Here is a 57,671-nt window from a genome sequence, read left to right as displayed (position 1 = left end):
CGATGCCCGCCGTCTTGCGGCGCACGCCGAGCACCTCAACGAGGTCTATGGAAAGGCAGCCGTCCTGCGGCGGAAGGATGTCCCGACCGAAATTCGTGGCCCCCGTGCGCTCCTGGACCATGTCTACACCTTTGGCCAAAAGGGCATTTCGCTGCAGCGCTACAAGGGGCTTGGCGAGATGAACCCGGAACAGCTCTGGGAAACGACGCTGGATCCCAATGTCCGCTCGCTTCTTCAGGTCAAGGTGAAGGAAGCGGACGACGCCGACGACATCTTCACCAAACTGATGGGCGACGAAGTCGATCCGCGCCGCGAGTTCATTCAGGACAATGCCTTGACTGTCGCCAATCTCGACATCTGATCCCTTGTCGGGAAGCACATAACGTTTCACCAGCGCATATGATTTTGCGAGACGGTGGGCTGGCATCAACCTGTCTTCATAATTCTCAATAGCTTAGACGGAACCCAACATTCTGTCTGAGTTGTAGGGACATGAGCCTCACCTCGTCCTGAATCAGGTTTTCGGATTTCGAGTCGATCCGGAAAATCGTGCCCCACTGTTGATCAGAACATCTCATTGCTGCGAGGTACCCCATACCTCCCATTAGTTACGCACCCGAACCTGATTTTAGTGTAAAGTCAGAAAACACAATCAAATTGAAAATGTGCGTATCGTTTTACAATGTTGTTAAGTCTAGAGATTTTAGCATACGCTGGCTTGGCGCTGACAGCTTTTTCGTCAGCTTGGGGCATGCTCCATGAAACAACTGAGGACCGTGGAGCCGGCAAGCGTGCTTTAACAAAGTCAGGGCAAGTTGCTATGATATTGATCGTAATTGGTTTAGCGATCAATATCAGCTCTCGGGCGATTAAGAGCGCAAATGATGCGTTTGCAGCGGAACAACGTATTTCTCAAAACCGACTTCAGGCTTTGCGGCTTGCCGTCGGATCGCAACCACTACAAACGCTTAAACTGCATTGGGAGTTTACGAATCTACCAGACCATGTGACGAACGAGATCAAAAAGCGCTTCGATGAAGTATCGGACGCCGTAAGCCTTGACGATGATCATAAGTATATAAGTCACAAAGATCATTTAACCTGGATAAATTCTTTAGAACGGAACCAAGTAGCATATCCATTCTTTTCCTATATTGCATCAAATCGATGGGACTATGGAGATGGGATTGTAATTCGTGTACCCATTTATGGAACCGAAGCTGCGGTACTCCCAATCGGCATCCTTCCCCTAGAGCAATCTGTGTTTGAGACAGATGCCCATAAGTCGAAGGCAAACTACCTCGCGGGATGGAACCTCGAAACAAATTTGCTTGCTGACGTCGGTGCTGGAATTGATTTTGAGCAGTACATTTACGCTGATCCGGCTTCAATTGATCATGAATTCTTTGAGCAAAGGACTCGCTGGCCTCAACTACAATCGACTTCGACCTTAGAAGGCAGCAAATTCACGTTTGTTGTGGAACTTGAGCTTGAAGCTTTGGGCGACGCAATTGATCGGGTCAGCAAAGACCTTGCCGTTCTGGCTCAACTGCCAACCGAAATGGAAATCCTAATTCTTTCAGATGTCTCTGCTCTTCCGTGGCCAGCAAACAATCTATCAGGTCAATTAACTAGTGCGGAAGAAAGTACAAGCGGGACCAATACACCTGAAATTGGCGATGCATTCCTAAAGATGGTACCCAACGGTATTGATGAACTTGCTGTGCTTTACGATTTGCGACTGGCCTACCACGGTAAGCTTACAGAACGTTCGGGGCCAGAATCTTTAAACGCAGATTTCAGTGCCGCGGCGCGCCTGACAGCTATGGGTATGAAGTAACGTTACAATCGGCCCTGAGAGGTCATGGACTTACTGATACGCTGCCGCAAAGCAGACGTTGGCATGCTGAATTCAATCTGCTGCGAGAAAAATCTTTTGCGGCAAGCCGAGCGCGCGTATCACAGCCACATGGCATACCTTTACCTTGACGACAGCAAACATCATCGTTTTGGGTTTTCGCTGGCTGCTTTTGTGATCTGCGAAGCTGATCCGTCGGGCTATCTTAGTTCGGTCTTCCGAGAGCGGCGATTCAATCCCAAAGAATTTGAATACAAGTCTTCGGCCAAGATGGCGGGAGACAACCGGCTTCGAGATCTACGAGATGCCATGAAGTACTATGTAGGCAGACATTGCAAGGTCGCCGTATGCGTTGTAAATGGCGACAATAGGCTGGGACCTGCAGCACTCAGATTGCTAAGTCTCGCCCTGACCCACCCCAGTCTTGAAGGGCAAGATCACGAAGTATTTTTTGACGAAGGGTTGTTTAAATCGCCTAAATCAGCGGCTGATTTGGCCGCAAAAGAAGCCAAGCTCGCTCGCTGCAATTTTCATTTTGAGCAAGACTCGAAAAAGCACTTGGGCATTCAGCTCGCTGACCTTGTAGCCCACACGTGTAGTACGATTCTGCTGGAAACACTGGGCCATGTAACCAAAAAAGTTGTCCTCGATACGCCGGGAGACAGCATTTATGATAGCCAAGAAGTCAAACTCGGCTTCGAAATGTGGGCGGGCATTCGCTATGCCTTCCTGGCTAGGAACAAACAGCTTCTGAGCGATGACATCGATCCAGCTATGGTCGACGTTTGCCCGTGGGGCTTATTTGTAGACGAAAGCGCAAGCGAACAGGTCTCGGAAGCAGCAATGCAGCGGTTTGGTGAGAATTACCTTGGATGCATTCACTGACGGCCCAAAGTGGAAGTTCGTTCGCCAATAATCAGATGACCGTTTTACGCCCCCCCAAACTGACGTTCGTTACGTTTCCACGACCAGCAGAAATAGACTGTAGGTGGCCTCCTATCTGATCATCATCGCACCGCTACGGGTCCTGGAGCAGCATCAGGCTCAGCTGCGGGTTCGCTCCTGAATGTAAAACTATGCATGCCAGCATTTGTTTCGTGTGAGATGTCTACTCTTAATTCTTTTGGGCCGGAGATTTTTAGGATAGCGTTGAACTCTCTCTCTCCTCTTCTCTCAAATTCTTCGAGAGTTATCAGCTTGGCGATTCCAGATTGGGCCATAGTGAAATGAGCTTCGATCTGAGCTTTATCCCAGTTAGCTTTTCCGACCACAATCCCTTGGAGTTCATGAATATAGTCGCCGACATAAGCACGAAGCACTCTTTCTGTGTCTACTGCTGGTTTGGCAGGCAATGCAGCTATGCACTGGAATAGTTCACCATATCTATCTTCCAAGTTGTCATCTATAGCTCCACTTGCAAGCAACGCGACCTCGTCCATAACAGCTACTTTCTTTGCGCTGTCGGTGAGATCGTATCTTTCTCCGGAGTATGAGGGCAGATAATGCTCAAGCGCACCACCCCCTAGAAGAAAGATGTTTTTTGTCCTTAGCGCAGCCCTTATTTGACTCAGCCGACCTTCGATACTGGCGACAACTGGCTCTGTCAAAAGTGCTACAATTGCGTCGCGATCAGCGGCCATTTCGATAAGAACAGCTACGCGTTGACGCTTCAGTTTCTTGTTATCTTCTGTGATAGACCGAAAGTAATTTTGAAGCGTCTCTATAACACCGACAGCATTATCAGAACCTTCGATAGTTCTGACTGCGTCCGTTAATTCGCGGTCAAGTGCGCCACAATAGGCAGCAAAATCAGCCCCAAGACCGAGGCTTGCAAGAAATTCCGCTATGCTTCCATCTTCGCGAATACACCGTCGAAGACTTCCTAAAAATAGACTATCAAGGTCGAACAGAAAGTAGGCGTTTTTCCCGTAGTGGCGACATAGTTCGACATATTTAGTCACTTCTTCACAACCTCCAACGTCAATAAGGCAGCTTCCCGCTGCGGTGATGGAGGTATTTCGGCGTTCCTGTATCGCTTCGATTATTTGGGCGTCAAATACTCCTTCCACGAAAATTGGATTGTCAGAAAAGAATAGTTGTTTGTGATGAACGTTGAGTCGCGGGACAAGCGATGCGAAACGGGCACGTTCCGCTTCCGCTAATGCGCCAATATATTTTGGAGGACTGTGGTCCGTAGAAAAGCAGACAATGGTCTGCATATCGTCTACGCTTCGGAGATCCAATATAAATGGCGAATGTGTTATTAGGATTATACCCTTGCGGCTCGTACCGGGTTCATGAGTACCTGCAACCTTTCGAACTTCTTGGACAAAAAAAGACTGGAACTGCGGGTGCAAGTTTAGTTCAGGCTCATCAACAATCAGAAACTGGTGTTCGTCATTATGCAAATGAGTGAGAAGGACCAAGAGTTCCCGAATGCCGTGGCATTCATCTCGGTCCATTCGATAATATGCACCGGTTCGAGCAAGCCGCGCTTTTGGAACGAGATTTCCAGAGTCCCATTCAAGTACGATTTCACGACCAAAAAGCGAACTCAGTGTTGCTTCGACAATAACTCTAATGTCGGGTCGTTCTTCGAGTATGATAAACGTATCAATACCTGAGCCTTGACGACCAGCTGTGCGAAAATGTTGGAAGTGATTTTTTTGGAGTCCAGTTTTTAAGTTGTCTCCGAAGAAGTTAGAAAGACCAGTCACCGACATACGTTCGAGCCGATCTGTACCTAGCATTCGTGCGTTTGGAAGAACCGCATTTAAGGTCTCGGAAAAACGCGATTTTCCACTACCATTTGGTCCAACGAAAAAGGAGACGTCGCCAAAGCGCTCGATCGTGAATTGCTGTGTTTCCCACGGAACTGGCAAAGCAAATGTAACCGGTTGTTCGATCATGCATGCGTCTCCAGACAAACAAATTATAACCTGAAGTAGTATATTTAAATTGCAATCAATCCAACAACGTCATGTCCGGTTTGTCCGCAGAGTTGGCACTAGTTTCTAGTGTCGAGAAGGTCGGGAATCCGCCCATTTTACGAATTCGGTGCATTACACAATTAGCCCCTTTGTAAGTGACTTTTTGCCAATTACTCAGTGCTCGACGTTTAGAGAGCCAAGAACCAATTCCCAGGATTGGTGTTTAGCGCTGCGTAGCCGAAATTATTTGCGCTAAGTCCGCGAAGATTTATGCGTACAAAACTCTCCTAACTATCTGACTTTCCAAGAGGGCAAACGAAACATTACGCGCTTCCCTACATCGGTGTGTCGGCAAGAACATAACGTTTCGCGGAGCGAATGGAGCTTTGCGAAACGGCGGAGCCGCATCAGTCTGCGTTCACAAAGAAACAACACCCCGAATGGAAGCCAACTATTGTCCGAGTTCTCGGCACCTGAGCTAACCGCGACATGAAACGTGTTTTCGGATAGCGAACCGTCATTCGCGATAGATTCAATTCGTGACTGTTTTTCTTTGCGCCGCCATTGCGGACGTTCGTTGCGATCAGAACATACGGCAGAGATGCGGACTTTCTTGCTATCCAATGAGGCTCTGATAGTGGCCGTTTTCGATCGTCCCTACGAGTGGCCAATGGACCTCAAGTCGGCCAACATGCTATTGACAACACATGCACAAATCGAGCCGCCTTCAAACCATTCTGCCTGGAATCGACGCGATCTCTATCAAGTCGGATCGCACGTTTCCACGGCATACCCACGATGAGTTCGGTTTTGGCTACATCGTGTCGGGCGGGCAGGACAGTTGGAGCGGGCGGGGATTGGTCGAAGCAGAAGCGGGCGACACGATTACCGTCAATCCAGCCGAATTGCATGACGGGATCGGTCGCCACGGATACCCGCGTCACTGGCGCATGTTGTATCTGTCTCCCGCCACGCTAGCAGACTTCACCGAAGTCCCGGTCCGAAACGCGGAGTTCTCGCGTCCGGTCAACAAGTCCAGACGCGCTTTGAAGCTGGCCATTAACGCCATCAATGCCGTGACGTTTGACATGCTCGACCGTAATCATGCCGAGCAGTCGGTGATGCTGGCGCTTGCTGCTCAGATTGAACCGCATCGCGACGGCGATACCGTGCAAACGTCCCTCCGCTCGAAGGAAGTCCAGACCGTCCTCGACATGATAGGTCAGGACTGGGGAGCGCCTTTGTCGCTCGCTGATTTTGCCAGGGCAGCGCACATCAGCAAGTTCCAGCTTCTTCGCAGATTTTCGCGCGAGTTGGGCGCAACCCCTCATGCCTATCTCACCCAACACCGCGTGAAACGGGCGAAGGACATGATCATGGACGGATCGTCACTTGCAGATACCGCCATTGCCTGCGGGTTCTCGGATCAAAGCCATCTAACACGAACCTTCGCTCGCCAGTTCGGCTTGACACCGGGGTGTTTTGCCAGATCAGCCATCCGCTGACCTGCAATATTATTCAATACCGAGGCACCATAAGGCGCGCAGTATCTCCGCCAGGAAAGGGGTCACCATGCGCTTTCTCTATTCACGACACATGCAACACGTCTTTCCCGAAAGAGTAACGGGGATCATCGAAGTGGACGGCATCCAGTCGGATTTCACGGTCGAGGCTGAGGTCGCGGAGCTGACCGCACGGGCCCTCAAGAGGCTGGAGGCGGAGACAGAGAGCGGCTTTCCGGAGATACAGGCCTGGCGACGCGCATATTCTACGATGGGTTTGAAACCGACGCAGTATCGTTGCGCGTCAGAGGCCCTGCTGAGGCGGTTGCGCAAGGACGGTTCGCTGCCCAAGCTGCATCCCCTGATAGACCTGTGCAACGCCACCTCCGTGGCCTATGCCTTGCCTGTGGCTGTGTTCGATCTCGATCATGTGGCTGGCGATCTTGAGGTCAGAGAGGCGAAAGGCGACGAAGCCTACATCGCCTTTTCTGGCGAGACCGAAACGCCAGACGCCGGTGAGATTATATTCGCAGATGAGGACAGCTACGCTCACGCGCGCCGATGGGCCAACCGTCAGAGCCGGAAATCGGCTGTGTCCGCCGAGACGGCACGCGCGCTGATCGTTACCGAAGCGCTGCATGACGGAGGCGCCGAGGACGTGGCGAAACTTACCGAAGAGCTTTTCAGGATGATCGCCGGCACGTTCAAGGTTACAGGCCAGACCGAGCTGCTGCTGTCGCCGGATGCCGTCTATGATTCAGTGAATGCCGGTGGTCGCGCTCCCGTGGACTGAGTTTTTGACAACGTCGATCATCGTCTTGATTGCCCGGCGCACAGGAGTGATTTGCGCCATTGGTGTCGGCCGGACGTGAGAGCCTGAGGCTAGCAGCGCTGCCGCAGCGGGCTGCGTCTACCAGATTTCCCCGCAGATGCGGCAGCGGCCACAGTCGGAGCAGCTGCGATCTCCAAAACCGTCTATTTTCATCCTGGCGTTCTGACCGTAATTCTTTCCGGCTGATACCGCTTCTCCGGTAATGCGGAGGCTGATTTTGACTGGGGAATTCAGGGCAAAGACTGTTGCCGTCTTGATCAGTCACGGGGCGTTTCGCCTCCAGAAATCGGCACTATGTGCGACGCACGCCCTCCGTCATTTCATGACTCAATCGGGAAGTCTGCACCGATCGGAGGAGGCCTTTGGATGGCACTCGGCCAAAGCTCACGTTCGGAAGCAGCGCAACATTTTTAAGAATGGAGAATGCTCTCTCAACAGATCGTCGCGGCCTTTTTTTACAAACGGCGGCCATTGCTATCGGCTTTGTCCAGACGACCTTTTCGACGCGACAGCCCGAGTACAAACAAACCCGCCCCCAGCATCAGCACGGAAGGTGGCAGCGGTACAGCTGCAACACTGGTTATGGGCCCCACGGCCTGGAAATTAGCCGTGCTGCCGTTCCGGAAGGAGAGAAAGGTGCTGTTTGACAGTTGAACGAGCCTGCTGGCTGCGGTGGCGCGGGTTAACCCTTCACTGGACACGGAAAACCCGGTTCCACCAAAACCTGACAGTGCCGTGGAGGTGACGAAAGACCAGCGATCTATCCGCGTTCCACTGTCATCCCCCGTGTCAAAAGTGGAAAAATTGAACCCGGCAGAGGAAGCACGATCGATCGTCAGGTTCCCCGCCGTGATCGAAAAATCGATCACGTCCTCGCTCTGGTAACCGATCCGCGGTCCGACGTTAAATCCAGCGCTGTCAAACAAAAAGTAGCCTGTCAGCGCGTCTCCAACGTCGAGGCCGGCGCGACTGCATGCTGACGTGCACGTGGTTGAGAAATCAAATCGAACAGGTGCGGCCTGGGCAGCGGGCGAGAACATCAGCAATGCCAGGAACCCGCAAAGCAAGCTGAGCGGTCTCTTTCGTGTTGTGTTTTTCATCGTGCTCAATACTTCGCTGTAAAGGAGTGCATTTCTCTGCGGATAAAACGGCTTTGAATATCAAATCTTCGCTCGCCTCCTTGCTAGTATTTGCCGCTCCGAAAAGATACCGACCTCAAGTCTCAAACTCCTACGCCCAGTGTATCAAAGCTCATGCAATCACTCGGGTGAAACTGAGGTAGTCTCTCCACTTGCTCCGGTGCATGCTTTCCATCTTCGGGTATTGCACAATTCGATCTTCATGTGACAAGCGGCCTCCATTTGACCGCCAGCTTTCGTGCACACGAACGGACCTGTTCAAATGCGCCATCGCGGGAGGCCAATGAGCAAGCGGAAAACCAGAATACGGAAGGTCTGGTATTTATCATTACTTGCCGATGGTCGATGAGTTCGCTGCCCTGGCGTTCAACTGCTAACGACGTGTTCCTGAACCCAACACCCTCTTTATTCGCTTTGCGCCAGCCATTTAGTGCGACAGGGTCGAAAATTCTGTTTGATGTAGAAAAGCGATCGGTTTGTTGAAGCTAAGAGAAACGGGCGCGAATAATTGCGCGGTCAGGTTCCCGCCTGAATCCGTTTGCTTCCCAAAAAGATATCGGGCGGGCTTTGAAATTTGTTTGTCGTAGTGATCTGAGAGCCCCCTCATCCAACATGACGCTTCCGGGAAACAATGGTTGGTTCTCTTTTGAGAAAGACGGCTTAATCGATCAGGGATCGGACAAGTGCGTTCGATTGATCGAGACGTTCGGCGATCGTGCGAATGAAGTGACTGCTGAGTGCGTGGGCCAGTTCCGGCTGCAAACGCGCAATCTGGAATAAATCGTTGTGACTGAGCCGCCAGAGAACTACTTCGGTTTCTGCAATTGCAGAAGCGGTTCGGGCGCGCTGCAAGAAGAATGACATCTCACCAACAGTCGTGCCTGGACCCAGTGTGCGCAAATGCACTGGCTGTTCATCCCGGGTCTCGAGCTGAACTCTGACAAAACCACTTTCGATAAAATAGATATCTGTCCCCCCTTCGCCTTGCCTGATAATGCGGTTTTGCGCTTTGTACGTGATTTTTTCCAGGTATTGCCGCATGGCTTCAAACGCGTGCGGATCGTCCAGATCGCGCGCGAGTCGATCAGCAAACCGCTGGGTGTGCTGCGTGCAGGGGCGGTTCTCCCATTCATGCAGCAGACAGTCTTCGCACCATGCAACGGCTTGGTCTGTCTCACTGAAATGCAAAACGGCCGAGCCATGCATGTCTCCCAAAATCAGCCTGTTCAGCCTTTGGGACAGCGCCGGTTTGAGCCCACTGACGATCAGCCTGCAGTCCTTTTCCCGAACCATCCCGCACATCTTGGTCAAACTCTGAATGGCAGAGGAGTCAAAGCCCGTAACATCCCGGCAATCCAGAACCAGGAACCGAACGTCCGAGGTCTCGAAGCACCGTCGCGCACGATGATACACCTGCTGCACACTTCCAAAAAAGATGAATCCCTGAAGCCTCAACACGTGTATTTTCGAGCCGTTTTTCCGCAGATAGGCTTGGTCATCGGGATGATGCTCCACGCGACTTTGAAAGGTTTCGCCGCTGATGGCGTATTTCACAACCTCAACGCGTGCATATTCCAGCACAAAGAGTGCCGCCGCCGCGAAAACGCCCACCAACACACCCTCCAAAAGTCCGACATTGATAATCAGCGCGAGGATAAGCAAGACGATGAGGTACTCACGGCGCGATACTTTTGCGTAGATGCCGATCAGCCATTCATAGAGCAAGCCGCCGCCGATCCAGAGCAGAAGGCCGCCAAAGAGCGGGATTGGAATGAAGCTGAGCAGGGTCGCTCCATAGAGCAGAATGGCTATACAAACGGCCGCCACAAGCAGACCCGTGATGCGATAGGACGCACCGAGGTGATGCGCCAATATCGTCAGGCCCAACCCCTGAAACCCTGCGGCCCCGCCCCCCGCACCTGCGAGCACATTCGCAAGGCCAGCGGCGCGCAGCTCGCGGTCCAGATCAATGTCGCGGCGCACAGACAATTCAATGCCGCTGGATGCAAAGAGCAGCGCCGCGCCGCTTATCGCCAGCAGGGCGCTGATTTTCGGAAGCTCCGACCAGATCGCCGTCCAATCGGCTTGCGCCAGCGGGTTACCCTGAAATGGCAGGGTGATGCTGCCGCCCTGCGCAGGCGCAAAGAACCAGCCTTGGCCTTGCAGTTCAGTCATCGGCAGGCCGAGCACCCAGACCGCCACATGGAACACGACCAGGAAGGCTGCAATGGCAAGCGGCAGGACCATCGGGCATCCGCTGCGCCGGGCGGCAAGATCCACGACAAACGCGAAGGCGACAGCGGGGAGCCATTTGATCAGGTTTGCGGTCTCAAACAGCGCGGGCAGGGTCGGTGCCGAGAGAGGGGTGCCAAGGATGACCGCCATGGCTCCGGAGACGATCAGCCAGCCCATACCAGCCAGAAACCCGGCCAGCACCGGATAGGGAATGAAGCGGATCAGCCTGCCCAGGCGGAACATTCCCATCGCAAGGAGCGCTGCACCGGTGACCGTTGTTGCCAGTCCGATCATCACGATGATGGTGGCCAGGATTTCGGCTTCGCTGTGTTCCGCGGACATGGTGCCGTGGATTGAAGCCGCGATGACGGCCAGCGTGACGACAGTCACTTCTTGCGTCACCGACAGCATTCCCGGGCACGAACTGAAGAGTGCGATCACCATGCTCAGCACGATGGTGCCAAGGAGGCAAATGCCGATGGCCAGTGTGATGTGCGTGCTCAGCACCGTAGCAAACAGCAGCGCTGCCGCAGAAATGGCAAACATCGCGGTGAGCACCCCGCAGATCAGCCCGGCGGAGAGGATGGCCAACAGGTCGGTCAGCCACTGCGTGCCGGTCGCAGGGCCGAAGCCACCCTCTGCCACGGGCGCGCGTCCTGCGCCAGCGGCGACGGGGCCGTTGGTCTCATCCGCGAAAGCCTCCGCGTGGGCGCAGTCATCCATGGCGCGCGATGCGGCCTCAAAGAAGCCGTCCTTTGAGTTTCAGTCGGGTGTCAGTGAGCTTCGTCTGTCTTGCGCTGCGCTTGAACCAATCCGAGCCCGGCAAGCCCGGCAAGCAACAAAAGCCCACCCGCAGGAAGGGGAACAGCGGTGATCTGCGACTGGGTGAAACGGGCAAAGACAATTTCGTCGAAATTGGACGTATCAGTCGTGAGTTTTATGGAAGAGAGCGTTGAAAGACGGTCGGTGTCGTCAGGCTCATTCCAAAAGTTGATTGTTCCTGCACTCATAAATCCCGGTCGGAACTCATACGGAACACTGATAAAGCCAAAGTCCAAAGAGTTTGGTTCAATGCCCGCGGTCAGTGCAGGATCACTGTCGAAATCTCCCAGGGGTCCATCGAGGAAAACCGTGTTCATGAGACTTGTGGCCGCTGCAACGGCCAGAGTGCGCGTCGAGAAATCAAAGTCGGATGCGCTGGTGCACCCGTTAAAAAGCGCCACGCAGGTGCCATCGACAAATTCCACATCGTAGAGCGTGCCGTTGACATCGACGTTTCTGGCGCCCAGCAGCTGGCCGCCGGCGACGTTCAACTGCACGGTGGCCGCAAGGCTCGATGAGTTTGTCAGCGCAACCAGAGCGGCGGCGATGGCAAGTAGCCGAATAGTCATTTCTATGTCTCCTTGTGAATGGTCCTGTTCGGCAGACCTCTGGGACGTTCGGGCGCAGCAGGACGTCGACCTCTTGGCCACTCGGTAAGAGGGCGCGCGACGACGTCCGAGACATGGGTTGCACCCGCCTATCGGAAGTTCTCGTCACAGTTGAAGTGGATGGCGATTGCGGGCATCATCAATGTCAATTTTGCAGGGTGAAGAAAACCGCGCGACTGACTTTTGACCGAAACGTGGCCAATTTTGTCCCAAACGAGCGCAATCGGATGCCGCAAATTCGCATGGAACCTTCGAAACACACAGGCTTGGTTGGGGACGATGATCAGAAATTGTGTGATCACCTGTGTGCTGTTCTTGCTGTCCTGCGGCAGCGGTGCGGTCTGGGCTGACGATGCGCGGAATCTGACATGCCTGCAGCCGGGGCAGACTGCTCCAATGGCCTTTTCGCTCTCGGACGAGCCGACTGACCAACTGCGCCCTCTTGGAGCCGAATACTACCTTGATCCTGCCGGAGACGCCGGGCCCGACCGCATTGTCACCGAGGCCTTTGCCCCCGCGGCCTGCAACGGAATTTTCAAAGCGCCTTTGCCGGGCCAGTCCGCTTGGCTGCGGTTTGCGCTCGCCAACCCGCATGACGAAACCCGCCGCTGGGTGATTGGCCTGATGGAGACGATCTTCGACGAAGTAATCCTGTTCGAAGAGAGCGATGCCATGCTGGTCGAAGTCGGACGCACGGGCCGCGTGGTGCCCTGGATGGACAAGAACAACACCGCTATCCGGACAGGTATTGAAGTTACCATGCAGCCAGGAGAGGAGCGGGTGTTTTACCTGCGTCTCGCGGGCACCTTCGCGCCCACCATGACCGCCGTGATCATGTCGGCGGACCTGTTCTTCGGCTGGAGCACGCTGAGACTGATCATGACCGCCCTGTTTCTGGGATATGCCGCGACAATCGCGCTGTTCAGCCTGATCCTGTTCCGGCAGATCGACGTGCGCTTTTATCAGTACTACACGCTCTACATCCTGTGCCTGTTTGTCTATTCGTTCATCTATGATGGCTGGCTGAACAAATTCTTCGGCGTCACGCTGCCGATTACCACACTCGCCCCGATCACCGAGTTGTTCGCCGGGCTGAGTACCCTCGCCATCGTGCAATACTGCCGGATTCTGTTGAATGCCCACGACGATCCATGGGTCTGGCGCCACCTGTTCACACTGCTGTCGGCTGTGGTGGTCTTCGTGATCGGGCTGGCGGTGGTTGACCCGTGGCGCTTGTCCGGACCGCTGCATCTGATCTACTTCATCAGCCCACTGATCCTGCTCACGGTTGCTATCCGCAAGATCATAGCAGGGCTGCCACAGGCAAGGCCCATTGCCTGCGCGCTGCTGTCGCTGAGTTTAGGGCTCTCGATCGCGGTCTTCGCGTTCATGTTCCCGCTGAACATCACCGGTGCGACCTATGCTTATGAACTGGTGCTGTTGCAACCCCTGTCCTGGGGATATTATCTCGCGATCGCCGGCGAAACGCTGTTCATGATGTTGGCTATCTCAACAATGGTGCGCTCCATGCAGAGCGAACGGCATGTCGCTGCCGTTGAGCTCGCCTCATTGGGGCAGCAGATGCAACAAATCCAACAAAAACACCGGGCGGCGGAGAAGACGACAACCGCGCGGCTTGAGGCGTTGGAGAGTGCGCTGGCGGATGATCCGGAGAACCGGCAGCACCTTTCCGCCAAGCAACAGTTCCTAGACCGTGTCACGGAATGCGTTCTCGACAACGTGAAGGATCAGGACTTCAGCGTTGAGAAACTCGCATCCTCCCTTGCGATCAGCCAAAAGACATTGGGACGCCGACTGAAAGAGGCCAGCGGACGGGCACCCGCCTCGTTCATCAGGTCGGCGCGCTTGAACTTCGCCCGCAATCTAATCCTTCTGGATCAATACAACACCGTTGCAGAGATTGCCCGTGCATCCGGCTTCTCAAGCGTCAGCAACTTCGCCAAGCATTACCGGCAGGAGTTTGGCGAGATACCTAGTAAGTCCATCAATTCAGTCAGGAAAAATCAATGAGGACGCAAAGGTCCATTGAAATCCGCCATTCTGAGCAGTTTTGCGCCGTGGACGCGCGCCGCGAGCATTGAACCGTTCCGCATTGGGATCGGACCAGACCTCGGAAACAGCACAAAATCCTGAACCTCGTTAGCTGATATTCCCAGAGGACGCGCGAAACATTACGCGCCGCCGTACACGGGCGTAGGGAAGCGCATTGCGTTTTGCCGGGACCGAATACCTGCGCGATGAGGCGAAACCGCACCGGTTGGCGTCGGTGCGTAGTCCGGTTCTTCAAACACTTCACTCATCGCCGCAACGTGACAACGCGCCAACGCCATTGGAAGTGCAGACCGAATGAAGGGTTATATGCGTCCCGATATTGGGCCGGTTTGCTGTCTCGAGGCAAAAAACGGTTGCGCTGAACGGTGCCGTTGACCTAATTGGCGCGTGGACAAGGTAACATTCGCTGTCGCTAGAAACAGCCACGCTTTCGTAGGAGAATAATTCATTGTTTCGAAATAAGCCGAATAATGCTTTTGTCAAAATTGCGACTGCCGGCGCTCTTGACGGTATCTCGAAGCTATCTCTGAGGGGTGATTGGTCCAAGAAACGCACCAACTATGCGCAAGGCCGTGTTGCGCAATACACAAGGCGTGTTGCGGAGTGGCTCGATAACTCCGTCGAAATTGACAATTTCACCTATGAATTGAGGGAAGTAAATCGGCAGCATCTGGCTGCGTTTGTCGCGACGGTCGCAAATATTCCGCTCAAAGCCGCCATGGATTTTATGGCAGAACTCCAGGACGACAAAGACATTATGGCGCACTATGCCCAGGCCCTGGCTAAGAGCGATGTAACGGCCGATCCTGTTCCCTTGTGGGGCAGACGGTTGGGCTGGTATGCCCTGACGCGTGCACTCAAGCCAAAGCTCATTGTAGAGACCGGCGTACATAACGGTCTCGGTGCGCTGGTCTTTACAGCTGCGTTAAAGCGCAACGCATCCGAAAACCATCAAGGGCGTTATATCGGCCTGGAGTTAATGCCGCATTTTGGATGGCTCCTCTCCGGGCCCTACGCCGAGTTTGGCGAGATCCGCTATGGCAAGTCCCTTGATCTTGTTGCAGGTGTTGAGGGGCCGATCGACATGTTCCTTCATGACAGCGATCATTCGCACGAGCACGAAAAGAGCGAGTTTCGAGCGGTTGAACACAAACTTTCGAAAGACTGTGTTGTCATGAGCGACAATACCTACACAAGTCCGGCACTGTTTAATTTCGCGAACGCTACTGACCGGCGCTTTCTGCACTTTCAGGAGATCACCGAAAATCACTTCTACCCGGGTGCCGGTTGCGGCGCTGCGTGGTCTCAGTAACGTTTACCGCTGATCCAGCTCGTCCAAAGGTGATATTTTTCCTAGTTGCAGTTGGAATACGGAACTGGTCAGGCACTACCAGGGAACGGTGCGCTGACGCTGGATGAAGGCTGAATGCCGGGCATATCGTCCCTTTCGAAAAGTTGGACAAAGGTTTGCTGCCCGAGCGAAGTGAACTGCCGGCGCGGCGAAAGTCCTGCCCAATCTTGAGGGTCCTTTTCGGATCACCTCGCGGAAGTCCGGCAATGAGCGGCAATAATATCGCTCATTGCCTTTGCCCCTTGCCTGGCGACCCTAGTTTGTCTGTTTTTAGATTTCAGGCCAGGGAGCCGGCCTGCCGAAGTGGAAGCCTTGCGCAGCGTCGATGTCGAGTGATTTCAAAAGCTCCGCCTCGCCCGGCGTTTCGATGTGTTTCGCAATCACCTTCATGCCAAGGTCACGGACAGTTGCAATCAGCCCGCTGAGGATTTTCGTTTTTGACGGCTCCAGCATCACCTGACGGATCAGGCCCGCCTCCAGCTTAAGCCATTCGACCCGCATCCCCGTCAGTCGCGACAGGACCGGCCAGTGCCCCGCAAAATCATCGATAGCCGTCTGGCAACCGAATTCGGAGACAAAGCCGAAGAAGGATTCGACGGTCGATGGTTCGCGCAGAAGATCTTTTTCCGCGATTTCGAGGCACAAGCGGGACGCTAGCAGAGGATTGACCGACAGTCGGTTATGCAAGGCATCCCGGAAGTCGGGGTCACGCGCGGACTCAGCGGACACATTCATCGTCAGAAGCGTGCGTGTCGCCTGTCTTTCAGCAGCATCCAGAACCCGGTCCAGCGTCCAGGTATCAACCTGTGCGATGAAACCGGAGCGCTCCGCCGCTGAAATCCAGGCACGCGATGACATCCCTTTCGCCCTGTCCCCTTGGAGGCGCAGCAACACTTCCGCTCCGCAGACCCGGTCGTCCGCCAAAGACACGAGCGGCATGGCATAAAGCGTCAATTCCTTGCCACAAAAACTTTCCGGTTCGGGAACATGTGCCTGTTCGCAGCTACCGCAGGAACACTCATCAGGCCGGACCTGATGCACCTGGACGGACTGCCCACCGATCCGTTTGCCACGCAGACATGCCCGGTCGGCCAGACCAAGCAGAGACGCGGCATCCTTCATTTCGAGTGCTGCCGTTCCGTCGATGAAGGCAACCCCGACCGACCCGCTGATCGTGAAGACGCGATCCTTTACTTCCAGCCGGATCCGACCGAATCCTTCGAGGATCTGCTCGGCGAATTCGAGAGCTGTTTCTTCGCTTGTGACGGGCAGCATTGCCGCAAATTCGTCGCCGCCAATACGTGCGACCGTACCGAACTCGCCCAACGTCAGCGAGAGACATGAGGCAACACGCAACAACATGTCGTCGCCCGCATCGTGCCCGCCAAGGTCGTTGACTTTCTTGAACTCATCCAGATCGATGTAATAAACAGCCAGCCCCGCTTCTGCTGTGCAGGACATACGCTCCACCTCGCGCCGCAAGGCCCGCGTAAATGCACGGCGGTTTTCCAGCCCGGTCAAGGGATCCTGGTAAGCCAGTCGCCTGTTTTCGGCAACCTCGAGCGGATTGTCGACATTGCGGCGGATTACCGCCATGAAAGGACTACAGCTTGTTTGTGTGTCCTGATCCGGCGGGCAGCCGACCAGCCGGATCTCGCACATTTTCGTACCGGCAGCGCCTCTGGAGTTGCCACTTCCGGCGTCTTGCGGAATGTGGAACGTATGCGGTAGCGCCTCTCGTGCCTGTTCCAGTGTGTCAAAGAAAACTTGCGGGTCGGCATCGGTTCCCGTGCGCTCGACCAGCGTTGCAACGATATCCTTCAGGTCTTCCGACCCCTCGAAGAACAGGACATCATCGGGAAAGTGCTCCAGCACCCTTCTGTCCAACGGCAGCGATCGTGACTTGAGAGCGTCGAGAGAGACGGCTTCACTTTTGGTCACATGATTGCCTTCGGCAGAAACGGGTTTCGGTTCAACCTCGAACTGAACCAGCACCGCTTGTTTGTTCTCCTCCAGGAAAACATGCGATGTACAGATCACATGACCGCAAAAAACCTGCCCTGAATTCAGCCTGACTTCGCCGCTCACTTCTGCGGGAAACCCGCCAAAGGCTGCGGACAGGACCAGTTCGCATCTTTTCCAGCTTTCAGCTGACAATAGCTCATCAAGGCGTTTTGGCGCCGGGCATGCTCCAAGGTTTGCGCAGGCTGCCTCGAACAACCCGTTGTGCTTCACAATAAAACCATCGCGCGCAACGTAAGCGGCCGCATACGGCAGCACTTCCAAGAGGGAAACGTGAAATGCCGATAGCGTATTGCTTCTCAAACGACCGAGGTGATCCCGCCGGCCATGCTCCAACCGATGGCTGATTTGCACCAGACAACCCTTTCAAATAAGTCTGTTCGCTTGGCGCCAGCTCAAATACATCAGCGCCGCCCCCAAAAAATTATTACCACAGTTTAACTGTAATTTTCGTCCAAGCAAAACAACTCACAACTCTTACAAAGTTTATAGTTAATATTAAATTTACTAATAAGATTCAAATTTATTTCAAATTTATACTCTTCTCTACTCAACTTCACATAAAATCCCGGATTTGCCTTATTTTGAGCACGACACTGACGTAAGGGCACCAAGCGATCGCTCGGGAAATCTGAAATTCCGCTTGCGGTTTTTCTTTCCACTTGAGTCTGAAGAGTTGTGTCATGAAGAGTATTTTGGTCTGGCGGGCGTGCCGAATGTCCGCGCTTTGCGTCATCCCATTTCTCGCATTAGGTGTAGCCCAGGCAGCTTCAAAGGATGCTTTTCAACAATGCGGAAAGGCGTCGTGGTACAAACTGGGAGGGACGACAGCAAGCGGTGAACGTGCCAACCCACAAGGCATGACGGCTGCACATCGGACCCTTCCGTTTGGCACGCTCGTGGATGTTACCAACCTGTCAAACGGCAGAACGGTGACAGTTCGAATTAATGATCGGGGGCCTTTCGCCAAGGGGCGGGTCATCGATGTCACCTTGGCGGCAGCGAGAGAGCTTGGCTTTGTTGGAAAAGGTATTACCAGGGTGCATGTCGCCAACGCGGGAGCCAAAAACCGCGCCAAGTCTAAGCAGAAATGCCAGTAACTGCCGAAGGCAACCGTAGATTCACGTTCGGATAACGAGAGTCGAGTGACAAGCTCGATCGCCTCAACTATCTGATTCAATGTGATAATTTTCGTATTTCAATTGTTTCGCAAACGACTCAGTATGAATAACGATCAGTCGCATTACGGTGAATCAAAAAATAAAATATTTTACGGTAATGACATTCAATTGAGATGCCGTTACAGTTGCCGCCGTGGTCGATGGGGCCACGTGCACAGTAACTTTTTTCGCGCAGTCTCATGGCTGCGCGTTTTTTTTAATCCTGCCAATAAACTAGGCACTTGGTGCGCGCTCGTTTCTCTCGGCTCGGTCCAGGTAACAGCTTGTTGTCGGGACCATCTATCAAACGCCGGCACCACGGTCGAGCAGGCTCAAGAAAGACGAAGCGCTGTCGCGCAGATCCTGTTTTTTGTGATCATCCATGCGCTTCCACGTCGCGAAAGGTTGACCTAACCTGGGGTTGTTTCCGAGCAGACCTTGGTTCCGATCCAGAAAGTCCCAGTAAAGAGCGTTGAACGGACACGCATGTGGACCGGTCTTCTGACGCACATCATAGGCACAGCCCTGACAATAGTCCGACATCCTGTTGATGTAGTTACCGCTGGACATGTAAGGCTTGGAGGCAAGCAACCCACCGTCTGCAAACTGGCTCATGCCGATCGTATTGGGTAGCTCGACCCACTCGTAGGCATCCGCATAAACGGCCAGATACCACTCATGGACTTCACGCGGATCGATGCCCGCAAGCAAGGCAAAGTTTCCCGTCACCATAAGCCGCTGGATGTGATGTGCGTAGGCTTCCTCGATCGTCTGCCCGATCGCTTCAGCCATGCAGCGCATTTTGGTGTCACCGGTCCAGTAAAAGTCCGGCAGCGAACGAGACGCCTCAAGCGCGTTGGCGTGCACATAGTCCGGCATCTTAAGCCAGTAAATGCCGCGTACATATTCGCGCCAGCCGAGGATCTGGCGGATGAAACCTTCCGTTGCGTTGAGCGGCGCTTTGCCTGCCCGGTAGGCGCTCTCGACCTTCCGGCAGAGATCCATCGGGTCGAGGAGACCGGCATTCAGGTAAGCGGACACGACGGAGTGATAGAGATACTTTTCGCCGGCAAGCATGGCATCCTGGTAGGTACCGAAATCGGCGAGCGCAGTTTCCAGGAACGCGTCGAAAGCGGTTTCCGCGTCTTGGCGCGTGACCGCAAACCAGAATGGATGGAGATCGCCAATGTGTTCGCCAAACCTTCGTTCGACCAGCCCGAGCACATCCTTTGTCAGTTCATCAGGTTCAAACTGCGCGGGCTGAGGCATGAAGAAATCTGAGCGCGCAGGTTTGCGGTTGTCGGCATCAAAGTTCCATTTGCCTCCCTCCGGCTTTCCATCCGACATCAGAAGACCGGTCTTTTGACGCATATCCCGGTAGAAATGCTCCATGCGCAATTGTTTGCGTCCGGTTGCCCAGGCCTGAAATGCCGCCCGCGTCGCAATGAACCGTGTGTCCTCCAGGATCTCGACCGGGCACTCAAGCGACGCCTGCCAGGACTGGGCGTCTTCCAAGACCCGCCACTCGCCGGGCTCGGTCAAGAGAACCTTCTGCGGAGACAGCCGCTCGCAGGCACGGATGACCTCCCCGCCAAAGCTGCCTGTGTTTGCGGTGTCCTCCAGTTTCACATAATCGACCTGCCAGCCGCCCTGGCGCAGCTCATCGGCGAAATGGCGCATCGCTGACAGGATAAACGCGATTTTCTTCTTGTGGTGGCGGACGTAAGTCGTCTCGTCGTGCACTTCGACGAGAAGAACCCGATCCAACGCCTTATCGGCCCGCCGCAGGCTGGAAATGGCCGGCGTCAGCTGGTCACCCAGAATAAGAATAAGGTTACGGCAACCGGTGTCTTTGCGCATTTTTGTGACGGTCCCAAATTGAGATTTGCCTTTGATACGCAGCAGGCCCCAGCGCCTATCACTGTCTGCGGCAATTGGGAGCGGATTTTTTTGCATGAGAGAAAACGGAAGCTCCCGAGACGCCACGTAGAGGACAGATAACTTGTCCAAACTCGCAGAAATCCATTGCCCGACGCAGCCGGATCTAGTATCAGGACGCTCTATCCGCCCCGCGGACAACCCGCGCGCGGCCTGGCACCCGTAGCTCAGCTGGATAGAGCGCTGCCCTCCGAAGGCAGAGGCCAGAGGTTCGAATCCTCTCGGGTGCGCCAATCACGGCTTGGTTTCCCGTGTTCCTGTTTTCAAACAATTTTTCTTAAACTCACTCGGGGCGCTCGTCCCCTCCTGGATCTACTTGTTGAAAACGACGAATGTGGCTGTGCGCTTCGTAGAGATGCAATACCTGACGGCGATCCCAAAAGAGCCCGCCACTGATGAGCTGGTCAGAATTTTTCTGGAAAAAATCTGACCGCCTGGTTTCATCTCACCGAACTACGACCTTCCCCCTGTACCCATCACCCTGCCCAACGAAAAAACATCACCCGGAGCTCACCCAACAGCCTGACTCATGCTGTGGAGCAACTTGAAGAGCTGAAAGATCAGGCAACAGCAGCTAAGCGTCCTGCAATGTTACCGATCAGCAAGATCGAGATCATGGCGAGAGCCTTGCAGATCTACCTTGACTGGAAGACCGGAGAGGTTGTCGGGGCATTCGGGAAAGAACGGGGCTGACTACAACACCAGTGTATAGGGCATTGTCGGCACGAGCGGCCAATCAGCCTTGGGGCAGAATTGTACCAAAGCAATCACAACACCTGTGTTATCGCCTGACTTGACAAACTTCGTGTGATGAACCAGCGGTTGTTTGTACAAAACTGTGCCTTGAGATGACCATGCCACGCGTCACGATCGGAGTTCCGTGCTTTTGCAACGCAAAGACGATTGCGCGCACAATTGCTTCAATCAAATCACAGAGTTTCTCCGATTTTCGCGTGGTCATATCTGACGACCACTCTGAAGACGAAACACACGAGATCTGTCGTACCGAAGCAGAAAAAGATCAACGTTTTCATGTTGTTCAACAGAAACAACGATTGGGTTTTTTGAACTTTGGTGAGCTTCTAAAAACCGTCGACACACCGTATTTTGTCTGGCTTGCGGGAGACGATTGGTGGGAGGCCGAGTTTCTTGAATATACGATAGACGCATTGGAGGAACATCCAAGCGCGGTCTCCGCTTTGCCCAACTGCGCGTTTGTGGGACCAACGAAAGCCAAAAAGAAGCCTACCAATCACGCGATCCTCGGAACTTGGCGACAGCGGGCCGCATCGTTTCTCGCGGATACAAATGGCAGTCGTATGTATGGGCTTCATCGCACGCGCGCATTGCAACGCGCATTTCCCACGAAGACAATGAACGCTTACGACTGGTATCTGATGCTGGGGATGCTTAAGCAAGGTCCACAGATCGCAGTAAACGAGACACTGATGAACCGCGAACGGACTGATTGGCGGTACTACTCGAGACTTGTTTATGAGTTGTATCCACCGGGCCTTTTTCGCACGTACCCGCTGCTCGACATGACTCTGTCGGCGATTAAGGCAGGCTTTGTACCACCCGCACCAAGTGTCTTGCGGCGTCTTTATCGTCTCAACATAGAAAAGCGTGACGAGTGCGCAGCCGTTATGACACCGGAACTTTTCTTTCGAAACCTCGTCGGAAAACGGCGTGTCCATTTCTCGGAAAACCAGTCAGAACTCTTTGCGTTTCTTGCCCATGAAGCCCTCACCTCGAAAACAAATGCACTGAGTTGTCGTGAAGCCGCTTTTACGGCGCTTGGCTGGCTTGCTCTAAGCGGAAATACTTTTGCAAAAGAACGGGTCTGTCAGTATATCAGCGAAGATAAAAATAAAAGTCCTTAGAGATATTTTTATATTTACTATCTAATAGATTCATCTATTTACATTATTTTTTTATACGAATAATATAACAAAATTAACTAGTCAAATTCTTCTTTTTTACTTTAAGACTGCTCCGAAACAGAAATACTCTTTGCTGCCTTGTTAAGCTGAGCGTCGCTGGGGCCCGCCGCAAATGTCGGTAGTCCTCCCCCAAGTCGAGCATGGCCAACAAATCAATCGGCTGTAGATCAAGGTAGCCAATCCTGCCCCAAGAGAGACGCTGATCGATGCCGCCAGCTGCGTGCGGCTGCGAGCGAAAAATCATCTGCAAACTCACGCAAAATCCTCCCAATTCGTTTCGTCAATTGACGCAGACACCCGCCGTGTTCATCGACTGTGAGCCAGTCGAACGCAAATTCGTTTTCAGATTGAGCTGCTGTCCTCGCTCTCAGTAAGCCACGCAGACGAATGTCTGAAACAGGCACGCGTCGTGCTCCCGCCTTGGTCTTCGAGCTTGCGCGATGCCTCTTCGACGTGCTGGAACAGCTTTGAGATTCACGATAAAGCGACGCGTGCCGCGTCAGTCGATGACGCCTTCGCAGCGGGCCTTGGCGGCGGCGGCATCACCGCCGTCGTCCTGGGCTTCGATCAGGAGGATCTTGCCTTCGGCGGTCGAGAGGATTGCAAGATTGCAGCCGTCGGAAGACCCGGTTGCCACCTTGGAATAGGTTTTGCGGTTGATTGACGACCAGTAATAAACCAGTTCTTTCGGATCGGCACTTGTGAGAACGCGGCCGGTGGAGTCCCGCTTCAACTCCTGCTCCATTGCGATCACCTGGTCCGGAGGGCCGTAGGCTTCGAAAAACTCGGCCGTGGTTCGGCCGACATATTCACTTTGCAGTCGCGGGTTCTGATCGCCGGACTGACAGGCGGCTGCAAGCAGGGTGGCCGATATCGCGAAGGTCAATCGCGAAGCCGGAAGCGCCCGTCTTGAGCATAGGTAGCGCATCAGCTCCTTCCATATCGAACTTCCGGCGGCCAGGCCGGATAACGGCCAGCCGGTCAGGAGATCGTCAGTTCCAGAGCCGGATGCAACCGCTGCAGGTTGCGCAGGGATTTTGACTGCCACGGAATGGATTTCGACCCCAGTACGCGAACGCCAACCTCGGGCTGTTTCCTGATTTCGATCGTGAACTTGGCAAGCAGGTTGATCCCGGAACTGTTGAGAAACTCCAGTCCGGTGAGGTCCAGCGTGATGATTTCCGGTTTGGACGACAGTATGGAATTCATGATTTCAAGAATGGGCGCGTAAGCGTCCGTACCCGAAAGCCGCATCGTTCCTTCGTAGTGGATTGTCGAACCTTCAGTCCAAACGCGATAATCGTTCGTGCTGATTTCCATTTTGGTTTCTTCCTTTGGAATTAATCGGCGATCAGGACAGTCGCAATGATGCAAAGGTCGTCAGTTCAACGCCTTCACTTACACGCTCCGACGCGAAAGACCAGCCTAATTTCGCTCCGTAGTCGCTCATAAGTGTCAGAAGTCCGAGACCCGAGCCGGATGAATCCGGATTGAGCGCGTTTTCCTCGATCCGTTCCAGCAACAGCTCCCCCGGTTCGCGCTCCATCAGCAGCGTCAGGTGCCCCTGGAATTTTTCAGCCGTCTCGTCATCGATCTGGTTCATGATCCGGATTTCAAACCTGTCGTCTTCCAGACTGCTGACAAGCTCGACATCGCCGCCATGGCGGAACTTCACCGCGTTTTCCAGGATTTCGTTGATCATGTAGCTGATGCTGTGGCGTGCATCGACCGGATCGATGCCCTGCCGGCAAGCCCGGCTGAAATATTCGCCTATGAAATCGGAGGTGACACCACAATGATGCCAGCTGAGTTCAAGCGGCTCGGCGCGCAGCTTGAGTGAGAAGCTGGTCGCATCACTGCCGTTCGAAGCTGTCGTGTTACCAAAATCCTGGACCATACCCTACCTATGCTTCAAGACGACGAGCGTGATGTCATCAAATACTTTGTAGTCACCGATATGCGACTTCACATCATTAATGACCGCTTCGGCAATACCCTTGGCGGATTTCGAGCGATTTTCATGGGCGCTGTCGCTCAGACGATCGAGACCGAACATTTCGCCGGTGTCGTTTTCAGCCTCCGTTATCCCGTCGGTGTGAAGGATCAGGACATCTTCGGGCCCGAAGTCCAGATCAAGCGTGGCGACAAAGGGTGAAATGTCGGCTTCCAGACCGACCGGGAAACCGAGATCCATCGTATCGATGCGTTCGGTTTCGCCATTTGCCCGGATGATCAGAACTTCCTCATGCTGGCCGGACAGGGTTACCTTGCCGTTTTCATAGTCGACAAAGGCCAGGGTCAGATGCTTGTCGGACTTCGTGCGGGTGATGTTTTTATAGACCGCGCGGTTCAGCACATCGAGGAAGGCAACCGGGTCCCTGTCGCCCTTTTCCTGCAGAGCGCGGGCGACCGACTGCACCATAAGCATCAACACGCCGCTTTCCAGACCGTGGCCGGTCACGTCGCCGATGCCGACCTTGATATGATCGCCGTCAAAGAGCACGTCATAATAGTCGCCGCCGACCTCGTCGGCAGGCTCCATAAACGCGGCGATTTCGATCTGCGGGATGTTCTCAAGCTCGCTGAGGCGCGGCAGAACCATTTCCTGGATGCGCTTTGCAACGTCGAGCTCCGCGCCAAGGCGCACATTCTCCGATTTGAGGCGCTTGTTCAGATCGACAATCTCGCGGTTTGCCGTTTCCAGCCTTTTCGTGCGCTCTTCAACGAGATTTTCCAGATTTTCCGTGTGGTAGCTGATTTCTTCAGCCATGCGGTTGAATGCACGCCCGACAGCCGCCACCTCGTCCCGCGTCGTCATCGCGACACGCACGGAATAGTCTTTGTTCTGCAGCGCCCGTGCCGCATCTGCAAGCTGCGACAGGCCCTTTGTGATCCGTCCGGAAATCGCGTAGACCGCGAGCGTGACGATCATGAGGCTGACCAGAAGCACCACGATCTGCCAGTTGATGATACGCTGGGTCGCCTCGGTCAGCTCCTGCTGAACGGCGGTCAAAGACGCATAGATCTCGTCGTTGGAGACCATGAAGCCGAGCGTCAGATTTTCCGAAACGATCTTTTCACCGTCCCAAAGGTTGATCGGTGCGAGCTCCTTCAGGATGACGGTGTAGTCCTCATCGCCGCCATCTGCCCTGGTCGCCAGGTTGAGGGTGTCGATTACGGTTCCCTCGTTATGCGGCAGCTCGAGTTTCGCCACTGCAGGGAACTCGCTCTGGGCAAGGAATCTGTTGATGCCGGTCACGCCCTGGCCTTCGCCGCCGACGGACACAAGGCCAAGAACCTGCGCACCCGCATCGCTTACCGCCAGCACATTGCCGGACGAGGACGCGAGAAAGCCGAAACCCGTATCGGCAATCTTGACGTTTTCGACCAGGCTGGACAGCTGGTCGAGCGTGATATCAACCGCGGTCATGCCCGCGACGTCGGTGCGGTCTTCCGTCCAGAGCGGGAAGAAGAAGCTCACGATCTTGGCGCCCGTGATTGCATCGATGTAAGGCGCCGTTCCGACGATATCCCGCGGCACCGGCCGGTTCGCCGGGTTACCGATCCAGCTCTGCCAGCTCTCGTATACGCCTGGAAAGAAGAAATCCCAGAAGTTTTCCTCATTGTGGCCCGGATAGAGCCGGTCGAACGTTTGCGCCTGGTCGGTGTAAGGCGTCGTCCGCATGATCGGCATGTCTTTCGGGCCGACATAATACATCTGCAGCTTCGGCGAACCGGTCTTCATCATGCCGGGCGCGACGAGGTTAAAGGCAGAACTGTCCGCGATCTGTTTTTCAACGGCCGGAAGCGGGTTCCCCTGGTCGTCGAGCAGATATCCCCACACGCTGACAACCGACTCTCCCGGTTCGTTCTGGGACCAGTCGGCAGCCTGATTGAACACCAGCTTGTCGCCCAAAACCGGATCGGTCTCGACCGTCTGGCCAATTTCAGCACCGGTTCGCGGATTGTCGATCAGGGTCTGCATGGAAGCGCCAAGAGCTTCCACTTCAGAAAACACCTGATCGAGCAGCAACTCGGTTCGCAGCGCAGTCGTATCGATATAGGTGCGCAGATATTCTTCGGTCGCCGTGGTCAGACCCAGGGCAACTTTTTCAGTTGCATCCTTGGAAAGCCGCTGCACGTTCCAGATGGCAACACCGCCGGCCAGCATCAGGTCGAACAGAACCGCCGCACTCACCACAAGAATAAATTTTGCGCGGAAACTGTGACGGGAAAGCCGTCCGATGCGCTCCGGCTCGTGTTTTTCCGGTGTATCAGCGTTCACGTTTGCCAAGCTCATTTTGGTTTTCGTCCCGAGGCAACCCAGATTGGCCAGCCGGCATATCCTTTCGGATGCAGAGCCGCAAAAATGTGGTCCTGAAAGCCTCTCCGGAATTCACGGATCTCGTCTTCGCTGTCGCCGCGTTCAACGGCCATCTGGCCCGCGTAAACGTCTTCCCAAGACTGGATGATATCGGCGAAATCCTGGGGGTTGCCGTCCAGGTTGGTGACCATGAAGGATTCCATGCGAATGTCTTCCAGACCCGTGTCGACCAGATGGCGGCGGCTCTTCGGACCGAATTCGATGTCCATGTTGAAATGCGCCCAAAGCCGAGCGACTTCCGTATAGGTCTTCTGAATGGTTTCAGAGCGCGGTTCACCGAGGCAATGCGAGTTTTTCTCGTTGGTGATATAGACGCGGCCACCAGGTTTGCAGATCCTGAAGAGCTCCTGGAGAATGAGTTCCGGGCGGTCAAAGACCTGAAGGGAATGGCGGCAGGTCACGAAATCGAACTGGTCGCTTTCGAGCAACATGTCGGATGCGTCGCCGAAGACATAGTCGATGCCCCTTACGCCGAAGTCGGAAGCCACTTTGCGCGCGTATTCCAGGCTGGACCGGCTGTGGTCGAGGGCAACTAGGCGCGACGGCTGATATTCCTTCTGCAACAGGACGGCGAAATCGCCGATACCGCAGCAGATGTCAGCCACCTGCATGTCAGGCTCCAGACCATGCCTTGCGAGAATGGATTTTTCGTGCCGCCAGGTCAGCTTGGTCTGGGTGCGCAGGATCGGAATGAAGCCGCCTTCTTCCAGAAACGTCTGCCCGGGATAGAACTCGCTGTCATACTCGCTGACAGTGATGCGTTCGGACATGGCTTCCAGCACCGCAAACTTGCGGGTTGCCCAGCCGACGACGCTTGATGTCGTCACATGTACGTTCAGGTCGCTCCGCCCGCGGACAAGATCCAGGATCTTGCAGGCAAAAGTCTGGAAAGCGACATTGTTCATCCTGACCAGTCTGCGGACATTCACATAGAATTTTCCACTGACATTTCTGACCGACTGCTCGAGCTCGGAAATACAGCCGTTCAGCTCGTCGGGGCGCTGCGGACGCAAGCTGCCCTGCAACGAGAATTCCTGGTCGTTCTCGTTATAAGTCCAAGCAAACGCGTGAGGCGTGGTTACGGAATTCATTTTTTGTCTTCCTCGAGCGTCATTTCCGCCGTCAACTGCATTCGGCCGTCTTCAAAACGGTCCACGGTCAAGCGTGCGCCATAGTCGACACCAAGCTCCAGGAGGCCAAGACTGGCATCAGGTTCCGCTTCGGCAAACAACGCCTCCAGATAGAGCTTTTCCGCATTCTCGTCAGCAACTTTGCCTATAGCATCCTGGTAGGCGTGATAGGTATCGTCTTCGACGGGAAAGACCAGTTCTATCCGGTCAACGTTATCTTTTCTGTGGACCGAGAACTGAAGCGTGCCCTCCTTGTCGTGCATCCGGAAGACCGTCTCCATGAGCTCGTTCACGGCGGAGGAGTAAAGATTCGAAAAAAGAAGCGAATCGAGCCGATTGTGGCTGACCATCCTTGCAAGATACGCCGACATCAGGTCGCAATGCGACCAATCCGAGCAGAAATCCTCGATGTTCAAGTCCATCTGAAGCATTTGCGGCAAATCGCTTTGCGAAAAGACCCCCTCAGAAGGTGACGGCATGCTTATTCCCCCGTTGGCGTAGGCTATCGCGCACTATGTTAGTGCGTCTCAGTTTCACAATGCACATGGAAATTACCGCCAGCGTGACGCGTGTCATCGATAATTCATGTATTTAACAATACGGTGTCGCTAGTTGCCAAGGATATAACAACTTCGGTTAATGTTTGTTTTTATTCGCGAATGTAGACGTTAGACTATGCGCGATCCGGCAACTTTCCCGTGCCGATCTGAGTACCATGGTTGGACAATGAACAGCGACAGCAAAACAGCCCCGATGCCTCAAGCTTCCGATGACGACGCGAGCAAATTACGTAGGGAGTTAGAGGACCTTAAGGCTGAGCATGCCGATCTGAAATTGCTCTACGAGGCGACGATCGAACATGGCGAAGCTGTCGAGGATCAGCTTGCGGAATACAACATTCTGCTGACCAAGACGCAGGAAAGACTTGAAGCCGAACTGCGCGATGCCGGCAACTATGTCCACTCAATTTTGCCCGAAAAGCGCGTTTCCTTTCCACAGGCGGACTGGCTTCTCATACCGTCCACCGAATTGGGGGGTGATTCGTTTGGCTATCACGATCTCGACGAGGATCATTTCGCCATTTATCTCATCGACGTTTGCGGTCATGGCGTGGGAGCCGCGTTGCTGTCGGTTGCGATCATAAATGTTCTCAGAGCCAACGCGCTTGCCGATGCAGACTTCCGCACGCCGTCCGATGTGCTTGAAAAACTCAACAACGCCTTTCCGATGGAACGGCAGAACAACATGTTTTTCACGATCTGGTATGGCGTCTACCAGCGCTCAACCGGACAACTTTCCTTCGCATCCGGCGGTCATCCGGCTGCCGTTCTCCTGAGGCCATCGGCCGACGGGCCTGAAATTGTCAGTCTGGGTACGCCGGACGGAATGGTTATCGGGGCTCTGCCGGACATGCCCTACGACGGCGACAGCTTTCAATTGCGCTCTGGCGACAGGCTTCTGGTCATCAGCGACGGCACATACGAAATAGAAGACGACAAAGGTGCGACGCTCACGTGGAACCAGTTGGCCGAAAAGGCAAAGTCGGCTACAGGTCCGATCCCACAGGCGGTTTACGACTGGCTGGCTGCCTTTAACGGCACGGCTCCGCTGCCGGACGATTTTTCAATGATGGAATTCACTTTCTGAGGCATTCAGGCCCTTGAGCCGGTCTAACGGGGCAGACGCACGATCGTGTGGTTGCGATCACCGCTCCGCTTTGTCGTCACCTGCTCGGCAAGCTGGTGCACAAGGAACAGACCGAGCCCGCCGACCGGCATGGATTCCGCGTCTTCGCCCTGCACCGGACCATCAGGCGAGATGCTGTTGTCGAAAGGTTTTCCGCTGTCTGTCAATGTGAGTTCGACGTGCCTGGAACGCAACGCCATCGTGACCACGATCTCGTCAGCCTCGCCCTTGGGATAGCCGTATGAAACCGTGTTGCTGAAGAGCTCCTCCACCACGAGCAACATCGACCGTCTCACCTCGTCAGATAGGCCTGCGGTTCTGGAGAATGACTCCAGCGCTGAATAAACGGCCTGCAACTCCGACAGATCGTTTCGCACTGTCACCTTTTCTGCCTTTGCCGCCATGAGAATGTCCTGCTGGTCAGAGCGTGCAGTTCCAGCGTTGTCGCCGTTCACCCCTATTTGCCCGCTTCGGCCTTGGCGTCGGCTTCGCTGCCCACGACTTTCAGAATTTTCAAGAAGCCCGAGATTTTCAGGACTTCCACCACTGACGGGTTCACCTCAAACAGAACCAGCTGCTCACCTGATGGCGCCAGAAGTTTGGCGACGATGAGCAGTGAGCGCAGACCGAAACTGGTGACGTAGTCGACGTTCGACATATCGATAAGAAGCGTGCCGGTCCGGGCCGCAACGAGTTCCTTCAAATAGGTCTCGAAGGTCTTGGCACTCAGCGTGTCAAGCTTTCCGCTTGGACGCACGATGGCAAAGCCCTCGGACGTTTCGTGCTCGATTGTGATTTCTGGAGCCTCTGCGGTCATTCCCGTATCCTCATCATGCGTTTTTGCTCTGGATGCACGCCACCGGGGATTGCCAGAGTGCTCGTATCTCCAAGATGCGCGCAACAATTTCTTCTGAAAAATTGTAGATTTCATAAACGTGCCGGAAGGCTGATCGCTCCGAATCCGAGAATCAGTTTACATATGGGCGGTGAATCCTGCTTCCAATTGCTCCGGAGTACCTTGATGGCCGACGAAGAAGCCTTGGCGACACTCGAAGATCCAAGAGCCGAGGTGGGCGGTGCCGACCTGGAAGCGCCGGAAGGGCAGGATGAATTCCGTGACTCAATGGAGTTTGAGGAGCTCGAGGCCGAGTTCCGTAAAATGGAAACCGATGGCCCCACTGCCGTCAAATGGTCCCAGCTAAACGATGATACGCTCAAGGTTCTGAAGACAAATTCGAAAGATCTGGTTCTGGCGACCCGCCTGGCGTTCGGTCTCTTCGTCGAAGAGGGTTATCCCGGGCTCGCGGTCGGCCTCGTCATTCTGCGCGACATGACTTCCACACACTGGGAAACAATGATCCCGCCGGTGCGCCGTGAGAGGGGACGGGCCGGCGCCTATGATTGGCTGGCCGAAAAGCTCGCGCCAATGGTAGAGGCAAAGCCTCCGGAGGGGGCGCATAATGCAGAGATTTACATTGCTCATGAGGCCCTGCTTGAACTCGACACAACGCTTGAGCAGAAACTCACCAAGTCGCAGGCCGCCCTTGGACCGCTAATCCGGGCCCTCCGGCCGCTTGCAAAAGACGCCAAGGCCGTTCTCGAAGAACAGAAAAAGGCCCAAGAGGCCGCGGAAGCCGGGCCTGAACAGCCGACGGAGGACAATGCGCCGGCATCTTCGGCAGAAACAGCGCCCGTTGAGAGCGCACCGGCGGCGCAGGCCCCGGCCTCAGCCCCTGAGCCGACGCCGCAACCTCAGGTCCAAGAAGCGCCTCCCGCGCCAACGCCGACACCGGCCCCACCGGCCGCGGCAGCTCCCGCTGCGCCGGTCGCTGAGATCAGTGTCGATACCTCAAATGCCACGGCCGCCCTGCAGGCGGTATTCAACGCGGCGACGAAAGCAGCGACTACCGTACGTCAGCAGTCTCCGACCGATGCAAGAGGCTACTACGCGGCGCGGTTTGCGCTGTGGGGCAGACTAGAAAATCTCCCGCCGGATACTGACGGGAAGACCGCCCTGCCGCCCCCTCAAAAACCGAAAGTTGCCGAAATAGCCGCCTTGAAGGGCGCCGGCAACAATGAAGCGCTTGTCAAGGCCGCCGAGTCCGCCTTTGTCGCATCTCCCTTCTGGCTGGACGCGCAGTTTCACCTGGCATCGGCAATGGCCAGCCTCGGCGAGCCATACGCGGCTGCCCACAAGCTCGTTGTCGGCGAACTGGCGGGCTTTCTGATGCGCTTCCCGGGCCTGTTGAGCCTGTCGTTCAGTGACGGAACCGACTTTGCCAGCATGGAAACACGCGACTGGATCGCTCAGGAGGTTCAAGCCGGAAGCGGTGAAGCGGGCGTTTCCGGCTCGGATCTCGACAGGGCCTATTCCGAAGCCGTTCAGCTAGGGACCGCTGGAAAGACGCTTGACGGTCTGAATGTTCTCAAAAGTCACATGGCATCGTGCGAAGCCGGACGCGACTGGTTCGAAACACAGTTGAAAATCGGCGAATACTGCCTTCGCTTTGAACTTATCCAACAGCTTTTTGCACTGCTAAATTCGCTTCGCACTATCGCGGTAGAACGTGATCTGGCACACTGGGAACCAGAACTTGCAATCGCTCTTGCACGCCTGTCGTGGCAAAGTTTAGCGCACAAAAACGCGAGGCAATTTCTTCCAGACGCTGATGCCGTTCAGTTGCGTGCCAGTACAATGGAAACCCTTGCACTGCTTGATGTCGGCGCTGCCGTGGAGGTGGCCGGGAGAAAGTGAATTAAGAATGGCTTAAAGCCGAAAGACTAAATCTCTCAGCCATCTAAATGGAAGTGACACATCCGCGCAGTAATGATGTGTTATTCGATGGCTAGCGGTGTTCGGCGACTTTTGCCTGCATGAATTGGCCTGTCTGACTACGGGGGACGTAATGTCTAAGGAAGCTTCAGTCGCACCTAAAGAACGTGTGAATATCAAATACAAGCCGGCAACGGGTGATGCCAAGGAAGAAGTCGAACTGCCGCTGAAAATGGTCATGCTCGGCGATTACACGCAGCGCCCGGACGATACACCGATCGAAGACCGCACCCTCATCAACATCAACAAGGACAATTTCAACGAGGTCATGAAGAGCCACGAGCTCTCTCTTGATCTTGCGACGGAAAACAAGCTGGTCGACACGCCGGAAGGCGAGGAGCCGGACAACCTCTCCGTGTCGTTGAAATTCGACAACCTGAATGATTTTACGCCGGAGTCGATCGTACGCCAGACGCCGGAACTCAACAGCCTGCTGGAACTTCGCGAAGCACTTGTGGCCCTGAAAGGTCCCCTTGGCAACGTGCCTGCATTCCGCAAGGCCATTCAAGGCGTGCTCGGCGACGAGGCAGCGCGCGACAAGCTTTTGTCTGAGCTGACGTCCGCAACCGGTTCTTCCGACGAATCATCTGAATAACTGAGCACTGTCCAATACGGTCGGATAAGATACCGGCCGGATCCGACGTTCCAAACGACGAGATTTACGCATGACCGATACTGACGCACAGGGTGCAGCGGCCCAGACAGAAGAACTCGATGCCTCCTTGCTGGACCAGATCCTCCAGGAAACCAAGCTCACGCCGGCCGACGAGGGATATGACGTAGCACGCAAGGGCGTCGCTGCATTCATTTCAGAACTCTTGAAGCCGACCGCCGGCGACAGCCAGGTGAATGGCGCGGCTGTTGACATGATGATCGCGGAAATCGATCAGAAACTGTCGAAGCAGGTTGATCAAATTCTGCATCATGAAGAGTTCAAGACGCTCGAATCCGCTTGGCGCAGCCTGAAGTTCGTCATTGACCGGACCGATTTCCGCCAGAACATCAAAGTCGAGATGATGAGCGTCTCCAAGGACGAGCTTCTGGAAGACTTTGAAGACAGCCCGGAAGTCGTCAAGTCCGGCCTCTACAAGCACATCTATACCGCGGAATACGGTCAGTTCGGCGGACAGCCGGTGGGTGCGATCGTCGCAAACTACGATTTCGGGCCGAATGCGCCGGACATCAAGCTGGCGCAATACTGCGCAAGCGTCGGTTCCATGTCGCATGCCCCGTTCATTGCGGCCGCCGGTCCGTCCATGTTCGGTGTCGACAGCTTCGAAGAAATTCCGAACCTCAAGGATATGGAATCCATTTTCGAAGGGCCGAAATACGCCAAATGGAATTCCTTCCGCGAGTCGGAAGACGCCAGGTACTTCGCTCTCGCAATGCCGCGCTTCATGCTGCGCACGCCTTACGGGCCCGAAACGGCCCCGGTTAAGGCCTTCAACTATGAAGAAGAAGCAGAGGGCAAGAGTGACAATTACCTCTGGGGCAATGCTTCCTTTGCTCTGGCAACAAAACTGACTGACAGCTTTGCAAAGTACCGTTGGTGCCCGAACATTATCGGCCCGCAGTCCGGCGGCGCCGTCGAGGATCTTCCTGTCCATACGTTCGAGGCCATGGGACAGCTGCAAAGCAAGATCCCGACGGAGGTCCTGGTTTCGGACCGGAAGGAATACGAACTGGCAGAACAGGGCTTCATTTCCCTGACCATGCGCAAAGGCAGCGACAACGCGGCCTTCTTCTCGGCAAATTCCGTTCAAAAGCCGAAATTCTTCGGCAACACGCCTGAAGGCAAGGATGCCGAGCTGAACTACAAGCTCGGCACGCAGCTGCCATACATGATGATCATCAACCGTCTGGCGCACTACATCAAAGTGTTGCAGCGCGAGAATATCGGCAGCTGGAAAGACCGCGGCGAGCTTCAGTCCGAGCTCAACAACTGGATCCGCCAGTATGTTTCGGACCAGGACAATCCCTCGGCTGATGTCCGGTCACGCCGACCACTGCGGAAAGCTGAAATCTCCGTATCGGATGTTGAGGGCGAACCCGGCTGGTACAGCGTGTCAATGGCCGTGCAGCCGCACTTCAAATATATGGGCGCCGACTTCACACTGTCACTCAAGGGCAAGCTCGACAAGTCCTGATATCCGGTCATTTGACCGGGTTTGCGCCAACGACGGGTGCCGGCCACTGGCCGGCGCCTTTGCTGCTTGGAGGGGGAACTTTTCCGCATGGTTGTAAGTCTGTTCCAACGGCTGGAAAACGACATTTCCGGGTCCAACTATCGCAACGCGGACGAGTTTGAAGCAGCAGTGCTGGAAAGTGTTCTTGAGGACTTGCGCGTTTTGCTGAACAGTTCGGCGGGATGCTGCGAAATCAGTCCGCATTTCGGTCTGGCGGACTTCAATTCGATCACCAAATCGCATCAGGATACGGCGACGGAGATCTGCCGGGACATCGAACGGCAGATCCGGGAATTCGAGCCGAGGTTGCGAAACCCCATTGTTCGTGCCGTCAACGACCCCGACAAGCCTCTCGATTTCATTTTCAACGTGGAAGCGGAACTGAATCTGGGAGACAGTTCCAAGCGAATCCGGTTCAATTCCATTCTCGACAATAGCGGGCAAATCAGGGTCAGCGCATAAGGCACCTGGCGACAAAGGGGCAATTTTCGGGAATGGCAATCAACTCATATTACCGCGACGAGCTGAACTACCTGAAGGAAATGGGCCGGGTGTTCGCCAAGGCCAATCCGCGCCTCTCGAAATATCTTGCGGACGACCCGCTTGATCCCGACGTGGAACGCCTGCTGGAAGGCTTTGCGTTTCTGGTCGGGCGCCTGCGCCAGCGCCTCGATGCGGAAATGCCCGAGGTTGCGCTCAACCTGCTCAAATTGGTCTGGCCGCACTATCTCAGGCCGGTTCCGCCAATTACCCACGTCGAGTTCTCGCCGGCGGAAGACTCGTCCGATCCTTCGACGAAAGTTCCCCGGGGCACCTTCGTTCAGACCAAACCTTTGGACGGGAACGCGGTGAGGTTTCAGACGCGCTGTGACCTGCAAGTTCTGCCGATCAGGTTGATGTCCGCGGAGCTTGAAAATCAGCGCGACAGTTCAAGGCTCACACTCAGTTTCCGCAAAACCGGCGGCAACAACCTGCAGGCTCTCGCCGAAGCGCCTCTGCAGTTGTTCCTGGGTGCCAGCAATGATGCGGCCTTGTCACGCGAACTGTTTCTTCAGATGTGCAAGCGCCTTACGACCGTCGAGTTCAGTGCAGACGGCGGGCCGTCGAGGCCAACGGAAGTCAAGGTCGTTCCGGTCGGAATGGAACAGGAGGAGGCAACGCTTCCCTACCCGGAAGGCGCCTTCGACGGTTTCCGGATTATGCAGGAATATTTTTCCTGTCCCGAGAAATTCATGTATGTGCGCCTCCATGGTCTCAACGTGTTCGCAAACGAACCTGTTGATGAGTTTCAGCTCGTGCTGCATTTTTCCCAAAGGTTCAACAATCAGGACCGTATCAGCAGGGACGCTATCTCGCTCAACACCGTACCGGCGATTAATCTATTCGAGACTGAAGGTCAGGCCCTGCAGGTCGCGCATGACCGGACGGAATACCCGGTGCGCGCTTCAGGAGACCGTTCCGCCTTTAGCGTTCACCATGTGGTGGGCGTCACCGGCTGGATACAAGGCAGCAACAAACGGGTGAACTATCAGCCGTTCGAATCCTTCTCCCACGACCGGGCGAGCAATCCCGAAGACTCGCTCTTCTATAGGACCGGCATCCGGCCGTCGGTGCTCGGAAACGGTGTCGACCATTACATTTCTTTCGTGACGCGCCTGGATGAAAACGGCGTTCCGCCGACGGAAACGATTTCACTTCGGCTGCTATGCTCAAACGGTGAACACGCTTCCAGGTTTGGATTGGGTACAGTCAATCAGCCAACGTCCACGACGCCAGCAAAGCTGCAATTTCAAAATATCACGCCAATTCAGTCGGAGGTGCCGCCGCCCCTCGACAATCAGGTCCTTTGGACACTGATTGCCAACCTCTCCCGCAACTACGCATCGCTGATCGACGTCGAAGCCCTCAAAACCGTTGTCGGCGCTTATGATTTCAGGGCCTATGTTGACAAACAGGCAGCGCTGCAGCGTGAACTCCTGCTTCAAAATTTTCAGAAATTCGAGCGCAAGACAGTTGATATTTTCCGACAGGGGCGACCGACGCGCGCTTACGAAATCGTCTTGTCGATGTCGGAGACCGCTATGGGGGGCGAGGCGGAACTTTACCTGTTCGGCACCGTCCTCAATCGGTTCTTGAAGTCGTACGCAAGCATCAACAGCCTGCACCAGCTCTGCGTCATCGGTACCGATGCAAACGTCATTCATCGATGGAGCCCGTCCTTTGGGGACGCGGACCTCCTATGAGCCTGGAAACCACCCCCAAAACCGAGGAAACGCCGCTGGACGCAGCGCTGGCCGAACGGCTCAAGCGCACGCAGTTCTTCCAGGCGCTTTACCTGATTGGCCTGCTTCATCCCGAGCTTCGCGAGATCGGCCCGGGTCACGATCCGGAGAAAGAAGTGGTGAGGTTTCGGGCAAGCCGATCGCTCAGTTTCGGTGCCAGCGACATATCCAGCATCGATTACGAGGACGCTGCGGATCGTTTCGACGTCAGAGTGAATTTTTTCGGTCTCTACGGACCCGCCTCTCCGCTCCCGCCATATGTGACCGAGCGGATTATCGAGCGCGACGAGTATCCGTCAGCACTGGAGGATCTGCTCGATCTTTTCAATCACCGGCTGATCACGCTGCTCTACGATATCTGGCGCAAGTCCCGGCATTTTGTGCGCTACAAGGGACACGGTCTGGACCCGACGTCTCAGTGCATGCTTGCGCTGTGCGGCTTCCCCGTGGACGAACGGGATACCCTCGGCAATGTCGATCGCAGCGCGATCCTGCCGCATGTGGGGTTGATGTCCCACTATGCTAACTCTCCTGAAACAATCTCTTCCCTGTTGACGAGTTTCTTCGAGCTTCCCTTCGAGATTGTCGAATTTGTGACGAGGACCGTGGACATTCCAGCCGAAGCCAGAATGGAACTTGGTGTCGAAAACTCGTTACTCGGCAGCGATATGGTTCTAGGCGAGGAGGTTGAAGACGACCTTGGCAAGTTTCGTCTCAGACTTGGTCCGGCACCCTTTGACCAACTGGAGGAGTTTCTCCCGCACGGGGATCAGCATGCCGTACTTGTCGACCTCCTGTCGATGATCGTCCGGGATCCTATCGACTGGGATCTGGAGTTTGAATATGAGCCTGACAGCATTGAGCCGGGACAGCTTGGGTTGTCCCGGCTTGGCAACAACATGTGGTTGTCTGATTCCGCAGACGGTCCTTTGGAAAATAATGTTCAAATGTCCCCAGTGACATCCGACACTACCGTTTCCAGAGGAAATCAGCCCGTGCTAGAACAAGTTGGTGGGAATGCATAACTGGGCGAATCATTCTAGAGAGATGAATCGTCCACGGGCAGGATGCAAGTTCAGGTATGAGTCACTCTCTTACTCTTGTTTGCGACAAAATCGGATCCCGGCATGAGTTCGGCCCGAATGGCGGGGCCTTCGGCCGATCCCGGAAATGCGACTGGGTTCTTCCAGATCAGGACAGGCATCTTTCTTCCGTTCACGCGCGCATAATCTTTCAAAACGATACGTTCGTTCTTGTCGACGAAAGCACCAACGGGACCTTCCTGGAGGGTCAATCCACTGCGATCGGACGCGGCAAAGCCGTCAGCCTGTCACCCGGCATGAAGCTGCAGGCAGGACCCTACCAACTGCGCGTGGAAAGCATCCGGACCGATCCTTCGGGGCAGTCGAACACATTTGGCGCGGCACCCGGTGCGGGACGGCACCAATCGCAGCCCGACGCCACACCGCTGCGTCTCGATACCCTGGGCGCCAGCCGTCAACAAACACCATCCTTGGACCCGCTTGATCATTTGGGCGGCGGCTCCTCGGAGCCGCTTGCCCCCGTTGCCTCAGTCCAGACAGACGCCGACACGATACCCGAGCCTGTTGCCTATTCTGTGCCAACCCGGCCACCTCAAACGGTTTCCCCTGCAGACGCAACCCGTATTCACCCCGTTCAACCACTGCAGCAGGGTGCGCAAAGAACGGAAGCTGACCAGACCCGTTTTTCACCGGCACAGGCGCAGCCAGACCTCAGTTCGCTGTTGCCGGCAACACCTGCCTCCACGCCGATTCCGGCACAGGCACCCGCAGCTTCGGCGCCACCACAAACCGCGCCGCCAGCCGAACCGCCTTCACTTCCACTGGTTGGATTGCCGGGAGAAACCGCTGAGAGCCAGGCAACGCCCTCAGCCGCGTCCACAGGGAACATCATTCCTGAGGATTTTCTGTCCGGGATCGGGGGGGCACCGGCGACCTCTCCGGCAGCCGTGCCGTCAACCCCACCTGTGGCGGCTCCCAGCCCTCAGATTCCTGCGAATGCGTTACCTGCCGATATGGCACCAGAGGCCGGTCAATCGTCGCCGCAACCGCCTTCGGAGAGCGTCATCCCGGACGGCGCCGATTTCGGATTCGGATCGCCGTCAACCTCCGCGCCCGTTCCCGATACGCCTTTGGCTGCAGCAGTTGTTGCAGCGAAACCAGAACCTTCCAACGCAGCCGCGCCGGTCTCATCGGCAACGCTCAACCCGCTGGAAGCATTGAAAAAGCGGCGGGCGCAACGCGAGGCGGAATTGGCCCAGAAGGCCAAGGCCCGGACGGCACCACAGGCACAATTGCCTGAAGCCAGTCTTGTTGCAGGCGCAGCCGAAACAGCCACCGGTGAGCCATCAGGTGCCTCGAAAGAAATTAGCGGCCAGTCCGTGGCACCGACTGCGCAACCTGCTTCGATGCGCTCGGCACCGAAACAACCGGCACAATCGGCGCAGGATACTGCCATCTTTCAGGCTCTGCTGTCCGGGCTCGGGTTCAACGATGTTTCCGTTGCAGACGACGATCAAAGTGTTGTTGCACGCGAAGCCGGCGAAATGGTCCGCGAACTTGCCAACGGACTGATCGCCCTTTTGAGTGCCCGTAAATCGCTGAAAAGCGAATTCCGAATGTACGAAACCCGCATTCAGCCTGAAGAGAACAATCCGTTCAAACACTTCAACGTCGGGGAGCTCGCAATCGATGAGATGCTGTTTTCCCGCAAGGGCGGATTTTTGCCTCCAGCAGAGGCAGCAAAAGAAGCCTTCAAGGATCTGCAGAGCCAGAACATGGTCACCATCGCGGCAACGCAACGGGCAATGAGACTGCTTTTTGAGAGCCTGTCGCCCGAGACCCTTGCCGGTGAAGAAGACGAAAGCGGACTACGCCTGAAAGGACTGGGTTCGCGAAGAGGCAAATGGGAAGCGGCGAAGGAGCGCCACGACAGGCTGCGCGCCGATTTCGACGCGATCGTGCGCCAGACGATCGCTGAAGCTTTTGTCCAGATTGAAGAAGAACAGGCCAGACAACAGTCGAAGGATTTTTGGGGGACCAGAAAATAATGAGAATTTCCCGGCGGGATTTCCTTGGACTATCGGGAGCGGCCTTGTTGCTGTCGCAAGCCGCCTGTTCCAGAACGCCTCCTCCCACCCCCATCAAGATTGACCTGCAGGCAGACGAGTTCATCAATCCGAACGAGAACGGCGACCCGGCACCAGTGGTTGTTCGCGTCTATCAGCTCAAAGAAGTCACGGCATTTGAAGGCGCCGAATATTTCGATTTGGCCGATGACGACAAGAAAGTTCTCGGCGGGGATCTGATTGGTGTCCAGGAATTCGAGTTAACACCCGGGGAAACAAAAGATTTCAACCGTGACGTCTCTTCCGAAGCGACGCATATTGGGGTAATTGCAAGTTTCCGGGATATAGATTCGGCACAGTGGCGCGATACAATTGAACTGCAGCAAGAAAAGAAAAATGATTTTGTCATTTACCTGACAAGTCTTGCCGTACGTATTCAAAAGCTGCGGAACCGTCGGCTTGGTGTCTTCTAGCGTCTCGAAACTGCGTCTGTGACGGCCAAGTTATCTGGCGCTTTCTACTCGGCTGCTGACAGCATTCAGAGGCGGTTGCTGGACTATGTACCAAGAAAAACCTGCGGAGATGGGCAGTGAATGAAAGCCTGAAACCACTCTGGCTCGAGGGAATGTTTCTTCGGCCGCAGCATCTGCAACAGCATGACCGCTGGTTCGAAACAACGCTCGAGCAACGGGTTCACGACCTGCAGCCCTACGCCTGGGGGCTGCGCCAGATCAGCATCGACCCCGAAGCTCTTGAGCTTGGCCAGTTCCAGATCAGCCTGGCCGAGGCCGTTTTTCCGGACGGAACGTCCTTTTCAACAGAAAAAAACGGCGTGATTTCAACTGCCCGCCAAATCACGGTTGAGGATCAGGGCAAACGTATTTTTCTGGCGCTGCCGCTCAAATCCGCAGGTCAGCTTGAACTCGGTGACGGCGAAAAAACACACCGCCGCTACTCCCGGCAAACCAGCGAAGTCCGGAACACGAACGAAGCGGACAAACCCCAAGCCGCCATCGCCGTCGGAGCACTGACCGCGCGTATCGTGCTTGAAGGCGAGAGCCTCGATGAAACAACACATATTCCAGTCGCGGAAATCGAAACCGTTTCGACCCAGGGGCAAATCAAGCTTTCGGAGAGCTTTATCCCGCCCATCCTGCATGCCTCGGCGAGCCCGTACCTGATTTCCCAGGTCGACCAGGTTCGCAGCCTGCTGCGCAAACGCGGTGAAATGCTGGCATCCAATACGTCCGGTCAGGGCGAAACAACCCGGTCGGGATTGCTGGATTTGCTGGCGCTCAGCATCACCAACAACTACGAGGTCCTGTTCGACCACATCTCGACATCCGGCAGGCATTCACCGGAGCTCATCTTTCGGGAGTTTATCAGCCTGATCGGGACATTTTCAGCCTATGGCGCTGATGACCGGCGGCCACCGGAGCTGCCTGCCTACGACCATCTGGATCTGCGCGTCACGTTCCAGAAGCTTGTCGCGATCCTGGACAGCCTGCTGAGCTTTGTCATCGAGAAGAATGCGGTCAATATTCCATTGTCGAAACGCGACTACGGCGTCTGGCTCGGCGAGACCACTAACAAGATGATCTACTCCGAAGCGCGCACATTCGTGTTGATTGCGCACGCGAATGTCAGTCTGGAAGTGCTGCGCACGCAAATGCCGATTCAAATCAAGATCGGGCCCGTCGAAAAGATACGCGAACTTGTAAACCTTCAACTTCCAGGCGTTGCCATTACACCCATGTCGGTAGCGCCCAGGCAGATCCCCTACGTGCAGAACGCCGTTTACTTCGCAGTTGATGTTGATAACGAGCTTTGGCCGCAAATGCAGTCGTCCGCAGCCTTTGCGTTGCATCTCAGCGGTGACTATCCTGGTTTAGGTCTGGAACTCTGGGCCGTTCAGAAGGGGCAGTAACCTCTAGCATGACAGACGACGACCTGGATCAACCAACCGTCGCTCAAAAATTGAGCCCCAGAGCCCGGACTTCAATGGCCGAGTCGCAGGGGGCCTATGCTGGTGAGGAAGACGAACCGACGATCGCATTCGTCTCACCGACGAACGAACCTGCGCCTGTGCCCGGCGCACAAGCTGGCGGGCCGGGTGGAGATCTGCAATCTGCGGCCAGTATCGTCCGGCAACTCGATCCTGATCCGGAACGAATCATCGTGCGCGCAGCAGCCCCGCTGCTCCTCATCATTTCGCAGATCCGGAACTCGATCGAGCAGGCCGATGTCCGCTCGCTGCGGCAGGAAGTCGTCGATGAAATAGACCGTTTCGAACAATTCGCGCAGCGCAACGGCGTCGCTGCCGGAGATATCATCGCTGCGCGCTACATTCTGTGCGCGACGCTGGATGAAACCGTTCTGATGACGCCCTGGGGCAGTCGGAGCGAATGGAGTTCAAACAGCCTGCTCAACCAGTTTCACAACGAAACCTGGGGCGGCGAGAAAGTGTTCAGTATCCTGGACCGTATCCGCGGTGACGCCAAAACGAAACTTCCGCTTCTCGTTCTCGTGCATACCTGCCTGATGCTCGGCTTTGAAGGTCGGTACAGAGTGCTTGAGGGCGGGCGCAATCAGCTTGAAGACCTGCGCAACGAGTTGTCACGGCTGATCCGTCGCAACAGCAGTCACAAGGTCGACGAACCGCTTTCAACAAACGCCAAAGGAACACAGCAAGGAAATAACGTACGAACGCTGCCGCCTTTCTGGATGCTCCTGGGGATCGGGTTGCTGCTGCTCATTGTCGTACGCGGCTACAGCGATTTCATCCTTGATGGCGAACTCGTGGAAGCGCTCAGCGCCATAAATTCTCTCAACAGGCTCTAGGGGTAAGACATGCTTCGAACTTACCTTGCCTCCCTGTTGCGCCCCGCAAGCCTGATCATTCTGCTCTTCCTGATCATCATCTCGGCCATCGTTCTTATCTGGGGCGGCCTGCTCACAGTTGCCGGGATCACACCGTTCGAAAATCCGGCGCCACGGCTCATCTTCGCCGTGATCCTCATCCTTGGGTTTTTCCTGATTACATTCGTGCGTCATCTATTGACGCGTCGCGCGAATGCCAAGCTCATCAACTCGATGCTCGCGAATGACGAGCTTGTGTCGATGGGCAACGACCTGTCGGCCGACGAAGTCGAACTGATCCGGGAGCGGTTTGAATCCGCGCTTACAACACTCAAGGAAAACCCTGTCGCCGGATCCAGCTCTCGCAACTACCTGTTCGAGCTGCCCTGGTACATCATCATCGGCCCGCCCGGTACGGGCAAGACAACCATCCTGCGCAATTCGGGGCTGGATTTTCCCCTTGCCGATGGCGGTCATGAGGCGATCCAGGGCGTCGGCGGCACGCGTAACTGCGACTGGTGGATTTCCAACGAAGCCGTGCTGATCGACACCGCTGGACGCTATACCACGCAGGACGTCAACAAAGGCGTCGACAGTGCCGCCTGGAGCGGTTTCCTGGATCTGCTGCTCAAACACCGCGAGCGACGGCCGATCAACGGCATCTTGCTTGCTGTCAGCATCGAAGACGTTGCGCTTGCTGGCGAAGCAGACCGAAAGCAGCAGGCAGAGATCCTGCGTCAGCGTCTGCGCGAATTGCATCGTGCATTCGGCATGCGCCTGCCCGTCTATCTCATGTTCACGAAATGCGACCTGATCGCAGGCTTCGACGAGTTCTTCGACACGCTCCGCGACGCCGACCGTCAGCAGGTCTGGGGTGTCACATTCCCCTATGACGAGCAGCAGGTCTCGGTAGGACCCGGATTTGAAACAGGTTTCGTCGATCTTGTCGGCCGCATTGAACGGCAGCTTCCGGAAAAACTCGCTGATGAGCGCAACAACAGCCGCCGCTGCCGGATCTACGGCTTCCCGCATGAGTTCGGCAGCCTTGGAAACGTACTTCGCGATTTCCTGAGTGATGTCTTTAGACCCACGCGTTACGAAGCACAGCCGCTTCTGCGTGGAGTTTACTTCACATCCGGCACGCAGGAAGGCACGCCGTTCGACCGTCTTTTGGGTGTAATGGGCAGAAGCTTCTCACTTGCGGCCAGCCAGCAACCGGCGATGAGCGGGCAGTCGAAAGCCTTCTTCATCAAGAAACTTTTGACCGATATCGTGTTCCCGGAGCAGAACCTCGTCGGCAAGAACCGGAAGCTTGAGCGCCGCATCACCACAATTTACAGCGGTGCTGCCTTCTCGCTCGCGGCGATCGTGGCCGGCCTTATCCTGTACTGGATTGCCGGTTTGAACGAAGCCATGTCGGTCTCCGAAGAAACCGCCAAATCCGCCGAACAGGTTCGTGTGCTTAAGACGGAAGCCGACAGAAACCGCTCCCTCATAAATCTGCTGCCGACACTAAACGCGGCGCGCGATATGCGCGACCAGATCGAAGACAGCGAAAGCTGGCTGTCCGAGACACCCTTCAGTGTCGAAGCGCAGTCGGTCCTCTATCCTGCTGCCAACCAGAGCTACAACGATCTGCTCGAAGAATATCTTTTGCCATCCGTCAATTCCCGTCTCGAAGCTCAGATCCAGCTTCTGTCGACAGCTTCGGACGGCAACAGCGCCCTGTTACGCGACCAGCTTGAAACATATCTCATGCTGACGACCGGCCAGAACTACGATGCGTCCAAAGTTCAGGCTGCCCTGCGGGCGCAAAACGAGGCGACATTCCTGCTGAACCCCGAAGACCGTGCCGAAATGCAGGTCCATATGAACAATCTGGAGAATCTTCTTCCGATTTCGGGAGCCGCCGCCGCCCCCACGGCTGCGGAACTCCCTGTTCTGGATGCCGCCAGAAGCCGCATCCAACAAGCACCGCAGGCACAGGATATCTACAATCGCATGGTCTCCGACGCTGCGCAGCGTTACAGGCTTCCGCCGATCAATATCGTGCGCACCCTCGGCTCCGGATCGCTTTACGTCGATACGGCGAATGCCGGCGGGCGGACGATCATCCCCGGCATCTACACGAAAAACGGTTTCTATAACTTCTTCCTGGAAAGGCTGCCGGAATACATACGCGGCTCGATGGGAAGTGACTGGGTGCTGGGAAACAGCGTCAATGCGACGACCTATAACCAGGTCGCCATGGAAATCGTCAAGCTCTACACCGATGATTACATCAAGGCCTGGCGTGAAGGCACCGCCTACATCAGGGTCGTTGAAATCGGATCCCTTGGTCGTGCCCAGACTGTCCTGGAGCAATTGTCCAATCCGGATTCGCCCCTTCTGACGATCCTGAACCTGCTGCGCGACAATACGCAGCTTCCTCTTCCCGGAGATAATGCAGAGCAGGCCGCGGCCGGGCAGGCAGCGGATGCGTCCGGCAATGCCGGCGCCGGTGGATTGGTGGCGTCCGCATCGCAGGCGTCGCAAAGAGCGGCCGTCGAGACAGCGTTCGGCGACGCCCCATGGCCTGGGCTGGCCATCGAAGACGCGTTCAGGCCCCTCAACAATCTTGTCGACCCTGACAGCGGCTCATCGCTTGATCGTGTCCTTCAGCTCTTTGGCGACCTTTACGGCAATGTTTCCGGTGTGGTGACGGCGCCGGCACCCAACAAAGCCGCCTTCGATGTTGTGAAGAGCCGGGCGCAGAACCCGCAAAACGACTCCTTCACATCGCTCAGATCCGAAGCCGCGACAAAACCGGAGCCGATCCGTTCGCTGGTGCTGTCCATCGTCAACCGCACCTGGGGCCTGCTCAACCAATCAGCCTATATCTACATAAACCGGTCCTGGCAGAACGAGGTTCTTCCGGTTTGCTCCAGTATCATGGCCGGCAGATATCCGTTCTTCCAGGAATCGGAAGACGACATCTCGCTTCAGGATTTCAAGGACCTGCTGGGGCCCGCCGGTGTCGTCGACACCTTCTTCACCGATTATGTGTCGCCCTTTGTCAACATACGCGGACGTCAGCTGGTCGAGATTGAAACCCAAGGGGCAAATCTGGGCCTCGCGAACGCTTCGCTCGCGCAGCTCGCGACAGCGCAAACGATCCGGGATGCCTTTTTCCCGAGTGGAGCTCCGGACGCTACGGCAAAGTTCACGATCAGACCGACCTTCCTCGATCCGGGTGCTCTTAAATCCACGCTCAAGATCGACGACGAATCCATTGTCTACCGACATGGACCAGTCCGCGCGACCGATTTCACCTGGCCGAGCCAGGCCGACGCCAGCAGCGCCGAGATTTCCGTTACTCTGTTGGACAACTCGACAACCTCACTCAGAAAATCGGGGACGTGGGCAATCTTCCGGCTTCTGACTGCGTCTGGTCTGTCTTCAGCACGTGGCCGGGACCAGTTCGTGTTCTCCATCAGCAAGAATGACGTCAAAGCAAGTTTCGCGCTTAGCGCGGGAAGTGTTACCAATCCGTTCAATCTTGGCCTCTACGCCTTCCGGTGCCCGCCGTCGCTATAGGCCCTAAAGCCGCGCTGCTATCCGACGGCGTCTTGCAGTGGCACTTCGCCGGAAGGACGAGAAAAACGGAGCCGGAAATGCAACAGTGCGGGTTTTTCGGCAAACGTCCCCTGGAACGCGACTTTGTCTTCGAAGGTCTGACGGCCGGTATGACGGATGCGTGGGCAGCCATGATGTCCGATTGGCTGATCAGCGCACAAAGCGCATTTCCGCAGAACTGGATAGATCACTATTTCGATGCGCCGGCGTGGCGCTTTGCAATTCCGCCCGGCCTTCTCGGGCCGTCAGCCTGGTGCGGGCTCCTTTGCGCGTCGGCCGATGCATTGGGGCGCGCCTTTCCGCTTGCGGTCCTGATCCCGGCGCAAGGCCGGATCTACCGGCTCTTGTTCGATTCCCATGCCGAGAGCGTTTTGGATGCACTCGAAATGACGGCCATGGCCTTCATTGAAGGGCAGATTTCGCGAAAGGAATTCCAGACCGCAATTGTTGAAAGCGAGGAACTGCTTCGGTCCCGCGCTGTTCCTGAAGCGGGAACAGACGAACTTGAGCTGAGTGCAGAAAATGAAGCCGTCTGCCTCAGATTCGCCCGTACCAGCGAGGAAGCGATTATCGCGGAAAACGCGCTCTGCCTCCGGCGCGTCAAGGCGCTCGATACCGCACCTCCACGATCCTATTGGTGGCAGGACGGGAGTGAAAACCGCCCTCCGGAGCTTTGTGTCTGGAAAGGTCTGCCAAAAGGTTCGGGGACAGGTGGATTCCTCGCCGGATTTTGGGAGACTTTTGGCTGGCAGCAAGAAACAATAGACCCGGACAGGATCCTTCGGCCATAGGGGAGCGCCTTTTTGGAAATGTCGAATATTTCGCCCGTCCCTTTGAACTTGCGTGTTGAAGCCGCAACACGGCAGGGACCCCATCATCCGATGAACCAGGATACGCATTTTGCCGACGCAAAGAGCGGCTTGTTTTCAATTGCGGACGGGATGGGCGGTCACAGGGATGGCGATCTTGCAAGCCAGGCAACCGTGCAGGCCGTCGCCGGATTGGCAGGTTTGCCCGCCACGGCGCATGAAAAGCAATTGATCGCGGTCGAAGCAGCGCTGTCAAAGGTCAACCAGACCCTTTTTGCGAGTTATCTGGCGGCACCGGAGCTGGACATTTCCGGGACAACAAGCCTGAGCCTCGTCATCAGCGGTTCTTATGCCAGCTGCATCTGGACCGGAGATTCCCGGCTTTACCTTCTGCGCGACCAGCATCTTTTTCTGATCTCCGAAGATCATGCCGATGAGTTGGGACGGCTGACATCCGGTGTGGGCATTTCCGAAACGATCTCGATCCTCGGACGGCGCACGGTGGAATTGATGCCCGGCGACGTCTTCATCCTTTGCACGGACGGCCTGTTGAAGGGCATGGACGAAACCCTTCTTGCAAACATGACCGCTGAAGGCACCTACGGGCTGACCGACCGCCTGATCGCCCGATCGGTTGCGGGAGGCTCGAATGACGATATCACGGTGATCGTTGTCTGGGCGGACGACTATGGCTAAGCAGCTCCGAAACCCGAAACATAGTGAGCCAGACGAGATAGACGGTCACGAATGTGCCGATCTGCCGTCTGATCCTGAGAAGGCAATGCCGGAAGAGAGCGAAGCTGGCCCGGACCAGGTTGGGAATGACACCAATGCCGCCGTTCCCGAGGCGCCAACCGCTCAAGAGAACGCGACGGCAGAATCGGAAACGGAAGCAGCGCCTGCGAGCGAAAAGTCCAGGGCCGGCAGGATCGAAATTCAGCCGGGCACCGTTTTGAAAGAACGTTTTCTTCTGTTGAAGGAAATCGGAAAGGGCGGGCTTTCGATTGTTTACAAGGCGCGCGACATGGTCGCGGCGAAGGCCGGGCTCGCAGACCCGAATGTAGCCATTAAAATCATCCGTGCGGCACCGGACGTCGATCCGGACGTCATCGCGTTGATGCACCGGGAGGCGCGGCGCCTCAGGGATCTCGTTCACCCGAACATCGTGCGTGTCTTCGACATGGACCGGGAAGGCGATATCCATTTCATGGTCATGGAGTTGCTGGAGGGACAGCCGCTTTCGAAAGTCCTGCGGAATGCACCCGATCACAGATTGCAATCCGCTCAGCTGCATCGGCTCATCGAGGACCTTTCAGGAGCGCTTACCTATGCGCACAACAACGGGATCATTCACGCCGACCTGAAACCGGGCAATGTCTTCGTCCAAAAGACCGGTGTGGCAAAACTGATCGACTTCAACATCGCCTATCCGATTGCCCGTCCTCTGAAGACGCGCGAAGAAGATACAATCGTCATTCTTGCCCGTTTTGGCGCGGTGACGCCCGCCTATGCTTCGCCTCAACGGCTAAAGGGTGCTGAGCCTTGCGAGCCGGATGATGTGTTCTCGCTCGCGGTCATCACCTATCTCGCGCTCACCGGATCGCGGCCATTTGGCAAGAAAAATGCTCTGGAAGCGCGCGAAGAAGGCCTTGTTGCAGCGCAGCCGGCGGATCTGTCACGTCTGCGCTGGCGGGCGTTGCGACAGGGGCTGTCGCTCAGCGATTCGGGCCGGACGCAAACTGCGGCGCTTTTCGCCCAGAGCTTTTGCCGCCCTAATCCTGTTTCTGTCTTGCGAGACTTCATCCACCGGCTGATCACCGGTCAACCCTATCAGCCTTCCGCGGGCAAATAGAACGAATGGGACTGGCCGGCCGCCCACCCGGACTGAACTGATGCAGCAACACTGATCAGATCCTGATCCTCTGCCTGGACACGCTGCACCTGGAATACAACCTGACCTGAAAGCGATGCACTCAAATTCTCAAGATTTGCCGTGACGGCTTCAAGGCGCGCATCGGCGGACTGTCCGGGTGACAGTGCTCCGCCAAGCGCTTCCTGAAACAGGGAAAACAATCTGGAGACAAGAAGCGCCTGGTCGAGCGAGCCACGCCCCTCCTTTCCAGGTTTGAGGGTTACGCCTCTGCGGAAAACAAGACTGGTGCGATTAGCCACACCTTCCAGCACGTTGATGCCGAATTGCGCCAGTGAAGGCGCCGCGCCCGGGCCGGCAAGATAGCGGGTTGCGGTTGCAACGGATTTGCCCATGGAAAGGCTTTCTTCCACTTCGAGCGCATCAAAGTCCGTCGGAACGCCGACCGGCAAAGACGGAAAAACTTCGCGCTCCAGCTGTGCGAGGATGCGGGCGAGCGCAATCCACGCGCCGGACGCAAACACGGCCGGCCATGACGTGTCCGCCGAGTAAAGCCGCGCTTCGTTCCAGAACAGCGCAACATGCGAAGCCGCGTCGGATTCGCGCAGACCCTGGAAAACTTCGTAGCCGGGTTCGTCGAGCAACTGGTGAGGTGCCTCCATGCCGGCAAGGTTTTCACCCGGTACCCCGGCGAAATCGGGTTCAAGTGCGACGAGCCCAACGGTGTCGGATTCGGCGCATGCGCGCGTGATGGTCTTCAGCCCGTCCGCACCCTGCCCGGATACGCCCGTTTTGTTTGCAAACAAAACGACATCGTAGAGTTCTGCCTGGAGAACCCCGTCATATCCGCCAACCACCGAATCAAGTGCTTCCGGGCTTTGATCACTGTCCAGTTGTTGCAGATGCAGTTCAAAGGGCAGCGTTGCTTCCAGTTCGGACAAAAGCAGCTTCAGGCTTTGCCAGTTTTCAATCACGGTCCACAGTTTCGGAATGCCGAAAAACGCCTGGCACTGCGCGCTCAAAAGCGTGTCGACAGGCGTTGACTTGTTGCTTGCAGCAGCGGGTTTGACGAAATCCTGACTTTCTTCGCGCAATGTCTTTCGCACGAACGCGTCCACTGCCGCTTTTGCGACATCAGAGTTGTCCGATGCCTTGGCGGAAGATGCGGGGGTGTCGATCATGGAAAAGAGGGCATCCAGACCATCTGCCGCCCCGTCGCCTGGTGCAGGAGCTTCATCAGCCTTCGCTTGAGCGCTCGCAGGCGTCGCGCTTTGGTCCGCTTGGTCCAGCCGTGCCGAACCACCCTTTATTGTCTCGATGACCTTGTCATAGAGCTGCCCGAACTCGGACAAACGGTCTGCATCGTGTTTTGCGGGGTCCACTTCCTTGAAAAAACGAAACTTCCCTGCGATGGTCGCCGGGCGCAGGTCACGCACCGCTTCAAAAGATATGCGCTCTTCGATTTCGGAAGGATGCGAGCCGAGGCCATTAGGTGCGCGAACCAGGAAGTCCGGTCGGTTCCGCTCCAGGATCTCTTCAACATCAAGTCCAGTGGCGTCGATGACACCGGTGTCCGCTGCGAAACCGAAGTCTCCCGCTATCAGGACACGGAAAGGCGGCGGCGGGACGACGGCAACCGCGCGCGGGGCACCACTGCCCAGTCCGACTGAAAAACTGCTGATCCCGCCTTTCGGCTCATCCTGCCCTGACATTGTTCTAACCCTGGTTGATCACCGTAAGATTTGCTTCGATCGACAAAAAGGCCAAGGTCTGCCGGTCGATGACGACCTGACCGTCGACCTCGTACCCCTTTCGCTTGTCAGCGGCATGGCCGGTCACTCCGAAAACGAGAGCCGAGCGGGCGTTTACCGACGTCATCCCAACCGGTGTCACCGTGAGATCAACGTTCAACGGTTCTCCGGTGCACATGATCTCCTGGGACCGGCCAAGCGGGGTCGGCGCGTTGCCACCTTCCTGATAAACCTGCGGCGAACGGGTCCTCAGATAATCATAAATGCAAGAATGCAGCGCGTCGGGTTCTCGCTGCGCCGGTTTCCAGGTCGCCATTCCATACCTCACGTCGTTTCCGGTCGAATGCCGGACTTGCGGCTAGTATCTCATCTTAAGCGCCCGACACCAATGGTGGCCGGCACTCTTTTGGAGATCTAAACGGCGCCATCACTGATCTGGAAGACAATTCCGGACGATGTTTTGGTGCGATGAGCGACGTTCTGGTTGGTCGAAGTCACCGGATTGGTTTGCTCACCGTTGGAGACCGCACCAAGGATGACCGGACGATCCGGATCACCCTGGAGAAATCCGAGAAGAACCTCGGTGTCCTTCGTCAGTGTCGAGTGGGATCCAAAACCGTCACCGCCGCCATAGGGTTCCATCTTTCTGACGAAGTAGCTGGCAAGACCATTCAGAAGACCGCTCTCCTCGTCGATGATGCGGATCTTGTACCGCCCGTAGTCATCCAGTTCGGCGCGTTTGCCGTCGGTCTCGCCATCAACAAAGCCGACCATGTAACCGTTGACCATTGGTTTCGGCGTTCTGACCGGAGGCCGGTAGCCCTTGTCAAAGGGGACGCACACGAACCTGTTCTGGTAGGGCGCGGGTTCCTTGTTGGAAGAACTGAAGCCGATCGGTGTCGAAATCGTGCATGAATGATCCACCGAAATAACGATGTAAAGCCCGTCCAGTTCGCTGATCGGATGATCCTTCAATCTGAAGAACAGACCCGGACGCAGGTTGGGAATATTGCTTTCGCCAACAAACTGCAGACGCTCGCCCTCAATCTGGTCGACACGCCGCTTCGCGATGAAGTCGCCATCAGCGACAACCGGATAGTTTTCGCCGTAAAGCGTCGTCACGCCCTGCCCTTGGAACGAGGCGTTCGCCGAAACCGACAACGAGACTTTCGGCGTGTCTTCATTGAACTCGCGGAGCGCGACGGTTCCGCTCTGCGTTTCGTAGTTTGCATTGAAGGACCAGACGCCGAAACTGTCCGTCCCCAGGACCTGGTGCTTGCTTCGATAGGCGAGCTCTTCGTTGATGTTCTCACCGCTCAACTTGGTGAAATGCTCTTTCTTGTCACCGAAGATGACCTTTTCCCGATCACCGGTCTGGTCGAAGGCAAAGTAGATGCCGAACCGTTCACACATCCGCATCAGGAAGTTCAGATCGGTTTCCTGATACTGAAACACGAAGTCGAGCTTGGGATAGTCCGATGCCGCGACAAGCAAGTCGGATTGAATCTGCCGCGCAACCCGGTCCGACGACGTGCTGGAGGATGACTTGTTTGCGTCCGCGAGCTCTCCCTGGATAATGTCGACGACGGTGACGTCCTTGTCTGTTCCATAGACCTGGTTCTGGCCGCTATGACGGAGCATGGCGAGTTCCGGCTCGAGCACAATTTCGTAACAGAATTCTCTGTTCGGCGTGGGATCACATGTTCGCGCAGCGCCGACGACGCCTATAAAGGCAACTGTCTCGTGCGCCTTCTTGAATTCGAGTTTGGTGGATTGACCGAGAAGATCTTCAAGATTGATCGGTTTCTTCGAGATGAGCGAAATCTCATACCGGTAGGTCTTTCCAAGAGCCTCGGACGCTCGGAGGCTTTCCACATAGACTTCTTCGCCGGCGTCGCCAGGCAACTTGATACTCATCTGACCGCTTAACTGTTCAGCACTCATCGAGAATTCCTCCTTCGGCTGGTCTGGCCGGCTCTTTATCTGGTGTCGCCAAGTTTTGCAGGAATTTCGTTACGCTTCTACAAAACAGGGCATCCGAACGCTTGAATATGCCCAACGTGTGTGTGGCGGAGCTCCCGGTCAATTCACCGAATTCTGCACATCTGGCGCTTTGAGCCTTAACATATTCATGAATTCGGGCAATCACTCGGTCATTTTGACAGGTTTGACGACCTCAAACCCTAGTTGTTGTTGATAATTGTGATTCAAATCACATGTTGGAAGCGGGATCTTTCGCGCACTCTACACACAAGTGTGAAGAAAACTGCGCAGTGTCATAAATTAACAGAGCGTAAATTTACTATTTAGCTGCTTGTATTTGCTGGTTTTTCTTTTTTTTGCCGATTTGGCACGGGGATTGCGAAGTTGTCGGCAGTCGGCAGCACGACGCTCCGGCAGGTTGGAAACGCAGATTTTCTTGGAGAGGTCACCATGTCAAACATCGCATACCTGAAAGCCACAGGCGCAACCCAAGGCGACATGACCGCCGACGCAACCACAGGCGACAGCATCGGCAACCTGTGGCAGGAAGGCCATGAAGGCCAGTCCCTCGTTTATGCCCTGGAACAGAACGCAGTCGTGCCGCGTGACCCGCAGTCCGGTTCCATCATCGCAACACGCCGCCACCTGCCAACGACTTTCACCAAGCCGGTCGACAAGGCAACCCCGCTCTTCTGGCAGGCATTGGCAACCGGTGAAGCGCTCGAAATCGAAGTCGAGTTCTGGCGCACGTCCACGGCAGGCGTTCAGGAGCACTACTACACAATCAAATTCACTGACGCGGTTCTTGTTGAAGGCAAGACGATCCTTCCGGACGTCAACGACGAATCCAACGCTTCACGCGGTGACATCGACCAGTTCTCGTTCACCTACCGCAAGTGCGAGTGGACCCACGAAGTTGCCGGAACAAGCGCGTCCGACGATTACCGCGCACCGGTTACCTAATAAATCAAAAACGTCGAATAAAACTGAACCGTTCCGTCCGCCGGAACGGTTCTTTTTTTTAGTTTTACAGGATTTTTTAACGAGACACGGAGAACTATGCCCTCATAGTGCAAATGACATGATTTTGTACTAAAAGGCATGATCATCATACAACCAGTGGATGGGGCCAGCTCTTGCTTGATCTAGATCTCCGCCGACTCATCGGGCGTCTAAACACTTATTGCAGACGCTCGCTGGAAGCAGCAGCCGGTCTCGCCGTAACGCGGGGCCACTATGAGGTCACGATCGAGCATCTGTTGCATGTCTTCACGGACAGCGCGCAACATGATCTTCAGAGCGCCTGCCGGTATTTCGAGATCGATCCGGCCCCCTTCAAAAAAGCTCTTGAGTCGACACTTGAAAGCATGAAGCGCGGCAACCAGGGCCGTCCCGCATTTTCTCCACTTCTGATTGAGTGGATTTCAGACGCCTGGCTGGTGAGCTCCGTTGAGCTGGATCTTGATCAGGTCCGCTCCGGTAGTCTTCTGGCAACGATCTTCGCCAAGCCCAATCGTTTCGGGGACGACCGCTGGCTCAGCCCGCTTGATGCCATGTCGTTTGCGGAACTGAAGAAAAATTTCCGTGACATAAGTGATCAGTCGGAAGAGACAACCGCCGGCCTGACCGCCAGGACCGCAGGTGACGATGCCGGTGGCAATCGCTCCGTCGCGCCTGGGATGGACCCGGACAGTGCGTTAGCCCGGTTCTGCACCAACTTCACGCAGCTCGCGCGCGACGGCAAGATCGACCAGGTCTTTTGCAGGGACCGCGAAATCCAGCAGATGATCGACGTGCTCGGCCGCAGGCGGAAAAACAATCCGATCTGTGTCGGTGAACCCGGCGTCGGTAAAACGGCAGTCGTTGAAGGCCTTGCCCGCAAAATCGCCGAAAACGATGTCCCCGACATGCTCAAGAACGTCGAGCTGATCGGTCTCGATCTCGGAATGCTGCAGGCCGGTGCCGGTGTGAAAGGCGAATTCGAAAATCGTCTGAAGGGTATAATCGACGAGGTGAAATCCTCGGCAAAGCCGATCATTCTGTTTATCGACGAGGCGCATATGCTGATCGGCGCCGGAGGATCAGCGGGTGGCGCAGATGCTGCCAATCTTCTCAAACCGGCGCTTGCACGCGGAGAGCTGCGCACGATCGCAGCCACAACGTGGAGCGAGTACAAGAAATACATCGAAAAGGATCCGGCACTTGAGCGCCGGTTCCAGCTCATCAAGCTTGATGAACCAAGCCCCGAGCAGGCAATCACGATCATGCGCGGCCTGCGCGGTGCGTACGAAAAAAATCACGGTGTCTATATTCGGGATGACGCCGTTGTTGCCGCGGCCAAGCTGGCGGCACGTTATATTTCAGGGCGTCAGCTTCCAGACAAGGCGGTGGACGTGCTCGACACGGCCTGCGCCCGGGTCAAGCTGTCCCTGTCCTCCAAGCCGTTCGTTATCGAGCTCAAGGAAAAACGTCTCGGTGAATTGCAGCGCGAGCTCGATTCGCTGCAGCGCGATCACCAGGCCGACTTTGCGTCCCATGATCTTGAAGTGAGCGAAATCGAACAGGAAGTCGCGGATGCCGAGGCCTCGATCAATGCGCTCACCGACCGGTGGATGCGGGAAAAGGAGCTGGTGGAACAACTGCTCAAGATCCGGCACGAACTGGGATTGAGCCTGGAAGATGATGTTGCCCCCGATGCGGAGGCAGAAGACGGTGAAACCGGTGAACCGGAGGATGCCGCTGCCGAAGAAACGGACGCAGACAACGGGGTCGCCGATACCGGTCCGGACATCACACCGGAAGACTACGCGAAAATCGCTGCTGACCTGAAAGCGGTGCAGGCGGGCGACCCCCTGATTTCCTTTGAAGTCACCGAAGAAGCCATTGGACAGGTCATCTCCGACTGGACCGGTGTCCCGCTCGGGCGCATGGTGCAGGATGACGCCGAATCCATCCTGTCGCTCGGCAACAACCTCAAGGGCCGTGTAATCGGACAGGACCACGCGATCGAGGCTGTCGACCAGGCATTGCGCACTGCCAAGGCCGGGGTTCAAAACCCCGACGCACCCATGGGCGTGTTCCTCTTCGTCGGACCGTCGGGCGTTGGTAAGACCGAACTTGCGACGGCAATTGCGGATCAATTGTTCGGTGGTGAGCGCTTCCTGATCTCGATCAACATGTCCGAGTTTCAGGAGAAGCACACAGTCTCCAAACTCGTCGGTTCGCCTCCGGGTTATGTCGGGTACGGCGAAGGCGGTGTGCTGACAGAAGCAGTACGCCAGCGCCCCTATTCCGTCGTCTTGCTCGACGAGGTCGAAAAGGCCGACCTTGAGGTCATGAACCTGTTTTACCAGGTCTTCGACAAGGGCGTGCTCTCTGACGGAGAAGGCCGGCTGATCGACTTCAAGAACACGATCGTTGTTCTGACCAGCAACCTTGCGACGGATGTTCTGACAGAGATGGGGAGCCTCCCATCCAAGCCGACAGCAGACGAACTCGTCGCCGGGTGCCGACCTATCCTGAGTGCGCATTTCAAACCCGCGCTTCTGGCCCGTATGCAGATTGTGCCGTTCTATCCGCTGATCGGCGCACCGCTCGAAAAGATCGTCCGGCTGAAACTGAACAAGATCGGCAAGCGTCTGCGCGAAAACCAGAAACTCGAGCTGGTCTATTCGGACGAAGTTGTCGAATCGATTGCTGCCCGGTGTACCGAGGTGGAAACCGGCGCGCGCAACATCGACCACATCATAAATCGCACCATCTTGCCCGAGCTTTCGACAGAGCTTCTGACGCAAATGGGTGCGGAAGACGCGAATTTCACGCGTGTTGAAATTGCCTTGGGAGACGGCGGCGCTTTCAGCTACGCCCTCGCTTGAGAAACTCGCTGAGACAATTCCGGGATGGCCGTACTTGATAGCAGCCATCTCATGAACCCTGTCCAAGAAAGACGGTTCCTGAGATCATGATTCTAGGAGACTTGATCGAACTCTCGTCCGCGATGACATCGGGCGTCAAGGTCGAAGCGGTTATGGACAAAGTGGTTGAGTCCGCACTCAATCTGACCAGCGCCGAAGAAGCCTCCATCTTCATTCTGGATACCTTCGGTCAGACCCTGCATCGGGCCTGCTCCAGGCACCGCGGCTACATCAAGGCGATGCCGACTGGAAAGCAGGTTATCCTCTACGGCGAGGACAAGCTCCCCAACATGAAGGAACCGGCGGCGTTCGTCGTCTCAACCGGAACAACGCTCAATCTCGGCGACATCAACAAAGTGGTCGGATATGAGTTCGATCGCATTCGGGAAGACGACAAATACGGCGGACTGAAAACGCAGGCACTGGTGATCCTGCCGCTCACAATCCAGTCCAACCGCACGATCGGCATCCTGCAGGTCATCAACCCGGGCGCGTCGCACCAGACAATCAGCGCTGTTTCGGAGAACACGCTCACGGAACTTCAGAGCCTTTGCGGGCTTGCCGCACTTTACATGTGGAACGCAAGGCTGCTTGAAGACAATACGCGTCTGAAACGACAATTCGACAGGCACCTCGCGGAGTTGCCCAGGCAAGTGCGCAAGGCGAAACCCAAGCCTGTCATCGATTCCACCCGGCCAAAAGGTCTGATCGGCGAGAGCCCGCCGATCGAGCATGCCATAAAGCTCGTCGGGAAGGCCGCGCGTTCAACCGTGCCGATCCTGGTTCGCGGCGAGACGGGAACCGGCAAGGAAATGATGGCCGCGTTCATCCACATGTCCAGCGACCG

Annotated in this window: 44 protein-coding genes and 1 tRNA gene (2 of these 45 running past the window's edge); 28 read left to right on the top strand and 17 right to left on the bottom strand. The window is 55.7% G+C overall.

Annotated elements, in window-relative coordinates; genetic code table 11:
- From gyrB to ABVF61_RS12470, 3 genes are all read left to right on the top strand, one after another.
- Window positions 1-361, top strand: the final stretch of a protein-coding gene (gyrB, locus tag ABVF61_RS12480) for a DNA topoisomerase (ATP-hydrolyzing) subunit B (protein ID WP_353993884.1). The gene continues 2,093 nt to the left of window position 1, outside the view; 361 of the gene's 2,454 nt are visible here — the last part of the coding sequence; its start codon lies off the left edge, out of view; the stop codon is at window positions 359-361.
- A 357-nt stretch (window positions 362-718) separates the two neighbouring features.
- Complete coding sequence (locus ABVF61_RS12475; RefSeq protein WP_353993883.1) at window positions 719-1,840, top strand: hypothetical protein; 1,122 nt, start codon at window positions 719-721, stop codon at window positions 1,838-1,840.
- 24 nt (window positions 1,841-1,864) lie between these two features.
- Window positions 1,865-2,743 (top strand): DUF3800 domain-containing protein, encoded by an 879-nt coding sequence (locus ABVF61_RS12470; protein WP_353993882.1) that lies wholly within the window; start codon window positions 1,865-1,867, stop codon window positions 2,741-2,743.
- A 122-nt stretch (window positions 2,744-2,865) separates the two neighbouring features.
- Here ABVF61_RS12470 and ABVF61_RS12465 read toward each other — a convergent pair whose 3' ends face one another.
- The gene (locus ABVF61_RS12465; protein ID WP_353993881.1) at window positions 2,866-4,767 is read right to left on the bottom strand and encodes an ATP-dependent nuclease; all 1,902 of its coding nucleotides are present in this window, start codon (window positions 4,765-4,767) and stop codon (window positions 2,866-2,868) included.
- Window positions 4,768-5,495: 728 nt separating this feature from the next.
- On the opposite strand from ABVF61_RS12465, the gene ABVF61_RS12460 reads away from it, so the two are divergent.
- The gene (locus tag ABVF61_RS12460; RefSeq protein WP_353993880.1) at window positions 5,496-6,293 is read left to right on the top strand and encodes an AraC family transcriptional regulator; all 798 of its coding nucleotides are present in this window, start codon (window positions 5,496-5,498) and stop codon (window positions 6,291-6,293) included.
- A gap of 67 nt (window positions 6,294-6,360) precedes the next feature.
- Window positions 6,361-7,083 (top strand): B3/B4 domain-containing protein, encoded by a 723-nt coding sequence (locus ABVF61_RS12455; RefSeq protein ID WP_353993879.1) that lies wholly within the window; start codon window positions 6,361-6,363, stop codon window positions 7,081-7,083.
- A 494-nt stretch (window positions 7,084-7,577) separates the two neighbouring features.
- On the opposite strand, the gene ABVF61_RS12450 is transcribed toward ABVF61_RS12455, so the two are convergent.
- From ABVF61_RS12450 to ABVF61_RS12440, 3 genes are all read right to left on the bottom strand, one after another.
- Window positions 7,578-8,222: a hypothetical protein gene (locus ABVF61_RS12450; RefSeq protein ID WP_353993878.1), complete on the bottom strand. Its 645-nt coding sequence runs from the start codon at window positions 8,220-8,222 to the stop codon at window positions 7,578-7,580.
- Window positions 8,223-8,921: 699 nt separating this feature from the next.
- Window positions 8,922-11,219, bottom strand: coding sequence for a SulP family inorganic anion transporter (locus ABVF61_RS12445; RefSeq protein WP_353993877.1), 2,298 nt, complete (start codon window positions 11,217-11,219; stop codon window positions 8,922-8,924).
- A gap of 50 nt (window positions 11,220-11,269) precedes the next feature.
- Complete coding sequence (locus ABVF61_RS12440; RefSeq protein WP_353993876.1) at window positions 11,270-11,887, bottom strand: VPLPA-CTERM sorting domain-containing protein; 618 nt, start codon at window positions 11,885-11,887, stop codon at window positions 11,270-11,272.
- A 318-nt stretch (window positions 11,888-12,205) separates the two neighbouring features.
- On the opposite strand from ABVF61_RS12440, the gene ABVF61_RS12435 reads away from it, so the two are divergent.
- Together ABVF61_RS12435 and ABVF61_RS12430 are read left to right on the top strand one after the other, a co-directional pair.
- Window positions 12,206-13,957, top strand: coding sequence for a helix-turn-helix domain-containing protein (locus tag ABVF61_RS12435; RefSeq protein WP_353993875.1), 1,752 nt, complete (start codon window positions 12,206-12,208; stop codon window positions 13,955-13,957).
- 490 nt (window positions 13,958-14,447) lie between these two features.
- Complete coding sequence (locus ABVF61_RS12430; RefSeq protein WP_353993874.1) at window positions 14,448-15,311, top strand: class I SAM-dependent methyltransferase; 864 nt, start codon at window positions 14,448-14,450, stop codon at window positions 15,309-15,311.
- A gap of 309 nt (window positions 15,312-15,620) precedes the next feature.
- Here ABVF61_RS12430 and ABVF61_RS12425 read toward each other — a convergent pair whose 3' ends face one another.
- Window positions 15,621-17,726, bottom strand: coding sequence for an EAL domain-containing protein (locus ABVF61_RS12425; RefSeq protein ID WP_353993873.1), 2,106 nt, complete (start codon window positions 17,724-17,726; stop codon window positions 15,621-15,623).
- Window positions 17,727-18,088: 362 nt separating this feature from the next.
- Between ABVF61_RS12425 and ABVF61_RS12420 the strand changes: the two genes are divergently transcribed.
- Window positions 18,089-18,472 (top strand): septal ring lytic transglycosylase RlpA family protein, encoded by a 384-nt coding sequence (locus ABVF61_RS12420; protein WP_353993872.1) that lies wholly within the window; start codon window positions 18,089-18,091, stop codon window positions 18,470-18,472.
- Between the two features lie 363 nt (window positions 18,473-18,835).
- Here the strand turns inward: ABVF61_RS12420 and ABVF61_RS12415 are convergent, their stop codons facing one another.
- Window positions 18,836-20,392, bottom strand: a complete 1,557-nt coding sequence (locus ABVF61_RS12415; RefSeq protein ID WP_353993871.1) for a cryptochrome/photolyase family protein — start codon at window positions 20,390-20,392, stop codon at window positions 18,836-18,838.
- Window positions 20,393-20,626: 234 nt separating this feature from the next.
- Between ABVF61_RS12415 and ABVF61_RS12410 the strand changes: the two genes are divergently transcribed.
- Window positions 20,627-20,703: transfer RNA gene (locus tag ABVF61_RS12410), tRNA-Arg, on the top strand.
- A gap of 621 nt (window positions 20,704-21,324) precedes the next feature.
- Window positions 21,325-22,353 (top strand): glycosyltransferase family 2 protein, encoded by a 1,029-nt coding sequence (locus tag ABVF61_RS12405; RefSeq protein ID WP_353993870.1) that lies wholly within the window; start codon window positions 21,325-21,327, stop codon window positions 22,351-22,353.
- A 559-nt stretch (window positions 22,354-22,912) separates the two neighbouring features.
- Here ABVF61_RS12405 and ABVF61_RS12400 read toward each other — a convergent pair.
- Genes ABVF61_RS12400 through ABVF61_RS12375 form a run of 6 tightly spaced genes read right to left on the bottom strand, consistent with a single transcriptional unit; the run spans window position 22,913 to window position 28,406 of the window.
- The gene (locus ABVF61_RS12400; protein WP_353993869.1) at window positions 22,913-23,341 is read right to left on the bottom strand and encodes a hypothetical protein; all 429 of its coding nucleotides are present in this window, start codon (window positions 23,339-23,341) and stop codon (window positions 22,913-22,915) included.
- 53 nt (window positions 23,342-23,394) lie between these two features.
- Window positions 23,395-23,733, bottom strand: coding sequence for a slr1659 superfamily regulator (locus ABVF61_RS12395; RefSeq protein WP_353993868.1), 339 nt, complete (start codon window positions 23,731-23,733; stop codon window positions 23,395-23,397).
- A gap of 31 nt (window positions 23,734-23,764) precedes the next feature.
- The gene (locus tag ABVF61_RS12390; protein WP_353993867.1) at window positions 23,765-24,310 is read right to left on the bottom strand and encodes a slr1658 superfamily regulator; all 546 of its coding nucleotides are present in this window, start codon (window positions 24,308-24,310) and stop codon (window positions 23,765-23,767) included.
- A gap of 3 nt (window positions 24,311-24,313) precedes the next feature.
- On the bottom strand, window positions 24,314-26,713 hold the full coding sequence (locus ABVF61_RS12385) for a SpoIIE family protein phosphatase (protein ID WP_353993866.1): 2,400 nt from the start codon (window positions 26,711-26,713) through the stop codon (window positions 24,314-24,316).
- Window positions 26,710-27,888: a methyltransferase domain-containing protein gene (locus ABVF61_RS12380; RefSeq protein ID WP_353993865.1), complete on the bottom strand. Its 1,179-nt coding sequence runs from the start codon at window positions 27,886-27,888 to the stop codon at window positions 26,710-26,712. The genes ABVF61_RS12385 and ABVF61_RS12380 overlap by 4 nt, the downstream gene beginning before the upstream one ends.
- The gene (locus ABVF61_RS12375; protein ID WP_353993864.1) at window positions 27,885-28,406 is read right to left on the bottom strand and encodes a ubiquinone biosynthesis methyltransferase UbiE; all 522 of its coding nucleotides are present in this window, start codon (window positions 28,404-28,406) and stop codon (window positions 27,885-27,887) included. Before ABVF61_RS12375 ends, ABVF61_RS12380 begins: the two co-directional genes overlap by 4 nt.
- 247 nt (window positions 28,407-28,653) lie before the next feature.
- On the opposite strand from ABVF61_RS12375, the gene ABVF61_RS12370 reads away from it, so the two are divergent.
- Window positions 28,654-29,574: a PP2C family protein-serine/threonine phosphatase gene (locus ABVF61_RS12370; protein WP_353993863.1), complete on the top strand. Its 921-nt coding sequence runs from the start codon at window positions 28,654-28,656 to the stop codon at window positions 29,572-29,574.
- 23 nt (window positions 29,575-29,597) lie between these two features.
- Here ABVF61_RS12370 and ABVF61_RS12365 read toward each other — a convergent pair whose 3' ends face one another.
- Both ABVF61_RS12365 and ABVF61_RS12360 read right to left on the bottom strand, forming a co-directional pair.
- Window positions 29,598-30,068, bottom strand: coding sequence for an ATP-binding protein (locus ABVF61_RS12365; protein WP_353993862.1), 471 nt, complete (start codon window positions 30,066-30,068; stop codon window positions 29,598-29,600).
- Between the two features lie 2 nt (window positions 30,069-30,070).
- Window positions 30,071-30,430 carry an STAS domain-containing protein gene (locus ABVF61_RS12360; protein WP_353993861.1) on the bottom strand — a complete coding sequence of 120 codons (360 nt, stop codon included), beginning with the start codon at window positions 30,428-30,430 and terminating at the stop codon, window positions 30,071-30,073.
- Window positions 30,431-30,634: 204 nt separating this feature from the next.
- On the opposite strand from ABVF61_RS12360, the gene tssA reads away from it, so the two are divergent.
- From tssA to ABVF61_RS12290, 14 genes are all read left to right on the top strand, one after another.
- Entirely contained in the window at window positions 30,635-32,368 is a 1,734-nt protein-coding gene (gene tssA, locus ABVF61_RS12355) for a type VI secretion system protein TssA (RefSeq protein WP_353993860.1), read from the top strand.
- 151 nt (window positions 32,369-32,519) lie between these two features.
- A complete protein-coding gene (tssB, locus tag ABVF61_RS12350) occupies window positions 32,520-33,041 on the top strand; it encodes a type VI secretion system contractile sheath small subunit (protein WP_353993859.1) in 522 nt (173 codons plus the stop codon).
- Between the two features lie 70 nt (window positions 33,042-33,111).
- Window positions 33,112-34,593, top strand: a complete 1,482-nt coding sequence (gene tssC, locus ABVF61_RS12345; protein ID WP_353993858.1) for a type VI secretion system contractile sheath large subunit — start codon at window positions 33,112-33,114, stop codon at window positions 34,591-34,593.
- A gap of 87 nt (window positions 34,594-34,680) precedes the next feature.
- Window positions 34,681-35,094 carry a type VI secretion system baseplate subunit TssE gene (gene tssE / locus ABVF61_RS12340; protein ID WP_353993857.1) on the top strand — a complete coding sequence of 138 codons (414 nt, stop codon included), beginning with the start codon at window positions 34,681-34,683 and terminating at the stop codon, window positions 35,092-35,094.
- Window positions 35,095-35,126: 32 nt separating this feature from the next.
- Window positions 35,127-36,875, top strand: a complete 1,749-nt coding sequence (gene tssF, locus ABVF61_RS12335; protein ID WP_353993856.1) for a type VI secretion system baseplate subunit TssF — start codon at window positions 35,127-35,129, stop codon at window positions 36,873-36,875.
- Complete coding sequence (gene tssG / locus ABVF61_RS12330) at window positions 36,872-37,939, top strand: type VI secretion system baseplate subunit TssG (protein WP_353993855.1); 1,068 nt, start codon at window positions 36,872-36,874, stop codon at window positions 37,937-37,939. The genes tssF and tssG overlap by 4 nt, the downstream gene beginning before the upstream one ends.
- Before the next feature lie 56 nt (window positions 37,940-37,995).
- Window positions 37,996-40,005 (top strand): type VI secretion system-associated FHA domain protein, encoded by a 2,010-nt coding sequence (locus ABVF61_RS12325; protein ID WP_353993854.1) that lies wholly within the window; start codon window positions 37,996-37,998, stop codon window positions 40,003-40,005.
- The gene (gene tssJ, locus ABVF61_RS12320; RefSeq protein WP_353993853.1) at window positions 40,005-40,496 is read left to right on the top strand and encodes a type VI secretion system lipoprotein TssJ; all 492 of its coding nucleotides are present in this window, start codon (window positions 40,005-40,007) and stop codon (window positions 40,494-40,496) included. The genes ABVF61_RS12325 and tssJ overlap by 1 nt, the downstream gene beginning before the upstream one ends.
- Before the next feature lie 116 nt (window positions 40,497-40,612).
- A complete protein-coding gene (tssK, locus tag ABVF61_RS12315; protein WP_353993852.1) occupies window positions 40,613-41,950 on the top strand; it encodes a type VI secretion system baseplate subunit TssK in 1,338 nt (445 codons plus the stop codon).
- 74 nt (window positions 41,951-42,024) lie between these two features.
- On the top strand, window positions 42,025-42,864 hold the full coding sequence (gene icmH, locus ABVF61_RS12310; RefSeq protein ID WP_353993851.1) for a type IVB secretion system protein IcmH/DotU: 840 nt from the start codon (window positions 42,025-42,027) through the stop codon (window positions 42,862-42,864).
- A 9-nt stretch (window positions 42,865-42,873) separates the two neighbouring features.
- On the top strand, window positions 42,874-46,458 hold the full coding sequence (tssM, locus tag ABVF61_RS12305) for a type VI secretion system membrane subunit TssM (protein ID WP_353993850.1): 3,585 nt from the start codon (window positions 42,874-42,876) through the stop codon (window positions 46,456-46,458).
- Window positions 46,459-46,535: 77 nt separating this feature from the next.
- Window positions 46,536-47,288: a type VI secretion system-associated protein TagF gene (gene tagF, locus ABVF61_RS12300; protein ID WP_353993849.1), complete on the top strand. Its 753-nt coding sequence runs from the start codon at window positions 46,536-46,538 to the stop codon at window positions 47,286-47,288.
- An 18-nt stretch (window positions 47,289-47,306) separates the two neighbouring features.
- Window positions 47,307-48,002, top strand: a complete 696-nt coding sequence (locus ABVF61_RS12295; protein ID WP_353993848.1) for a PP2C family protein-serine/threonine phosphatase — start codon at window positions 47,307-47,309, stop codon at window positions 48,000-48,002.
- Complete coding sequence (locus ABVF61_RS12290; protein WP_353993847.1) at window positions 47,995-49,158, top strand: serine/threonine-protein kinase; 1,164 nt, start codon at window positions 47,995-47,997, stop codon at window positions 49,156-49,158. Before ABVF61_RS12295 ends, ABVF61_RS12290 begins: the two co-directional genes overlap by 8 nt.
- Here ABVF61_RS12290 and ABVF61_RS12285 read toward each other — a convergent pair.
- From ABVF61_RS12285 to ABVF61_RS12275, 3 genes are all read right to left on the bottom strand, one after another.
- A complete protein-coding gene (locus ABVF61_RS12285) occupies window positions 49,137-50,888 on the bottom strand; it encodes a hypothetical protein (protein WP_353993846.1) in 1,752 nt (583 codons plus the stop codon). The genes ABVF61_RS12290 and ABVF61_RS12285 overlap by 22 nt on opposite strands.
- 4 nt (window positions 50,889-50,892) lie before the next feature.
- Entirely contained in the window at window positions 50,893-51,243 is a 351-nt protein-coding gene (locus ABVF61_RS12280; protein WP_353993845.1) for a hypothetical protein, read from the bottom strand.
- Window positions 51,244-51,341: 98 nt separating this feature from the next.
- Window positions 51,342-52,871 (bottom strand): type VI secretion system Vgr family protein, encoded by a 1,530-nt coding sequence (locus ABVF61_RS12275; RefSeq protein ID WP_353993844.1) that lies wholly within the window; start codon window positions 52,869-52,871, stop codon window positions 51,342-51,344.
- Window positions 52,872-53,360: 489 nt separating this feature from the next.
- On the opposite strand from ABVF61_RS12275, the gene ABVF61_RS12270 reads away from it, so the two are divergent.
- The 3 genes from ABVF61_RS12270 to ABVF61_RS12260 form a co-directional block, all read left to right on the top strand.
- Entirely contained in the window at window positions 53,361-53,873 is a 513-nt protein-coding gene (locus ABVF61_RS12270; protein ID WP_353993843.1) for an Hcp family type VI secretion system effector, read from the top strand.
- A gap of 173 nt (window positions 53,874-54,046) precedes the next feature.
- Window positions 54,047-56,785, top strand: a complete 2,739-nt coding sequence (gene tssH / locus ABVF61_RS12265) for a type VI secretion system ATPase TssH (RefSeq protein ID WP_353993842.1) — start codon at window positions 54,047-54,049, stop codon at window positions 56,783-56,785.
- Between the two features lie 86 nt (window positions 56,786-56,871).
- Window positions 56,872-57,671: the start of a sigma-54-dependent Fis family transcriptional regulator gene (locus tag ABVF61_RS12260; RefSeq protein WP_353993841.1), read on the top strand. It continues 826 nt past the right edge of the window; only the first 800 of its 1,626 coding nucleotides appear in the window; it begins with the start codon at window positions 56,872-56,874; its stop codon lies beyond the right edge, outside the window.

The sequence above is a fragment of the Roseibium sp. HPY-6 genome (assembly GCF_040530035.1).
Taxonomy (GTDB): domain Bacteria; phylum Pseudomonadota; class Alphaproteobacteria; order Rhizobiales; family Stappiaceae; genus Roseibium.
This window is presented reverse-complemented; position numbering and strand designations above follow the sequence as displayed.

What these genes read in the sequence shown, in the direction of transcription:
- ABVF61_RS12470 (WP_353993882.1), top strand. Translation starts at nt 1,865, where the DNA reads ATGGACTTACTGATACGCTGCCGCAAAGCAGACGTTGGCATGCTGAAT.
- ABVF61_RS12465 (WP_353993881.1), bottom strand. Translation starts at nt 4,767, where the DNA reads ATGATCGAACAACCGGTTACATTTGCTTTGCCAGTTCCGTGGGAAACA.
- ABVF61_RS12460 (WP_353993880.1), top strand. Translation starts at nt 5,496, where the DNA reads ATGCACAAATCGAGCCGCCTTCAAACCATTCTGCCTGGAATCGACGCG.
- ABVF61_RS12455 (WP_353993879.1), top strand. Translation starts at nt 6,361, where the DNA reads ATGCGCTTTCTCTATTCACGACACATGCAACACGTCTTTCCCGAAAGA.
- ABVF61_RS12450 (WP_353993878.1), bottom strand. Translation starts at nt 8,222, where the DNA reads ATGAAAAACACAACACGAAAGAGACCGCTCAGCTTGCTTTGCGGGTTC.
- ABVF61_RS12445 (WP_353993877.1), bottom strand. Translation starts at nt 11,219, where the DNA reads ATGGATGACTGCGCCCACGCGGAGGCTTTCGCGGATGAGACCAACGGC.
- ABVF61_RS12440 (WP_353993876.1), bottom strand. Translation starts at nt 11,887, where the DNA reads ATGACTATTCGGCTACTTGCCATCGCCGCCGCTCTGGTTGCGCTGACA.
- ABVF61_RS12435 (WP_353993875.1), top strand. Translation starts at nt 12,206, where the DNA reads ATGATCAGAAATTGTGTGATCACCTGTGTGCTGTTCTTGCTGTCCTGC.
- ABVF61_RS12420 (WP_353993872.1), top strand. Translation starts at nt 18,089, where the DNA reads ATGTCCGCGCTTTGCGTCATCCCATTTCTCGCATTAGGTGTAGCCCAG.
- ABVF61_RS12415 (WP_353993871.1), bottom strand. Translation starts at nt 20,392, where the DNA reads ATGCGCAAAGACACCGGTTGCCGTAACCTTATTCTTATTCTGGGTGAC.
- ABVF61_RS12405 (WP_353993870.1), top strand. Translation starts at nt 21,325, where the DNA reads ATGCCACGCGTCACGATCGGAGTTCCGTGCTTTTGCAACGCAAAGACG.
- ABVF61_RS12400 (WP_353993869.1), bottom strand. Translation starts at nt 23,341, where the DNA reads ATGCGCTACCTATGCTCAAGACGGGCGCTTCCGGCTTCGCGATTGACC.
- ABVF61_RS12395 (WP_353993868.1), bottom strand. Translation starts at nt 23,733, where the DNA reads ATGGAAATCAGCACGAACGATTATCGCGTTTGGACTGAAGGTTCGACA.
- ABVF61_RS12390 (WP_353993867.1), bottom strand. Translation starts at nt 24,310, where the DNA reads ATGGTCCAGGATTTTGGTAACACGACAGCTTCGAACGGCAGTGATGCG.
- ABVF61_RS12385 (WP_353993866.1), bottom strand. Translation starts at nt 26,713, where the DNA reads ATGAGCTTGGCAAACGTGAACGCTGATACACCGGAAAAACACGAGCCG.
- ABVF61_RS12380 (WP_353993865.1), bottom strand. Translation starts at nt 27,888, where the DNA reads ATGAATTCCGTAACCACGCCTCACGCGTTTGCTTGGACTTATAACGAG.
- ABVF61_RS12375 (WP_353993864.1), bottom strand. Translation starts at nt 28,406, where the DNA reads ATGCCGTCACCTTCTGAGGGGGTCTTTTCGCAAAGCGATTTGCCGCAA.
- ABVF61_RS12370 (WP_353993863.1), top strand. Translation starts at nt 28,654, where the DNA reads ATGAACAGCGACAGCAAAACAGCCCCGATGCCTCAAGCTTCCGATGAC.
- ABVF61_RS12360 (WP_353993861.1), bottom strand. Translation starts at nt 30,430, where the DNA reads ATGACCGCAGAGGCTCCAGAAATCACAATCGAGCACGAAACGTCCGAG.
- tssA (WP_353993860.1), top strand. Translation starts at nt 30,635, where the DNA reads ATGGCCGACGAAGAAGCCTTGGCGACACTCGAAGATCCAAGAGCCGAG.
- tssB (WP_353993859.1), top strand. Translation starts at nt 32,520, where the DNA reads ATGTCTAAGGAAGCTTCAGTCGCACCTAAAGAACGTGTGAATATCAAA.
- tssC (WP_353993858.1), top strand. Translation starts at nt 33,112, where the DNA reads ATGACCGATACTGACGCACAGGGTGCAGCGGCCCAGACAGAAGAACTC.
- tssE (WP_353993857.1), top strand. Translation starts at nt 34,681, where the DNA reads ATGGTTGTAAGTCTGTTCCAACGGCTGGAAAACGACATTTCCGGGTCC.
- tssF (WP_353993856.1), top strand. Translation starts at nt 35,127, where the DNA reads ATGGCAATCAACTCATATTACCGCGACGAGCTGAACTACCTGAAGGAA.
- tssG (WP_353993855.1), top strand. Translation starts at nt 36,872, where the DNA reads ATGAGCCTGGAAACCACCCCCAAAACCGAGGAAACGCCGCTGGACGCA.
- ABVF61_RS12325 (WP_353993854.1), top strand. Translation starts at nt 37,996, where the DNA reads ATGAGTCACTCTCTTACTCTTGTTTGCGACAAAATCGGATCCCGGCAT.
- tssJ (WP_353993853.1), top strand. Translation starts at nt 40,005, where the DNA reads ATGAGAATTTCCCGGCGGGATTTCCTTGGACTATCGGGAGCGGCCTTG.
- icmH (WP_353993851.1), top strand. Translation starts at nt 42,025, where the DNA reads ATGGCCGAGTCGCAGGGGGCCTATGCTGGTGAGGAAGACGAACCGACG.
- tssM (WP_353993850.1), top strand. Translation starts at nt 42,874, where the DNA reads ATGCTTCGAACTTACCTTGCCTCCCTGTTGCGCCCCGCAAGCCTGATC.
- tagF (WP_353993849.1), top strand. Translation starts at nt 46,536, where the DNA reads ATGCAACAGTGCGGGTTTTTCGGCAAACGTCCCCTGGAACGCGACTTT.
- ABVF61_RS12295 (WP_353993848.1), top strand. Translation starts at nt 47,307, where the DNA reads ATGTCGAATATTTCGCCCGTCCCTTTGAACTTGCGTGTTGAAGCCGCA.
- ABVF61_RS12290 (WP_353993847.1), top strand. Translation starts at nt 47,995, where the DNA reads ATGGCTAAGCAGCTCCGAAACCCGAAACATAGTGAGCCAGACGAGATA.
- ABVF61_RS12285 (WP_353993846.1), bottom strand. Translation starts at nt 50,888, where the DNA reads ATGTCAGGGCAGGATGAGCCGAAAGGCGGGATCAGCAGTTTTTCAGTC.
- ABVF61_RS12280 (WP_353993845.1), bottom strand. Translation starts at nt 51,243, where the DNA reads ATGGCGACCTGGAAACCGGCGCAGCGAGAACCCGACGCGCTGCATTCT.
- ABVF61_RS12275 (WP_353993844.1), bottom strand. Translation starts at nt 52,871, where the DNA reads ATGAGTGCTGAACAGTTAAGCGGTCAGATGAGTATCAAGTTGCCTGGC.
- ABVF61_RS12270 (WP_353993843.1), top strand. Translation starts at nt 53,361, where the DNA reads ATGTCAAACATCGCATACCTGAAAGCCACAGGCGCAACCCAAGGCGAC.